Here is a 57,671-nt window from a genome sequence, read left to right as displayed (position 1 = left end):
AATGCCTAATTAATTATGAAAAAAATACTTTTTTTAGCAGTAATGGGGTTTTTCGGCCTCCCTGCCTTTGCCCAGATCATCAGTACCAACAAAGCTCAGGTTTCTTTTTATTCCAAAACACCTTTAGAAGATATTGAGGCTAAAAGTGTGACCGGTAATTCTGTCATCGATGTAAAATCAGGGAAGATTATCTTCAGGTTAAATAACCGCTCATTTGACTTCCCTAAAAAACTGATGCAGGAACATTTTAATGAGAATTATATGGAGTCTGACAAATATCCTACATCTGAATTTAAAGGGACACTTTCTGCGCCTATTAATCTGGCAAAAGACGGGCTTACTAAAATGGATGTAGATGGAACGCTTAATGTTCATGGTGTAACTAAACCATGTAAAGCAAAAGTAGATATCCTTGTTTCAAAAGGTATAGTTACCGCAACTTCAACTTTCAAAATTAAGATAGCAGATCATAAAATAGATATTCCGACAATCGTTTTCAAGAAAATCGCTGAGGAAATTGATGTGCGAATTCAGGCTACCTATTCAGAAAAGAAATCATGAAAAAATACACAAACAAACTAAGTATCTGTCTGTCAATCCTGGCCATTATGATTTCATTTAAAGGATATGGGCAGGATGATCTGGAAAAGGCCATGGCTACGTCTGGCGGAAAGAGTGAAAAGGTGATAGCTACATTTAAATCCACCAAACTCATTAATGGCCATACCAATGAAACACTTTATAAACATGAACTGGATTTCAAAGTAGATCACCGCTTTGGTGATATAGCAGGAAGTAACGGTGGGATAAAAAAGTTTTTCGGACTGGATAATTCAACTGATGTACGGATTGGTTTTGAATATGGGTTAACTGATAAATTAACCGTCGGACTTGCCCGTGCAAAAGGTGCAACCGCTGTGCAACAGCTTTATGAAGGAAGCCTCAAGTATCGTTTATTGGAACAAACAGTAGACAATAAGGTACCCTTGGCGGTCACGCTTTTCGGGAGTAATACCATTGCCGCAGTGGAAGCCAATAAAGATGATCCTACCGCAGCTACTTCGTACCGGAATTTCGGTGAAAGAATGAACTGGGTGGCACAAATTATCCTGGCCAGGAAATTCAGTTCTAATTTGTCCTTTAGTTTAACGCCAAGTTATGTACACCGAAACCTAACCACCTTCAGAGATCCGAATGACTTGTTTGCAATTGGTGCCGGCGGAAGATTCAAATTTACCAAACGCATGGCCCTGGTAATTGATTATTTTCTTCCTTTCCGAAATAAAGCTGATAAAGAATACGTAGAAGCACAAAGGGCAACAAAATTCTATAATCCACTTGGTGTGGGCTTAGAAATGGAAACCGGTGGCCATGTATTTCATATCAATTTTACCAATGCAACTGCCATTCAGGAAATGCAGTTTATTCCGGAAACCACAAGCTCTTGGTTGAAGGGGCAGTACCGCTGGGGTTTCAGCATTTCCAGGAGATTTTCTTTTGATCGCAAAAAAGCAAAATCTGAAGGTAAGGAATAAGAGTGGACATTATTCGATAAGGTAGATGAAGTATAAAATAAATTAGATGCAACAGATTCGGTTTTGAACCTGAGATTTGACATCTTTTATATTTATCAGATTGATTAATCATAGCTTCCCTTCCATCAAAAAAATAATTTAAAATTTTAAAACAAAACTCAATTTAAGTGGTTTTTATACTACATCTACCTAAAAAAATGATCATATACTTTGGTTAGTTGACCGATCAAAGATAAGGCTGCCCTTTAAACAGGCAGCCTTATTTATTTTTGTCCCGGCGACCAGACAGCAGATCATTCTTCCATCTTCCTTTAAACGTTCAGATAGCTCTCACTTTCAAGTTTTAACTTTTTAAAAAAACTTTTTTGAATAAATTACCGTTTTGGATTAGAATTTTATTAATTAACATCAAGATGCCAATACATAGGGGGAAACTGCTCAAATCAATCATTCAGAAAAGCGATATATCTATATTCGATTTATCAAAAGCCCTGGAATACTCCATAGATGCCATTCACCACCACATTGAAATGGAAACACTCGATTTTAAACTCCTGCTTGCCTATGGTGAAGTTTTAAAATATGATTTCTCCGTTGATTTCCCCGAAATGAAAAGCCTGACAGCAAAAGAGACCTTTAACATTGAAGTAATGAACTATGATGAACTGCTGAAAGACCGCGATCACTGGAAATTGAAGTACATTCAACTGCTTGAAAAACACAATGAACTGCTGATCCGCAGACTCAATTTTTCTTCATCAAACTAATAGATCCTGAAATGATAGGAAAAATTTATTCCTATCATTTCATTCCTTCTTCTAATCCACCAGTTTTCATAAACATGTTTTCGATTTCGGCATGGTATTTTGGATCGCTTACCTGGTAAAGTTCCTTCAAAAAATCAACGGAAACCGGTTTTGGATTCGGGTACTTATGCCTGGCCAGGAAATTTCTGAGTGCCAGATTTACCTTCTCTTCGCCAATCAGTTCGCTTAACCTGTACATGATTACCGCACCTTTGGAATAGGAAATGTGAATGTCTTCATTTTTCACCCGGTATAAGGGTTGTTCAGTAGTAAAGCCTTTTTCATCCAGATAAATCCCCAGGTGCATTTTTATTTTCTCCAGCAGTTTTGCCTTGCCGTGCATCTTTTTCAATAGCATCATCTCTGTATACATCGCCAGCGTTTCTGTAAGCATGGCTGCACCATCCCTATCATCGGGCGAGATCTGATTATTCCCCCACCACATGTGCGACAATTCATGGCCTGCCAGTTCATTAATGACGTCCTGCTGCCTATCCCCCTTAATATTCGCATGAAACAGCATATCTTCGGTCATAAAAATTGTTGCAGGATAGGCCGTTGCGGCAAAACCTTTGGTAAAGCCGGAAACCTCGGCAAAACGAATGGTTTTAAAGGGATAAGGACCAAAATTGTTTTCGCAATAATCCAGTGTTATTTCTGCATTTTTAAGCAAATGTGCTACATTTTCAGCATGATCCGGATGGTAATAAATCTCAAAGTTTTTCCCCTTGTAAAGCGACTTTTTCATGGCATACTTTGCAGCTGAGATAGCAAATCGAAAAGGAATTGGTGAGCTTGTTTGGTATTGAAAGTAATTTCTATCTGCATCTTTCCATTGCCTGTTGAGTTCACCAACACCAATAGCAGTTTGCTTCAACGGTGTGGAGATTACCATATTCAAATTGATGAAATCATCATTGGGCACTTTAGGCGCATCAAAAGCCTTTACAGTAGTAGCCTGACCTAATCCGAATGGCTTCCTGCGGCTTTTACCTGTTATTTCCTTAGTTGACAAATAACCAAACTGCGGATAAAACCTGCTGATGCGCATAAATGAGCCATTTTGTACAATGGCATTAAACGACTGGTGTCCGTTCACAGCTTTCCATGAATAGCGGATACTAAACTCAAAGCGGGCTTCCTGATTTGGCAACAAGGCTTTTCGCAATCGAATGAATTCGTATGGCTTTTTGATCCGGATCTTTTCTGCACCATTTATGTAAACAGCATGCTCCACATCCATTTCATTACCCAGGTTGACAAGCAGCCCATTGATGCGCTGTTTTGTTTTATTGACTAGCTTATAGTTACCACGGATATGATAAGCATTTTTTTCCGGGAACAAATCTACTTGTGTAGTTACTTCGGTAACAGTAGGCTGTGGCAGGTGCTGGTATCTCCTGTAAGCAATTTCATAAGCAGCTTGCCGTTGCAAATCATATTGTTCATTTTTAGGCCGGTAACCCTGCATCAAAATACTTCCCATACTAAAACTCAGGACTACAGCAAACAGTAAAGCAATCATACCAGGCCATTTTAACAACTTCCCTTTGGGCAGGTTGAACATAATGAGCAATAGGGCCACTATCCCAATCCCAAAACATAATCTTTCTACATAAAAAGCAGTATAAGCACCAAAGCCATTCATATCACTAAACACTCCTTGAAAAGGTTGTAAAAACTTCACCAAAGGATGACTGAAAACCTTTTTGCCTAAGGAAGTGGCCATGATCAGCGCAAAAAGAGCAGTTAAACCAAGGCCGGCATACTTTTGCCTGATCACCTTCTGGATCAACAAAATAAGCATCCCCAATAATACCAGTGGAAAACTATTAAACAGGAATACATGCGCGTAAACCCACCACTCTATAAAAGGATAATGATACAGCAACTGAAAAAGAATACCTTCCAGTATGATCAGTCCGCTAAACAAAAAGATCAAAATGGCCAGTGACAGGCATTGGGCAAAAAAATGGAATTTAACATTGCCCGCGGTATCTTCAATCAGATTAAAGTTGGCATTTTTGCTTTTCCAGTAAATTTCATGCGCATAATATAATACCGCAATCATACATAAGGCATGAAAATCCTGGATGATGGTACTTACCATTAAACCTGAACTGGCATATTGTTGCGGGATCCTGATGCCTTTTTCTATCTCCCCATACATTTCCATCCCTACATAAAATAGCAGGGCCATTGCGGTAATGATAAATGGTATACTTTTAAAAATATAAACCAGATCCATCCTGACAAATGAAACCAGTGCGTTGAATTGCGCCTTAAGATGATCACTTGTTTTAACGGGCTGATAAGCAGCCAAAGTAATGTGTTCCGTACTCTCCACGCGAGCTGCAGTTCGCTTATATTTTTGGATTTTAATTAGCGAAGTCTTTTTAATGCCTAACCATATTAAGCCCGCAGAGAGAACCAGTACGGCAAATCTGTTGAATAAAAACAAGCCACTTAATTCTACTATTTCTGAATTTCGCTGTGCTACCGACCAGTGCGCTGTCTGGTAAAAAAAGGCAGAAAAGCCAAAGGGATCGAATAATGCAGCAATAAACTGCGCCTGATCGGATTGTGGCATACTTTGCGCCATCAAGGGTGAACCAGAATAGATCAGGGCCACCATATACAAGATATACAACAGCAGGCCGCTTACATACACCAGTAATTTATTCCGGCTAAACCACGCTATGGTGCTTAATACCGAAGTGGTAAATAAAGTATTGATCAGCGTGAAAACCACCATCGGATACCAATACCAGTTGAATACAAATCCGGTATGTTTTGCTGAAGATTCTCCAAATGCATATCCGATAAAAAAACTCATAATCAGCAATAGCATACATGACAAGCTCAGCGATAAAAGTGCGGTATACCTGCCTGCAAAAAATGCATTCTTCTTTATGGGTGTGCTAAAGAGCAGGAGTTCAAAACGGGCATCAGTTTCCCTGAAAAGCAATTGCGAGGCAAACAAAGTGCTAAAAAAAATCGTCACCAAACTAACCAGGTTAGTGATTAAACTAATCTGGTAAGGTGAATTATCAAAAATATCTTCCCCAACCGAAAACCTAGCATGGGCACCACCCAGCACAGCCAGTATAGTGAGGAGCAATAAAAGGGCGTAAAAACCTGGCCTTTTAAAATATCCCTGAAGATCAAAAAGAAATATGGCTTTCATGATCAGGCTTTTGCAGGTTTAAGAACTGAAAAATATACATCCTCCAGGATTGGCATTACCGGCCTAAAATTTTCAGGTGCTTTATCTGCCCTTATTCGGATACTCATTTTACCGGCTATAAACTGTGAAGACAAGATCTGCAGTTCATTTTTGTATTGTTCCAGTTCACTGCTGCTTACTTGTTTCTGCCAGATTCTGCCCTCCAGTTCCTGAATAAGATCACTTGGGTTACCATGGGCTAGTAGGGTGCCTTTATTCATGATGGCCATTTTTGCACATAAATGATGTACGTCTTCCACCAGGTGCGTGGAAAGAATCACAATCACTTCCTCACTGATGCTGCTTAACAAATTATTAAAACGGTTGCGTTCTTCAGGGTCAAGACCAGCAGTAGGCTCATCCACAATGACCAGCTGAGGTTGCCCCAGCAGAGCTTGTGCCACACCGAATCGCTGACGCATACCGCCCGAGAATGTATGCACTTCTTTATTCCGGTGCTGAAAAAGGTTTACTTTATCCAGCAAAGCCAGAATTTGTGCTTTTCTTTCAGCGGCATTTGTTACGCCCTTTAAAACAGCCAGGTGCGAAAGCAGGTCATAGGCTGATATTTTGGGGTAGACACCAAAATCCTGTGGCAGAAAACCCAGGTGTTTTTTAATCAAGGCCGGATCTGCCAATACATCTGCACCATTGAACATGATTTCGCCGCTATCCGCAGCCTGGAGACCAACAATGGTTTTCATTAAGGATGATTTTCCTGCGCCATTTGGGCCCAATAAACCAAACATGCCATTCCCGATTTCAAGGGAAATATTATTGATGGCTTCCACACCATTGGCGTACGTTTTTCGAAGGTTTTTAATGGATAAGTGATTCATTTTTATTAATTTTTAGACAATACGATTTCCGTGCACTGAGGAAAGTGCTTTTTTAAATAAAAAGATAAAAGCCGTTATTTATACTTCTATATACTCCAGAATATCGCCTGGCTGGCAATTCAGGATTTTGCAAATGGCTTCCAGTGTATCAAACCTTACTCCTTTTGCCTTCCCGGTTTTAAGTATGGATAAATTAGCTGGGGTGATCCCTAACCGGTCGGCCAGTTCCTTACTCTGCATTTTACGTTTGGCCAGCATCACATCTACATTTACTACAATTGGCATGGTTAAATAATTAGGTCCTGGTCGTTCTGTAAATTCAAACCCTGCTCAAATATGGCAGCGAGAAAAAGCGCAAATATACCCATGATGCAATGGGCTGTAATCATGGCTACATAGGGATAATCTTCAATAGAATAAATACCCAGAATGAGAAATACCAGCGGAAAAAGAAAGAGATTGATCAGGTAGAAAAACCGGAGATGGCGAATGCCCTTCATCGTAAATATTTTTTGAGGCCTGAATGATTGGAAAACATTACTGAGCAAGGCAAAAAACGCGCCGTACAGAAAGATAACCAGAATCATTTCTGTAATGTAGCCCACAGTATATTCAGCACCCAATAAAAAATGTTCGGAAGTAAAGGGATAACAAATGGCGAAGCGGTTACCGGGCAGGTGCTGCAGGGTAGACGGCTGGAATAGCACACAAAGAATAATGTAAAGAGCCGTTAAAATATATCCGGCAGCCATTACCCTGGTCAGGTAAAAGGCGATGATTGAAATATGGCGAACTAACTTCATATAGCTGGCAAATAAATTATTCACCAAAAATAATAATTAATTATCGTAAAACAATAATTAATTATTATAAAAATACAAATCAATCATTATTCACCTAACAGCTGCAGGCATTATTAATTAGCAGATTTTTTAGTATCATCATTGGAAATGCTGCGTTCACTCTTTTTAATGGAGCCTTTCAGTTTTCCGAATTTCCAGTTCATGCTCAGGTTAATACGCCTGAAGGCATTTTCACGAATTCTTTCCTGTGTAAAATTCACCCCTTCATTATCACTTCTATACGCCCTGTATTTTTGAAAAGGATTAGCCACCATGGCCGAAAAAATCAGCTTATCCTTGATAATATCTTTACTTCCGCTGAAGGCGATGTAATAATTATCATTTGACTTGCCCTGTAACATTACATCCGGCGCACCATAATTTACTGAAACGCTGGACTTCCAGTTTTTTTCAAACTTATAACTGGTATTAAAATTAGCATAACCGGTAATGCCACTATTTTTGGTGAGCACACCTGCAATCATCCCTTCCAGCCAGATATAATTCATATTCGCACTCACGTTAAGGTTCCACTTCCCTGTAATCGGATAATTAAAATTGGCATTGGTACCCAGAAGTTTGTTTTTACCAATATTATAAGAGGTAATTCGTGTCAGGTTTTCAGCTGCAAAATATTCATATACTTGCTGTTGAGTGTTGTTGGCGAAATTATAGGTTAAACTGATGTTTAAAGATCCTTTCTTAAAGTTGCTATAGGTCATTTCGAAGTTATTGCTTAAAGCAGCTTTCAGGTCAGGGTTTCCAAAATATTCAAAATTTGGCCTTGATTTATCTACAAATGGATTCAGATCCCAAATACCCGGACGCTGAATGCGTTGAGTGAAGCCTAAACTAATACTCTGACTGTTTTTCAAAGTCCTGTTTAAGGAAACCGATGGAATCAGGTTAAAATAATCAGACTTAACCGTTGAGTTGGTGCTTTCGAAATTGCCTTTCACATCCGTACGTTCCAAACGGGCACCTCCTTTAAAAGTCCAGTCTTTTAATTTTAAGGTGTAGGTATTGTATACTCCAAAAATATTCTGATCATTGGTATAAACGTTACTCTGTGTTGGATCATTGATATAGATCTGCTGGGCCTCATTAAAATTCAGGTACTGAAAATTGCTTTCACCATTTCTCAAAATTGCTTTTACACCTGCTTCTATCGTTAGCTTTTTAAATGGATTAATGTAATCGATCTGAGCGGTTTGTTCCTTCGATTTGCTCGTATTATCCTGCTTATAGTTCAGTCCCGTGTAATTGAACCTGTTGCTAAACATCACATCATTCAACTGTGGTTCAGAACTGTCAAAAAACTTATAAGAGAAAGTTAGGAGATGGTCTTTTTTATCTTTAAATCCTTTCTGAAAGTTTAGTGTATAGTCCGTTCCACCCCATTCATACCTGGTCTTGCTATCCAGATCATAACCTGATGATACCGGGCCATCTTTAATATCAAAATGCTGATTTAAGTTTTGTTCATTGTAACCACCGTACGGGTTTACTTCAAGGGTTACCAGATTTAAGGAATCAATTTCATAGCTAAACTCGCCGCCACCCCAACCCCATTTATTATCTGTTTTTTGCGTACCGAAGGAATACATGCTAGATGGAATGGCGGTACCACGGCTGTTTCTCAACTCTGTAATTTTTATGCCATCTATCTGCCACACACCCGTACCACCGTAAAGGCTGGCACCAAAGTTTCCCTGCTTGATCGTCATGTTTAGATTACCACTCGGCCCGCCTGGAAACTGGTTGCGTACATTCACATTCCCGCTGTAGCCATTCTCCATTTTTTTTGAAGTGATGATATTGATAATCCCGGCCAAACCCTCGCTTTCATATTTGGATGGAGGCGTGGTAATTACCTCTATCTTCTGCACACCTGCGGCAGGCATGCTTTTTAGAAACTCTTTAGGATCACGTGTTAAAATGCCGGAAGGCTTTCCATTGATCAGGATGCGGTAATTGCCGGTTCCTTTTAGTTTAACATTGTCATCTGCATCTACAGATAGAAGCGGCACTTTACGCATCATATCCAATACAGATAGCACCTTACTTTCAGGGTCAGACTGAATATCATAGGTAATCCGGTCTGGTTCTTGTTTAATGATAGGTTTACTTCCTGCAACAGATACTTCATTAAGTTCATTACCTGATGAAATAACCAAAATTTTACCGATGTTAATATCCTCTTTAAGGTTGAGATCAAGCATTTTTGACCGATATCCAAGCGATCCGATAATGATTTTATATTTACCCTGACTAATTCCTTCGAAAGAGAATTTTCCCTGTTCATTGGAAACAGCGCTTTTAATAACAAATGAATCTTTTTTTAATGCAACGGTAAAATATTCACCTGGTTTTTGGGTAAGGCTATCGACAATAATACCACTCAGTTGATGTTTTTTTTCTTGTGCCTGGAGAGTGAAAAAGGTAAAACTACACAGCAAGGCCATGCATAAGATCGTTAAGTATCTGCTCATAGAAAATGGATTTGGTCTGCAAAATAATTTGCCCGGTTATTTACTAGATGCAGAAGTTTAGCGAATGTTGCACAGGCTTTTAAATTTTGTTGAAAATGAATTGAAAATCAACAAATTAATTTCATTTGTGCTTTAAAGCAGATCAATCTGACTTGCCAGAAAGTATTCTTTATATGAAGATAATAAGTAACATTTGGATGCTATTCCTTGCTGCGCTGCGGATATTTTCTTTTCATCCATAACAGGCTTCCAGTGATAGATAAAAATGCAGGTGTAAGTCCAAATAAAACATAAATCCATTGGAGTACATGACCGCCAAAGGCACCTATATGTAGTTGATAAGCCATATATTCAAAACGATCTTCCATACTTTGCTTATCAATTACAGTCTGCTTTTTCAATTTTCCGGTTTCTGCATCAAAGGTCATGCTACTCGCCTTTCCCTGGAGCAGTACATTAGTCGTTGATGGCATATGCCCCCTTACCAGTATTTCACCATTCTTAACTGTCGGGATATTGACTGCAATCGGCACAAAGCCTGGAACATGCACTTTCGCTTTTGCTACAATGTGATCAATATTTGCAGATACCTCGTAATTTTTCTGCTGTTTTGGTAGTAACCACATGGAAGGACTGAAATATTCCCTGAGCATCCAGAAACCAGTAAAAAAAAGCAACACATTAAATACCAGTGACCATACCCCAATAATGCGGTGAAGAGATGACGCGCCGGTACGCCAGTTGTTAAAGCGAAAACCTGATTTAAATGTTACTACCTGCCAAAAACGCCTGCGGTAAATAATGATGCCGGTGAGCAGTGAAAGCAACATCAACAATCCCATAATGGCTGTGATCAGCATGCCCGGGATGCCCATCTGCAGGCTGTAATGCAAGGTGTAAAGCCAACGCAAAAAAGAAGGCGAAAACTGACCATGATCACCTTCTTTAATAATTTTTCCGGTGTAGGGATTTACAAAAACGTAATACAGGTAACTGGCGGTGAGTTGCTCTTGCCGCTTATAAAGCATAAATTCATAACAGTCGAAACGGTCACGCGGAAAATCATGCAGCACCAGCTTTTTCAGGTTAGGGTGCGTGCGAAGAATCATCCTGTAAATATCATCAGCCGGAACTTTTGTATTCCCGGGCTTCAGATGATGAAGTCCGGGATTAAAGTAACGGTCAAGATCATGCCTGAAAACAAGCAATGAACCACTGATTCCATAAAGCAGAAAGAACAGCCCCAAAGCGAGCCCCAGCCAGCCATGCACCTTAAAAGATATTTTTGTCAACCGTTTCATCTTCATACTGCTTTAAAATTTATACCCGAGGTTTAGCCTGAATTCGCGTGGCGGATAGGGTACATAAGCATAGGCACCAATATTGGCTGAAGATGGTGTAATCCATCCGCTGCCATAGTTAAACCTATTCAGGAGGTTGTTGATAATTCCGTTGACAGAAAAGCGGCTGTTAGACCAGCCTACACCACCATCCAGGCGGAATATGGGTGCCAATGATAATTGTTGAAGTTCGTATCTCCCTGCCCTGCCTACCTGCCATTGATATCCACCGGAAACTGAAAAACCTTTTAAGCCTGTAAATGGAATAGCATAATTCAGCCAGGTATTCTGTATGTGCTTTACCCGAAATGGTGTAACCAGCCCTACCCGGGCAGGATTGGTGTCTTTTGAAATATGACTATCAGTATAGGCATAGTTGATCACCGCATTCAGTCCTTTAAAAACCTCACCTTTCAAATCAAATTCTATACCCTTTGAAAGGGTTTGCCCAAGTTGTGTCTGTACATTAATGGTAGGATCGCTCACTTTCACATTATCGCGGATAATCCGGTATACAGAAACGGTAGTATTCCACTTGCCGTTCATCCAGTCTTTTTTCAATCCAAATTCCAGGTTTTGTCCTTTCAATGGTTTAAATGCTTCACCTGTGGTGGTGTTTACGCCGCTTTGTGGCGTAAAAGTTTCGTCGTAAAGACCATAGACAGAAAATTCAGGAAGCAATGAATAATTCATGCCTATCTTCGGTGTAAATACTTTGTTCTTGGTGGTGCCCAAACTGGTTTTTGAAGCACTTTTTTGCACGCCTGTTTCACTAAAAGTAAACCTGGCACCAAGTGTTAAGCGGAGTTTTCCCTTCAGCAGTCCGAGTTCATCCTGCACATAGGCAGCCTGATAAGCAATAGATTGCTGGTCTGTTGCAATATCTGCAAGTGCGCCTGTCCTTATATTGGCATCAAAAGCAATCCCATAAACCGGGTTTGAAGCATCAAGCGGATAAAGCGTTTGATTTGCCGTTGGATCGTTAGACCCTGAATAAGAAAGGAAACTTTTGTGATTAATGTCGAAACCTCCTATAAAATTATGTTGGATGTTGCCCGTATTAAATACCCCATTGATATAGGGCTGGATAGCCAATACATCGGTATTGAGTCTTTCATAAGTTGCCCTCCGCATGATCAGATTTGGCTGAGCAGCGTTGTACCTGGACACAAAAAAGTAAGTTCCTTCCAGGTGGTCATGGGCATAGGCCGCATTTACCGTTAACTGCCAGTTGGCATTGAAGGCATTGTGATAGCTTAAAAAACCATTGTGCTCAACAGATTTCATGGGTGCCTTGTTGGGGTCATTGATGGTGAAATCAGTCGGCAAACTTGCAAATCCATCTGGCGCAAAAACGGTGGCAAAGTATTGCTGAAAGCGTTGCGACTGAAAAATGTATTCAGCCGAAAGGTATGAATGGTTGTTAATATTGTATTTCAGCACCGGATCTACCACCACCTTATCGTTAAAATTATATTGCTGAAAGGATTTAGCTTTCTGCGCGGCTGCATTCAGACGATACTGCCATTTTCCGGCTTTGTCCAGGTTGCCGTCAAAATCAACATTTGCCCTGTACAGGTTGAAGCTACCAACAGAAAAACCAAGCTCACGGGTATGGGTACCCATGGGTTGTTTGGTTACTATGTTATAGGAACCTGCCGGATCAAAAAGGCCATTGATATAGCTGGAAGGACCTTTAATAAATTCTACCCGGCTGATGATGGCGGCATCCTCCGCACTTGGACCGGCATAGATCATTGAAAGATCCAAACCATTGCGCATCGGGCTAATCTGAGCACCACGCATAAATACATAAGAGGTGTAAAGATCAGCATTGTTATTCCGTGTGGCACCGCTGACATTTCTGGTTACACTTTCATTGACTGAAATGGCCTGCTGATCAGCAATGATGCTTTGATCAATCTCCTGAATATTTTGCGGCAACTGGAGTAAGGGCGTTTTAAGTTTCAGACTGGCTGACGACTTATTGATGTTGTAACGGCGATAGTAACGCGAACTGATTTTCACTTCGCTGAGTGTTTTTGCCGAAGTATCCCTTACTTTGCTTGTCGAATCTTTGTTTATTGATGGCTTTTCCTGAGCGAATGCCAGGAATATTTGTAGTACCAGACAGAGTCCGGTAAATATGATTTTTTTCATTATTTTTTTATGAGTAGTTTTCTAACTACCGCTAATGGTGGAAACGATGATCCATAGCTGGATCATTGCCCAAAAAATTAATTGTGAATAAATTTATTTGCAATATGACCTGAGTGATCTTGCGCGTTGCTACTTAATTTTTATAGTGATGATGATCCGCTTGATTTGATGGAGTTATCAGATTAAATTTTTTCAGGTAAGCATGCGATTCATTAAGGATTTGATTGTATTGGCTATCCAGTTTTTTAATCTTAATTCGCTCTCCTTCAAAGTACTTAACAGCCTCCGCATTACGCTTTCCTTCTATATCCGGCACAAAATCCTGCATCCATTTCATCATATCCTGATCTACCTGATTAAGCTTTGTATTTAGTATGGCGATGTTTTTTTGTTCAGCTGTGGTATCAATACCTGGCTGAGTTATCCTGATTCCCTTCAATCCTGTTCTGGATAAAGTATCCAACATGAGCCTGTATTTTGAGGCCATTTCGCCATCCTCCATTACCTTATTGTGCAGATCGACCACTTCCTGGCGAATCACTTTGTAGTCAGGCTCATTGCTACAACCCAAAAATATTGAAATACAGAGGATAAACAGTATCCTGACTGCAGCAGCTATTTTAAAAAATCTTTTCATGATGTTAGCATTTTTAATACGAATTCATATTTACTAAAGCTTTCTACGGTGGGCAGTAAATCTTTAGTAAACAGCATATTTATCTTCGAAAAAAGAATACAGGCCATTGCCAGAACACTCCTAATCATAAAGCAGGAACATTTAGCGCATAAAGAAATATCGTGAGAGCTTTAAGGCTATAAGATATAATCAAAAGCGATAAAGCATAACATTAAGCCTGTAGAATAGCAGCTTTGGGCGGTTGGAAAATGGTAAAAGTTCGGTGTACCGTGTTAAGCACCGGACGTTGTGGATAGATAACCCTGATGTTTGATTTCTTAAAAGTAAAAGATGCTGCAGCTACAGGCAGTGCTTCCATGTGATGGCTCCGCTGATTTTCCCTTTCCTGCTTTTTTTCTTTTTCTTCAGCAAGCTTAAGTTTCTTCATTAAAAAACACTTGCCATTACAATGCATCCAGGGCCGGTCTCTGTTTTCGCATAGTTTTTCTGAAATATACTTCTGGTTTAACTCAAAACCGGCATAAATGAAAAAACGCGAACAGTTAGATCCGATCAGTGCAACTAATAAAGATATGGCAATAAACCTGTTCAACATTGAGCGGCAAAGATATGGAATACTGATTTCAAAAATGAAACAAAACTTATAATATTAAAAATTCAGCATATTGTTTAATCCGTAAAGAATTGATTCGCCTAATCCGCCTCCGTGCGCCGTTTGTGCTTCTCCACAAATTCAGTCGGCGTTAATTCGAACTGGGTATAAAAACATTTACTGAAATAGGAATGCGAATTGAAACCCACCATATAGCCGATTTCGGCAATGGTATATTCCTGTTCAACCAGTAATTTTGCAGCCATCTTCAAACGAATAATCCGCACAAATTCATTCGGCACATGCCCGGTTTTGGCTTTGATCTTTTTGTATAAACTCGATCTGCTCAGCCCTACTTCCCTACCCAGGTCTTCTACTGAAAGTTGCGGATCGGCAATTCTGGCTTCAATAATCTGTGTTATTTTCGCCAGAAACTTTTTATCCCGGTTTCCGGTATTCAGTATTTCCGTTCCTTCCAGCGGGTTTTGGGCGAACCGCTTTTTTAAATTAGACTGGCGTTCGAGTAGGTTTTTAATCATCAGCGACAGCTGTTTCCATTTAAACGGTTTCGAAATATAAGCATCGGCACCACTTTCCAATCCCTGGATCTCCGCTTCGGTATTCGTTTTAGCCGTAAGTAAAACCACAGGCAAATGACTGTAATCAATATCGTTCTTGATGATTTTACACAATTCAATCCCATCCATTACGGGCATCATCACATCAGAAATGACCAGGTCAACCTGATGATTATCCAATTGTTTCAATCCTTCCTTGCCATTTTTTGCCCTTAAAGTATGATAACCTTCGGCAATAAAACTTTTGGAAAGGAAATCCAACAGCGAAGGGTCATCTTCTATTACCAAGACTGTTTGCTTTCCTTCATGTTCTTCGTTGGCTTCTTCCAGCTCAAGTGCTGGTGCAAGTTCATACTGGCGAAATGGAATGAGCACCGTAAAAATGGTTCTTAGTCCTTCTTCGCTTTGCACCTCAAGCCGTCCGCCATGTTTTTCTGTCAGTGATTTGGCCAGCGCCAGGCCGATGCCGGTACCACCCAGATTGGTGTACTGATGCTCTTCGGTTGACACCTTAAAGAACTTTTTAAAGATCGAATCCAATTGTGCTTTCGGGATACCAATGCCATCATCTTCCACGCTGATGGAAATCATTTCTTCACCATTGGCAGCCACATGCATATCATTGATGTTAATTTCCAGTTTTCTCCTGGCAAATTTAAATGCGTTGATCAACAAATTACTCAGAATCTTCATCAGGGCTTCCGGATCAGCATGAATATCCAGTTTTTCAAATGCAGTGACTACACTAAACTCCAATCCCTTTTTAGTGGCGATTGGCGAGAAACGATCCCTGATGCTATTGATTAAATAAATCAGTTCTAAAGGTTCGGGATGAATTTCAAAAATATCACTTTCAATCCGCCTGAAATCCAGTAATTGGTTGACCAGTGTAAGCAAGCGGTCTGAGTTTTCTTCCATCACCAGCAACTGCTCCATACTTTCCGGATCTTTCTTCTTTTGAGTCAGAAGTTGTTCCAAAGGAGCAATAATGAGCGAGAGCGGGGTACGAACTTCATGCGCCATAGCCGTAAAAAACTCTATCTTTTGCTTATAAAAATCCTGCTCACTTTTATTTTTAAGCCGCTCCAGCTTGATTTCATTTCGTTTACGTTCTTTTTCATACACATACCTTCGGAGCCAGATGGCACCTGAAACCAGTGCGATCAGGTAAAGAATATACGCCGTAACGGTTTTGTAAAATGGCGGCAGGATTTTAATTTTAATACTGGACACTTCGCCTACACCCGTCCCTAAATCATCAATCACCCTCACCTGAAAATGATAATCTCCCGGAGGCAGATTGGTGTAAGTGGCCTTGCGCTGGCTGCCCACATTGTTCCAGCCTTTATCAAAACCTTCCATTTTAAAGGCATATTGGAGTTTGTTGGGTGCAATAAAACTGAGTGAGGCATATTCTATGCTCAATACCGATTGATGATGCTTTAAAACAATTTCACTGCTGTAGTTGATGGATTGCTTCAAAGGACTATTATTGTCGTTCCCATCCAGATCTTTATTGAACAGCTGAAAATTAGTGAAACTTACCTTTGGTATAGCCGGACTGCTTTTTACCTCCGCTGGTGAAAATGCATTGAACCCGTTAATGCCACCAAAATAGAGTTTGCCTGATGAATCTTTATAATAGGCCTTATAATTGTATTGCTGGCTTTGCAGGTTGTCCCATTTTCCAAAACTTCTTTTGGTTTTCGTTTTTGGATGATATTCAAAGATGCCGTTGTTGGTCGAAAACCATAATTTCCCGGCCTGATCTTTTACAATGCCGTAAATTACAGCACTCCTGATCCAGTTTTCATGATCAAAAGCCCTAAATTTCCCGGTCTTTTTGTTGAGTACATTCAGTCCGCTGCCATCCGTTCCCAGCCATAAATTTCCTTCCCCGTCATCCAGCATACAGATCACCTTATTGGAACTGATGGAACCGGTTTTTTGCGAATAGGCATACTGTGTGAGGTGGTTATTTCGATCCATTCTGATCAGGCCATTATCATAGGTGGCAATCCAGATGACCTGATCTTCATCCTGATAGACCTGGTAGATACAGCTTTTGTCCAGGTTTTTGCCTTTAATGCGAATAAAGCGATCGTTTTGCTGATCGTACAAATTCATGCCTGAAATGGTGGATACCCAGATGCGTCCCTGCCGGTCTTCATCAATGGAGTAAACGCTGTTGTCACTCAGTGAAGCCGGATTGGCTGGGTCACTTTTATAACGCCTGATCTTTCCGGTACGCGGATTTAGGATATTCACTCCACCGGTGTACATGCCGATCCAGATGTTGCCGGCCTTGTCCTGATAAAGCGCATGAATATTGTGATAAGAGAGACTATCCTGCCCAGCTGAAAAGGGAAATTTGCGGAAGGATTTATCTGTGGTATTGAAATAGTTGAGTCCGCCATCTTCTGTACCAATCCACATCTGGCCAGGTTTGGTTTCTAAAAAGGCACTTACCGCATTCCCGGAAAGGGAATTTTTCACGCCCGAAGGATAGTAAAATTCAAAGCCCGAGCTTCCTTCATGGTAATAATTGAGTCCGCCGAAATAGGTGCCGATCCAGATGCCCCCTTCCCGGTCTTTAAACACATTATAAACCGCATCATCATTAATACTGAAAGGATCGTGGTTCTTTTTCTGATAAGCGGTGAATCGGTTATTTTTCCGGTCGAAAATGTTTAAACCTTTTTCCGTGCCTAAACAAATGTATCCGGGTTTGGGCTCATAAATGGCCCTTACAATATTATCGCTAATGGAATTTCCCGACGATTTCTGGTAAATGGTGAATTGGTTTGTACGTTTATTCCAGAGGTTTAAGCCGCCCGCCATGGTGCCAATCCAGATATCGCCATGACTATCTTTATACAAATCGAGGATGACATTACTCGAAAGTTTCGCCCCTGGCGATGATGTACTGTATTGTCTGATTTGATTGGTTCTGGGGTTAAGCACATCAATGCCTTTGCCATAAGTGCCCATCCAGATCTCTCCTGCGTCATCCTGGAGGATTTTAGACACCTCGTTTGATGCTAGTGCTGGTGAAGATGTAGTATTGAAACGCTTGATTTGCCGGCTTTTTGCTGCGTAAACGAAAACCCCTTTCTCTTTAGTCGCGATCCAGATGTCGCCATTTCGAGCACGAATGACATCATTGATAAAAAAATGCTGAAGCGGTTTAAAAAGGCTAAACTTTTCGGTTTCCAGGTTGAAGATATAAATCCCCTCATCGGTACCGATCCAAAAGGTTTTTGCATCGTACTTAAAAATTTTGCGGATAAAGTTGTTGCCTAAACTTCCGGGAATACCTTTCTGAAACTGGAAGGATTTAAAATCATAGCCATCAAAACGGCTGAGGCCATATTTAGTGCCGAACCACATGTAACCCTGATCATCCTGCTCAATATCCCAAACGGTATTGGCACACAAACCATCAGATACGGTATAGTGCCTAAAGAAAATTTTCTGAGCAGTGACAGAATTTAAAATAAAAAGGCTAAAAAAAAGGAGCAGGACTACTGCCCTGCTTATCTTTTTGTACATCATAAATGGTTAGATAGGTTTCACAAGTTAGTGAAATTGCCTTTCGCGGCTGTTATTTTATGTCGTTCAATTTTTTAATCAACTCAACCTCTTCCTTTTTATAAGGTGTTCCATCTTTTCTGAACACTTCATGAAACCATTCTTTCGGTTCTTCTCCATTTGGAAGTGGTGTATCCCAGGCGTATTTGGTATTTGATTTTCCATCTACCAACCCCCAGTTAATGGCACCGATGTTTTCCTTTTTCAGCAAAGGCATCACATTTTCAAAGCGACTGCCGCGGGTACGGGCCATATATTCGGTACAGATCATCGGCCTTCCATGTGAACGCAACATGTCAATGACGCGTTGGTGCCATTGTGGCTCTTCATAATCGTGGTAAGTAATCACGTCAGAATTTAACGCCTGAAAAGCATTCAGTTCTTTATAATCCCATGCCCAAAGGCCGGCACTGATGGGTTGCTCCGGATTAACCGCCCTGGCCCAGGTAAACACACTTTTCAGCAAGGGGTAAGAAGTCGTCAGCTTGCCCGAATTTCCAGGTTCATTATATAAATCCCATAATAATATGCGTTTGTCCGTTTTGAAACGGGTCATTACATCCTTCACATATTTTTCAAGTGCAGGAAAATTAGCGGCATTTTTCGAATCCGGATCGCCCGGGTCCTGTACCCATCCAGAATTGTGGATACCGGGTTTCGGTGCAGGTTGTTTGCCAATTTTAGCCTGCTTGTTCCAGCAATCATCAAAAAACACAAAGACAGTTTTAATTTTATGTTTATTGGCGATGGTAAGGTATTGATCCATTCTCTTTTTGAAACCTTCCTGATCTTGTTTCCAGGCCAGGCTGTGCAGGTAAACCCGCATGGTATTGAAACCAATGCCTTCTGCCCAACCCAACTCTTTATCTATTGTAGCCGGATCGAATGTATCAGCCTGCCACATTTCCAGCTGGTTAATGGCGGTACTGGGTAAGAAATCGGCACCATTAATCCATTTGTATTGTTTATACCAGGCGTTGGCCTTTTCCATTGACCATACCTTGCCTACAACGGGCGTGGCTTCCTGTGCACTTGCCACTGTGGTGATACTTAACAGTGCGAGCAATAAAAGGTTAACATATTTTTTCATCATATCAATTTTAGGTGTTGTCCGGCTTTTGCCGAACCAGCTTATTTATTTTGTGAGGGAATGTTTAGCTCCTGATCGGTTTTTAGGGGAACACCAAAATTTGGCGATCCATCTGCATTCCAGGTAAATTTTTGCGCCCTTGGCGAACGTTGTCCGCCACAGCCTTGCCCCGGACCAGCATTGGCATGATATAAAATCCAGTCTTCTTTCCCGTCAGGCGATTTAAAAAAGGAGTTGTGACCGGGTGCATACACCCCATTTTCGGGCGATTGTTTAAATACAGGTTGGGGGCTTTTTACCCATGAATCCGCATCAAGAAGATTTTTTCCTTTCAGGCTCAACATCCCCAGGGCATAAAAATCTGTCCAGCAGCCACTGGCCGAATAAATCAGGAAAACTTTGCCTTTATTCACGAGTACCTGAGGACCTTCATTTACATCTACATGGGGTGGATTATTGGGATCGTTAAGGTCGCCATGTTTTTCCCACTCAAACTGAGGGCTGGAAATTTTGTAACGTTCACTCTCAACCGTCCAGGGGTTTTTCATTTTGGCAATATAGATTTCCTGCTTCTGGTTGATGTCTCCCTCCCATCCAGCCCAGATCATATAAAGCTGCTTCTGGTAGATAAAAACTGAACCATCAATGGCCCATTTGTTCGTGGCATCGCCCACTTTGCCTTTGAATACCCATTCACCCTGCAAAGGGTTTTTCGAAGCATTCTCTAATACATACATGCGGTGATTGTTGTTATGACCATCATCTGCAGCGAAATATACATACCATTTGCCACCGATAAAATGAATTTCAGGGGCCCAAAGTTCTTTTGAATATGCTTTACCAGCCGGTGGAATGAAAATGGTTTTCTGCTCGGCTGTTTTAAGATCAGCCAGGTTTTTGGTTTTCCAGATCACCAGCTCATTTTGCATGGTTTGGGTATAATAATAATAACCATCTTTATAAATGCTCCAGGGATCGGCTCCTGAAGGCAACAATGGGTTTTTAAAAGTCTGCGCCAGGCCCATCTGTACGATAAACATCAGCAGCAAACTCAGTACAATGCGGTATCTTTCAATGTGTTTATTCATATTATTGTTCTCCGGAAGGTTTGTTCACCTGCAATCCTGTAGCTACTGGCACACCAAAATCCGGACTGCCATCGGTTTTAAATGTAAATTTCTGCATCCTCACGTTTCTTTTGTCTGCACAGCCCTGGTTTGTTTCTGAGTTGGCATGATAAATCATCCAGTTTTCTTTGCCATCTGGCGATTTAAAAAACGAATTGTGCCCCGGTCCATAAGCATTGCTTTGTGGCTGTTTGCTAAACACGGGTTGGGCAGACTTTTGCCAGTCGGCTTTCACCAACGGATCACCCCCGGTTTTAAGGCTTAACATGCCTAAAGCATAATCGTCCGTTCCACAATAGCTTGCTGAATAAATTAAAAATGCCTTATTATCCGGAGATATTAATGCCTGCGGACCTTCATTTACACCAAATCCATTCTTTTCCCAATTCAATTCCGGTTCTGTCAACTTAGTTGCTGATCCTGCTAAGGTAAATGGATTTGTCATTTTAGCGATGTAAATATTTTGTGTCAGATTTACATTGGTCACATCGGGTCTTCCGCACCACATGAAATAGCGGCTGCCGTTTAGCTCGAGGATGGAACCATCAATCGCCCAGAAATCGGTATCGGCAGTAAAAATGCGACCTTTATCTACCCACGTTCCTGTAGTGGGGTCGGCACTGCTGTTTTCGAGTACCCATGTCCGTTGACTGATATCAGCACCATTGCCGGCGGTGTAATAAATGTACCATTTGCCATCGAAGAAATACAATTCCGGTGCCCAAACATTCCTGGAATTAGCCGTACCAGCCACCGGAACAAATACGGTTTTAGGAATGGCTGCACTCAGTTTAGACATCGCCGTGGTGGCCCATAAACTGATCGAAGTTCCGTTGGTTTGGAGGTAATAATACACCCCGTCTTTCTGGAATACCGATGGATCAGCTCCGTTCATCAAGGGGTTGGAAAAAGTACCTGCTGCTGGAGGTGGAATGACGGGATCAACCGGAATGGGGTTGTCTGTTTTCCCGCAGGAAAGACCTACAGAAATTAAAATCGCCAGTCCGATGGAATGGAGCTTTAAGTTTTTTAATATGGGGTTGTTTTTCATAGGATATGATTAAATATGTTTTTTTTCTATTAATCTTCATTGCAAAGTTTTTTTCATCAATCTTGCTTAATAAAATTGCTCCTGCGTAAATCTTCTTAATCTGCAGGAAACTAAAACATGATACAGTATATCTCCCGCTGATTTTCGCTGATCCCGCTGATGAAAATTGATCTGCGTAAATCTTCTTAATCTGCGGGAAACTAAAACATGATACAGTATATCTCCCGCTGATTTTCGCTGATCCAGCTGATGAAAATTGATCTGCGTAAATCTTCTTAATCTGCGGGAAACTAAAACATGATACAGTATATCTCCCGCTGATTTTCGCTGATCCCGCTGATGAAAATTGATCTGCGTAAATCTTCTTAATCTGCGGGAAACTAAAACATGATACAGTATATCTCCTGCTGATTTTCGCTGATCCCGCTGATGAAAATTGATCTGCGTAAATCTTCTTCATCTGCGGGAAACTAAATGTGGCACAGTATACTCTCCGCTGATTTTCGCTAATCCCACAGACTAAAAATTACTTTAGCAATAACGAATCAATTAATACCTCGGATTCTGCGTCAAATTTGAATTTAAATCAATATCACTTTGCGGGATCGGATAAAACTCGTGTTTCCCAACAATGAAACCCGTAAAATCTGCATCTCTGCTGGCCAATGCTGGACTTAAATCGCCCCAGCGTGATAAATCTGCCCATCGCCAACCTTCGCCAGCCAGTTCGGTTACCCGCTCATGTTTGAGCTGAGTTAAGAATTGTGCCTGGCTTAAGCCTGGTTTAGTCGAAGTAAGCGTAGCCAAACCTGCTCTTTGCCTTACCCGATCAACATATGGATAAGCTTCTGCCGTTCTGTTTAAACCATTAAGTGCTTCTGCATACATTAAAAGCACATCTGCATAGCGGATTAAACGATAGTTATTCGGCGAACGGAAACCTTCCTGGTTTCTCCAGTGATCGTTCAACAATTTCCGGAACCATACGCCATTGGCATCAGGTCCGTTGCCATAACGACTGGCAAAAGTTTGTCCGTAAACGATGGTAGCAGTTGGTCCGGCCGGATTTACATTATTAAAAATAAAAGACGCCGCCAAACGTGGATCTTGTGCACCTCCAACTGTGGTTTCCTGTAAAAATTCATTTACTACCCACCTGCGGGCTGCTCCATCTGAATACCCAACACCCGGAGGCGCGAAAAACTGAGCAATAGATGAACCAGTGTTATTAATTCGGGCTTCATCCACATCATCATCTGTACTTTCAGACTGGTTTTCACTGAACTGAATTTCAAAGATAGATTCACTGTTATTTTCCTTGCTGATGATAAAGTTATCCCGGTAATCAGCTGTTAGGGAGTAGATTGAACTTCCGGCACCCGTAACCAAATAGCCAAAAGCATTGGCTGCTTCCTGATACATGCGCTGTTGCAGATAGGTTTTACCCAGAAGCGCATAAGCGGCTCCTTTTGTTGCACGGCCCAAATCTGTTGCCGAATAACTTACCGGTAAATCGACCAAAGCCTCGGTTAAATCTTTGGCCACCTGTGCATAAGCCTGTTGTGTAGTGGCATTTGCAGGTACATCTTTCGGTTGCGAGGGCGTTAACATTAAAGGCGGACGGCCATAATAAAGCGTTAGGTTGAAATAAAATAAGGCCCTTAAAAATTTGGCTTCGGCAATGATCCTTTTCTTATTGGTTTCATCCATTGGTATGGCTGGTACATTTGCAATCACCTGATTGGCCCTGAACACGCCCACAAATAGGTTAGACCAGGTTTGAGCGGTTAAGCCATCATTATAATTGGTTTGATTGAAGCGCATCAGGTTATTCAATCCGCCATCGCCACCTGAACCGAAACCTTCATCCGATTTCAGGATGCCATGGTAGAACATCCATCTCGAATATAAACTGGCGGTACGGTAAAACGTACTGTAAACCGCATTAATGCCTTTTGTTGCATCATCACCCGTTTTCCAGAAGCTGGAAATAGTTGGTGCATTTGGATTAACGGCATCAAAATCTCTTTTGCAACCTGAGAAGGCCATAAGTGATGCTGTTAATATGAATATATATTTTTTCATGATCTGTTTATAAATTAGAATCCTACGCTTAAACCAAATGATATAATTCTGGATGATGGATAATTTCCATTGTCTACGCCCGGCTCCAGGTTTGCATTTGCGCCTACCACATCCGGATCCAATCCGCTGTATTTGGTGATGGTAAACAAGTTTTGACCGCTTACATATAACCTGGCACTGCTGATATTGGCTTTAGAAATGAACTTAACCGGCAGGTTATAACCCAGTTCTACATTACGTAATCTTAAGAAAGAACCATCTTCAATCCAGCGATCGGTGTTGCCCCTTGCATTTTCATTAATGCCCCTGTCGTTCGCCGCAAACTGGTAACCCAATCTTGGGAATGTAGTATCGGTATTGGTTGGGGTCCACGGGTTAATTGCCCTTCTGTAGTTGGAGTTTCCGTAACTATCCAGTTCCCGGAGTACATCGTTATAGAGTTTTTGTCCGAAGGCACCATAAAGCTGAATAGAAAGACTAAAATCTTTATACCTGGAGTTGAACTGTAAACCCGTAGTAAATTTAGGGAAAGCAGAACCTGCAAACACACGGTCTTTATCGTTGATATCATCATTGGTACCACCATTAACAGTATTGACATAACGGATATCACCCGGCTTGGCATAGGCACTCTGGGCTTTATGTGCATCAATTTCTGCCTGATTCTGGAAAATACCATCCGTTTTTAACACATAATATTCACCGATGGAACGTCCTACCTGCGTACGGGTATTGCCCGACTGGATATAATCTTTCGGCTGACCCGTTTCTGTATCGATCCCTAGGTTACCCAGTGATAATACTTTATTTCTTATTACACTTATATTCCCTGCGATGTCCCATTTAAAATCACCATCCAGTTTCGGGCGGTAGCCTAAATTTAACTCAATCCCCTTGTTTTGGATGGAGCCGATATTCACAATTGGATCGCCCTGTAAATTCCCCAGATAACCCGGCAAAGGCTGAGCAAGTAAAACATCTTCAGAAACTGACCGGAACACATCAAAGTTTACGGTGAACTGATCCTTAAACAAGGAGGCATCAAAACCTAAATTGGTTGTCTTTTTCTTTTCCCATCTTAAATCACCCGAAGCCAGTTTAGCCTGAATAGCACCTGCATTGGTGGTTTGTCCGCTGCCCAAAACTACATCTGGTGCCTGGTTTAAGAAACCGATGTATTGGTACGGACTTAAAGTATTCACACCCAGAGAACCATATGAACCTCTTAGTTTTAAATCAGATATCCAGTCCACTTTAAAGAAATCTTCTTTCGAAATTCTCCATCCTAAAGCACCTGACGGGAAATAACCTGTTCGGAACTGAGGAGAGAAACGGGAATCTTTATCTGCCCGGAAAGTAAAGGTAACCAGGTATTTATCATTATAGGTATAATTTACCCTTCCCAGATAGGAATCTAACAAGCTTTTATAGATCGTACCGGAAGAAGTACGCCCCTCACCGGCTGTAGAAGTTAAGGTATTGAAATAATCTCCTCCAAATTGTGCCAGCTTAATGCCGCTGCCGAAAGTATTATCCGTTTGCGTAGTCTGCTCGGTGTAACCCACCACCCCGTTGATGCTGTGTTTACCGATTACATAGTTATAGTTTAAGGTATGCTCCAGTAAATAGCTGAGGAACTGGGAACGGTTATCACTTAACTGACTAAAATCAGGCGATTGGTTCTGGTACCAGGAACCATCTTTCCGGAGCGATTTGCTCTTATCAAAGCTGGTTTCGATACCGGCATTAAAGCGATAAGTTAAGCCTTCAATGATTTTAAAATCGACGAAAGCGTTACCCAGAAGCTTGGCGAAATTTGATTTGACCGAAGTAATATTGGCAATAGCCGTTTGGTTACGGGAAAAAGTATTGATACTGGCATTTGATCCGTAGCCCCATCCTCCAGGGTTATTGGTACTGATTAAAGCATTATCCTGAACCGGGATTAAAGGCACGCTGGTAAACATATCATACCATGGATTTCCGGCAAAGGCACCACCCTGAAAAGGAGATTTTGAAGTGGAAGAAGAAAAAGCCAGGTTTTCTCCGAATTTGAACCTGCCTTTGGTGGTTTCGGTATTTACCCTGAACGAAGCCCGTTCAAATTCCCTGGCAATCAGTACGCCTTTATCTTTGAAATAACCCCCGGAGATCAGGTATTTTGAACCATTGCCTCCACCGGAAATACTGGCGTTATAATCCTGAACCGATCCGGTGCGAAGCGTTTCATCTACCCAATCCGTATTGGTTCTGCCATTATAGTTGGCAACACCCGGCTGAATGGCCATTCCTGAAGCCTGATATGCACGGGTATTGGTGGCTGCATATTCCGCAGCATTCATCATGTCGTAAGTTTTTGGTACCTGAGAAATACTGTACCTGGAAGTTACTGCTATTTTTGCGGGGCCATCCTTACCCTTTTTCGTGGTGATGAGAATCACCCCATTCCCGGCTCTTGATCCATAAATGGCAGCTGCCGAGGCATCTTTCAGGATTTGTACGTCTTCAATATCATTCGGACTCACTGTGGTATTTGGATCGGCAATCATCCCATCGATCACATACAAAGGACTGGCGTTACCAAAAGTAGCCAGACCACGGATATTTACCACTGCTTCCTGACCTGGAGCACCACCATTTCTAACGGCTACGCCTGGGGTTTGCCCTTGTAATGCTTCTGGTAAAGAACGTGAGACCAGTTTTTCGGTGTTAGTGGTATTTACCGAGCCGGTAGCTCCGGTTAAATCTCTCCGGCGAATGGTTTGATAGCCGATTACGACCACATCATCCAATGAGGTATCAGCTGAAGTTAAGGTCACATCAATTACGGGATTGCTGCCTACAACAATTTCTTTGGATTGGAAGCCAATATAATTGAAGACTAAAGTGGCATTCTCTGGGACAGAGATGCTATACTTTCCATTGGCATCGGTGGCCACTACCCTGCTGCCTCCCTTTACACTTACGGAAACACCTGGCAAGGTTTCGCCAGAAGCTGCCCGCACGGTTCCGGTGATCTGCACATCACGTTGAAAAGCGTTGATTTCGTAAGCCATAAGGTGGACATCGGCAGCATAACCCGGAGCAATAGCGGCTGCCATCAGCAATGGCAAAGCGAGCATTCCTTTAAGGTTACTAACCTGGTGTACGTGAAATAAACTGCGTAAATTTCTTTTTTTCATAATAGTTACATTTGGTTTTGTTGAAAAGAAGTTAGATTGGTTCTGTACCTTAAAGGACAGCTCAAAAGCGGATGTATTTGGCTTTTTTTCATGGACAATGAGGGATTTATATCGGTTAGCAATTCGTTAATCCTGGAGAAGATTTAACGGAACAATGTTAGTGCTTTGCCAATCATGGCGATATAAAAATTGAATCCAATGCTATAAAAAATGTGGAATTATGCCTCTCCATAAGGCATGGGAAGCGATTAGCAGGAAATTTGAGATAATGATTAGTGTATTTTACACTTCGATGTGTGGCCAGCCTTACAAATGACAGGCTGGTCAAAAATCCATTACGTGGTGATGGAAATTATTTATTTTATCGTCTTCAAGAGTTACTGCTTAGCACCTATTCCTGACCAATTCCCGAAGGGTAGTCAGATTAGCATAGGCCTCACCCATGGTGTTATTAAAGTAAACAAATACCACTTTACCGTCTGCCAGCCATTCAGAAACATAGTCTGCATATTCATCAAGTATATCATCCGGGTAACTTCCCCTATAATTGCCTCCGGGACCATGAAAACGAAGGTAAACAAAATCAGTATCTGAATCTCTGACAGGCGAATTTGCCGGCGACTTATCATGGATCACCATGCCCAGCTTATATTCATCCAGAAGCTCATATATTTCATCGATGTAAAGTGATGAATGTCTGAATTCCAGGGCAATTTTCCACGCCATACCCGGATCATTTTCCCGAACGACAGACATCAAGTACTTCAACTGTTTAAAATGATTGAGTTTAATACTTGGTGGAAACTGAACTAAAATACAAGCTTTCTTTTCTTCTATATGCGAGATGACTTCAAAAAAACGGGAAACTACATCAGGATCAAAGGCCAGATCTTTATTATGCGTAATTTCTTTAAAAAGCTTAAAGGTAAAACGAAAATCCTCGTTTACATCTAAGGCCCATTTTTTAACTGTTGAGGCTTGTGGAATTTTATAGAATGAACTATTAATTTCAATGGTGTTCATTAGAGAAGCATAGTAGCAAAGCCTGGATTTATCTTTAAATGCTTCCGGATAATGAAGTTTATTGGGAACAGGCAGCAAAAGACCACTTGTTCCGGCGTAATAGTTATTAAATGTAGTATCCATATCATCTAAATAACAATAGATAGATGCAAATAGTTATTGCGGATTTTGTGATTTTATTCTTATTCAATTAGTAGCCTGACATAATTTAGAATAGCGAGTAAAATAAGTATAACTAAAATATACCATTGAGTTTTATTTACGCTTTTGGCGCCAAATTTCCTTACACAGATCCTGTCTACAATTAAAATCAATACGGGAAGAGGTAACCACAGCAAATTTACCCAACCTTGTAAGCGCTGATCCATCCCAAGCTGGTTGATCATAATAACAGATGAAATGACTAAACCAAATAGGGTAAGCAGGCTCAATACAAAGAAAACTGTTATTTTTAATGGTCTGAATGTTGACATTATTTTTGGTTAATGCAAGATTTTGATTTAATGAATTATAGATTTCATACTGTTAATTTAATTCCCTAACCTAACTAAATTCATTGAAAAATCTGGATCAACTAAATTAAAAAATCTAATTAAGACCGTTCGATAAGTGTCTCGCAAGTTGTCCAGATACCGCAGACGAGCCCGGTAGCAACAAGTACAAGTATAAATAAGTTATCAATCCCTTTTCTCAGTTTAATCCGGAATATGATAATAAACATCCGTGGGCAAGTCAGTAAACAATAAAATAATGTTGGCCAGCAATATCAAAAATACAGTTATTGTAATCCACAGCAGTATCTGATCATCATTCTTCATAAGAGCATGATTAATGTCCGTTTAAGGTACTGAATGATTAATGTGCTTTTATTCCTGCCGTAATATGGCCAACTGCAGGTTTAGATTCCCTATTGCAATTGTGTATAACCAATCCTAAAAATCCTGTTCCAAAAAAAAGAGACAGAACTCAGTTCTGCCTCTCTACCTCAAACTAAACATTACCTAATCAATAATGTAAATGTTTTTATTATGCTAATTTCTTACCCGTCTTGATAAATAAATTCGCTATTTTCTTCACATCAGAACCTGTTAAGAATTCATCGAAACATTCTGCTGCGTGAGACTGTGTAACTGCGGTACCATTAATACCTGTAATTTGAACGCCAGCCTGAGTTGTATTTTGCTCTCCTGCATAAACTGCGTCTACTGCCGAAACACCAGTATCATTACCATTTGAAGTGTAAGCGATCCAAGGCTTTAACGCAGATGCACCTGATACATTCGCAGCCACCATTTGGCGGATATGTGATGCGTGACGAGCCTCTACAGAGTGAATTTGTAAAGCAGTTGTCAATACTGGCATACCTTTCAAAATTGGTGCCTGACCTTTGTAAGCCCTAACACCTGTATCTTCAAAAGCCAATGCTACTTTTAAAAATGTTTGATAATTGGTATCTACGTCTGCAAAACCACCACCGGCTGTGAAATCAAAATCAGCATATACATATTGATCAGCACCACTGATGTTCAAAGCACCTTTCAATAAATCTACGTGTGCACGTTCATGGTTACGAATGGTTGTGATCGCTTGTCTTGCAGGTCCGTCAGGGATATAAGTAGAATTGGCCAATGTTAAGGCATGGTTATAATAATTATATTCCAGGTATTCTAATGCTAAAGCAAAATTTAGTACATCATTAACAGAAGATGGATTAGTTTGTCCATAAGCTTTTTGAAATAATGAACCCATTGCTAATGGTAATGCAGCCATAGAAATTTTCTTTCCAACATTGAAAAAATCTTTCATTGCACTGCGTCGCGGACTTAATCTTTCATAGATCTCTCCATCCACTTTTTCTATTTGGTCTAATATATTTAAGATATTCATGATTGCTGAGTTTTAAAGATTAAAGGTTAATTACGTTAATTTTTGTTTTGATATATTTTCCGGCCGCGGCTAACACTTTATCTGGCGTAAGTGCCCCGTCTAATCCACCAGCAACGTTAGCACCTAATGAAGTCAATTCATTTAAGTTTGCAAAACTTCCATTAGAAATGATGTCTCTGATATAAGCGGCGTGACGTGCTTCTACTGATACGATTTTACCTGCCGCTACCAGGTAAGCGTCTGTTGTAATCCGTACACCAGCACCGTTATACGCGGCTACACCTAAATCTTCAAATGTCATTGCTGCACCCAAAACGCTGCTAGCACTTGTGAAATCAATAGAAGAGAAATCTACTTCAAGGCTTCCAATCGCAGCTGTACTTAATACATTTTTCAAAAACTCTCTGTGTGCAATTTCGTGGAATTGAATATCCTGGAAATAAGCTTTTTGAGCGGTAGTGAATGACGATGGTGGTGCAGATGCCACTTTAACATAAAATGCAGCTTCCAGTTGTTCTAATGCATAAGCATAATTTAAAACACCAATTTCATTTTTAAAATCTAAGGTCGCCCCAGTCATTACGTTTTCAACACCACGGTCTTTTCTACAACCGGCCGCAACCAAGGCAATACCAGCTGCACTTGCTCCGGCATACTGAAGAAAAGATCTTCTGCCTAGTGAGCCTTTAAATAAACTTTCTTCCTGAAGTTCACTTTTTGTTTCTAGTTCATTGTTTTTCATAGTCATCTATGTTTTAGGTTTTTGAATTCGTTTGATGATACATACGTGACAATTAATCCGCTGGTTTTTCATTTTTGATTTTTTTTTATTAAGTGATTTTAATACATTCACCAACCTATAGCTATGATTACACTAAAAGCCATTATTGTTGATGATGAAGAGTTCGCGCGATCGTCGTTATTTTTTTTATTACAACAAAATTGTCCGCAGGTAGAAATCACAGGAATCGCTAAATCGGTAGCCGAGGCCAGGGAATTTTTAGCCCATCATCCCATCAATCTCATTTTTCTGGATATTGCGATGCCGGGTGGTAATGGTTTTGAACTCATTCCTGATGCCCAAAAACACCATGCTGCAGTAATTTTCACCACCGCATATGATCAGTATGCCTTAAAGGCTATTAAGGCAAATGCACTGGATTACCTGTTGAAGCCCATCGACATTGATGAATTAAAAATAGCTGTTGATAAAGTTGCCGAATACCTCAAACGTTTTCAAAACCAGAATGAAATTGATGAGCGGATTTCTAATCTGGCCTCAACCCTCAACAATAAATCTGAAATTAAAAAGTTAACCCTACCCTACGGACAGGGCTTTAAAATGGTTGATGTTGATGATATCATTTATATTGAGGCAGACAGCAACTATTCTGTACTTCATTTTGCCGATCAGGATAAAATTACCGTTTCGAAAGTTTTAAGGGAGTTTGAAGAACTTCTTCCTTCTGATCAGTTTGTACGCATCCATAAATCGAGTATTATTAACCTCAATCATTTAAAAGAATATAATTCTAAAAACGGATTGCAGGTTTTCTTAAAAAACGGAGAGAGCATTAATATATCAAGAAGAAGAGCAAGCGATTTTTTTGAGAAAATTAAACTTTTTATCAAGGCTGGAAGTGACCACTAATTTCCTTTCAACACTATTAAAAGCAGATCAAATGGTTAAGAAAATGCAGGTTTTTCATCATTATTCTTTCATTTTTGCCTTGCTGTTGTTGCTTTTGCAGCCTGCTGATCTATTTTCTCAAACAACCTACCTGCCACATTATACTTCGAAAAACGGCCTGGCCAGTAATAATTGCTATTATATTCTGCAAGATAAAAAAGGCTTCATCTGGATTGCTACCGACAATGGGGTTAGTCGCTTTGATGGAACCAACTTTCAAAATTTCACCATTGAAGACGGCTTGCCTGATACACAAATCCTGCAGATGAAGGAAGACAAAAGTGGCCGGCTATGGTTCTTTTCACTAAACGGGCAACTCAGTTATTTAAAGGATGGTAAATTTTATAATAAAAATAATGACCAGCTGCTCAGAAAACTTAATTTCAATACCGTAATTGTATCTTTTCTGATTGACAAAAGCGGAAAAATATGGCTGGGTACCAACTCCAATTTAATTGTTTGCTGGGATGGAAAAATGATCAGAAAGTACATTTCTCCTAACCCTGATGATAAATTTATCAATGCTTTTATTCATGAAGACGAACAGGGAAATATCCTGGCCTATAGTGATTTAAGCGTTCAACGGTTTAATGGCAAAACATTTTCAATCCTCCGGTCAAAAGTACGCCCCATTTCCTATATGACGGCCTGTAACATGCCTGACCAATCTCTCATTTATCTTGATCAGGAAGGACTTAAAGTGTTAAAATCGGGCAAAATAAATAACCTGATTTCCATTCCACAGAACCTGATTAAAAACATGTCGGGCTATTTTTATTATGATCAGTCATTAAAAGAAGTATGGCTGGCCAATGCGAATGGCACTTTTGCTTTGAATAAAAGCGGAAAAACAATACAGTATCTTCAGGATATCGCGGTAAATCAGGTAATGAAGGATAGTAACCAGAATATGTGGTTTGCCACAACCACAGGAATTTATATGTTGCCGAATGCCAGTAACAGACTTTCCATTATAGATGCAGAATCCGGCCTGAGCAGTAATGTCATCAAGAGCATTACCAAAGATGCGAAAAATCGCTTATGGCTGGGCACTGATGACGCTGTTATTGATATTCTGAATATTCATAATTACCAGATTATGGAAGTAGGTTTAGATGATTTTAAAAAGTACAAAACCATCAAGCAACTCTCCTTCGATGCACAGAATGAATCAATTTATTTTGCATCTGATTACGGAATGGGTGTTTTTAAAAACATTTATAAAAATACAGATGATGTCAGCTACCTGAAAGAAGCAAATAATTCCATGTTTGTGATTAAGCATTTTAGTTTAAGTGGAAATAATAATCACCTGGCTTTGGCATTATCATCCGGTGTTGTTTTCTTATCCGATAAAGCACGAAAATTTGAATTTAATTCACTGAAATATAAAGAAAAAGAAGATTTTTTTAAAGACAGGTCTTACCACGTTTTTTATGACGATAAAGGAAATTTATGGTTTTCGAATATTAATGGTTTATCTGAATTTTCGAATGGCCGCCTGATTAAACATTATGAACATGAACCGCTTTTAACCAAACGGATTAATGATATCCAGCAACTGGCTGACGGCACGCTGATTCTGGCAACAGATGGCTATGGCTTAATCTTCTATCACGAAGGCAAAATAACCAAACAGATTACCCAGGAAAATGGGTTAACCAATAACATCTGTACCAAACTTTTTATTAAAAACAACGAAATCTGGGTACTCACGAATAAAGGCGTAAACAAGATTACCAATTACCCGCAGGCCCCGGCGGTAGCCAATTTCGATTATGGGAAAGATTTGCTGAGTGATGACATCAATAGCTTATTTATTGATGATAGTACTGCCTATTTCGCTACGAATAAAGGGCTGATATTATTTAAATACAACAATAAAAATATTAGCAGGAATTTACCAAAGGTTTACGTTACCTCTGTAATCAAAGATAATGAACGCTTACCTATTGATAAGGAAAACTTCACCTTCGAAACCGGAAACAGCACTATCCTATTTACCTTTAGTGCTGTAGATTTTACCACCAGCGATATTACCTATCGCTATCGCTTAAACGATCATTCTGCCTGGTTGGAAACCAGAACCAGAAGGTTAGATTTTTCATCCCTGCAATCCGGAGATTATGTTTTCGAAGTATGTGCAAAAAGCCAAAACGGAAACTGGGGCCCGTCAGCCAAGATCGCTTTTACGATTAAAAAGCAATTCTGGCAAAGCCTATGGTTCCTGTCAGTTCTGATTTTATTAGTGGCATATATCTTTTATAAGGTGGCTGTTTACATTACCCGCAAGCAGAAAGATAAAGAACAGGAACAATTACTCCTGAAAAATAAAGTGCTGATGCTCGAACAACAGGCACTTCAGGCCATGATGAATCCGCATTTTGTTTTCAATGTAATGAACTCCATCCAGCATTACATCAATACGCAAAATACGGCATCAGCAAATAAAGTGCTAACTGGTTTTGCACGCCTGATCAGAAAAAATCTGGAAATTTGTACCAAAAGCTATATCTCACTGGAAGAAGAGCTCGAATACCTTAATCTTTACCTGAAACTGGAAAAAAACCGTTTTGGGGATAAACTACATTATATTTTTTCAATTGACCCGGAAATAGACCTTGGCGATACTTTTATTCCCTCCATGCTGTTGCAGCCTTATGTAGAAAATGCCATCTGGCATGGTATCATGCCAAAGGAAACGGAAGGCCAAATCCAGATCAACATTAAAATGCTTGATTCCTTTTATCTGAACATCGAAATTATAGATGATGGTATTGGAATCGAAAACTCTTTAAAAAATAAAAAGGACACCCATATCAGTAAAGGTATGCAACTGACGAAAGAACGATTGAACCTATTGGCGCGGATTGAAGCAAAACCTATACACTTAAATGTGCACCAAAACCCTATAAATGGTACAACCGTATCAATTTCCATATCGCTAAAATAATAATTTACCGTTTACTCAATTATTAATACCACTCACTAAATAGAACTTCCCGGGATCATGGTTTAGCCTTAAACTTGTGTTAGAAATAAACGATAGTGTTTATCAAAGACGTTCTTATAGGATTGATATAGATATTTAATAACCTAACCTAAAGCTATATCTTAATTCAGGTTTCATTTGTGTGTTGAAAGCGGTCTTGTTTTTTTAAAAAGCGAGACCGCTTTTTTTATACCTGAAAATTATATTTTTGTATATGCTCCAGCAAGACATTAGCAAACACATTGAAGCCCTTATTTTTTCTTCTGTTCAGAGTATCAGCATCCAGGAGATTAATCTGGCTTTAAATTCGGTATTACAAGAGGAATATACTGAAACGTATATCCTGGAGTGTATAATGATGATTGAGGAAAAATATAATCAGGATGAATTTGCGATTGAACTGGTAAATTTAAACAATGGATACCAGTTTCTCACTAAAAAGGATTTTCATGAAACCGTTAATCAGCTTCAGTTACACCGTTCCAAGAAAAAATTAAGTCAGGCCGCTATGGAAACCCTGGCAATTATTGCTTATCGCCAACCCATTACCAAGCTGGAAATCGAACAAATCAGAGGTGTAAATTCAGATTATTCTGTGCAGCGTTTGCTGGAAAAAGAACTCATCAGCATGGAAGGAAAAGCGGAGACGCCCGGCCGTCCAATTCTTTACCGCACCAGTTCATTATTCATGGATTATTTTGGTTTAAACCACTTAAACCAACTTCCCCAGTTAAAAGATATCGCAAAAGATGAAAATGCAGTCGGTGAAAACATAGAGTAAAATAATTTAATTTCTTTGCTGTCAGATTGTTATTAAAAAAGTTTTTTTTTGTATTTTTAAACTATAAAATCAATCTTTATTTTTGTGTTATGAAAGCGCCAAAGAAACTCCCAAACAAGCCAACTACTAAAAAACAGGTAGACGAAGATGACGATCTTGAAGATGACGACATTCAAACAAAGAAAGTAAAGTCTCATGATGAGGATGAAGATGATTTTGATGTTCCATTAGATGACCTGGACAATTTTGACAACTTTGATGATGATGATGACGATTATTAATATTTAAAAAATGATATATTTGAAAAAGCATCCTGCCTGTTGGTTGGATGCTTTTTAATTTTAAAAACATTTCATGCAAATTATACAGGTAAATAATTCAGCCCTTAAAAAAGATTTCTTAGACGTTCCGAAAGTGCTTTACAAAAATGATAAGAATTGGATCTGTCCTTTAGATAGTGAAGTTGAAAATGTTTTTGATCCGCAGAAAAATGTTTTTTTCACCCATGGTAAATGTATCAGATGGGTTTTAAAGGATGAGTCAGGAAAACTGATTGGTCGAGTGGCTGCCTTTATCAATGAAAAAAAAGCATTTCAATATGACCAGCCAACAGGTGGAATGGGCTTCTTTGAATGCATTGATGATCAGCAGGCTGCTTTTTTGTTATTTGATACCGTAAAAGCCTGGTTAATGGAAAATGGGATGAAAGCCATGGACGGCCCAATTAACTTCGGAGAAAATGATTCTTTCTGGGGCTTACTGGTGGAAGGTTTTACTCCTCCTTCTTTTGGAATGAATTATAATTTCCCATATTATAAAAAGTTTTTTGATGCCTATGGTTTTACAACAGCATACGAACAACTGACCAATCACATCAATTTAACCGTTCCTTTTCCGGAGCGATTCACCAAAATTGCAAATTGGGTAAGAAATAAACCAGGTTACACTTTTGAATATTTCAGTAAGGCAAATGCTGAGAAATACATTAATGATCTGATGGAAATCTATAATGACGGCTGGCAAGACTTTGAAAATTTTGTCCCCATTAAAAAAGAGACATTAAAGGCGAGTTTTAAAAGCATGGAACCTATCATGGATGAACATTTGATCCAGTTCGCCTATTTTAACGGGGAGCCTGCTTCTTTTGTGGTATTAATTCCGGATGCAAACCAAATGATTAAGGGTTTTGACGGGAAACTGGGTTTGATTGAAAAACTAAAATTTGCTTACCGCAGATGGGTTGGGGTAACCAGGATGCGTGCCATTGTAATGGGAACCAAACCCAAATTTCAGAAACATGGCTTAGAATCGGTTTTATTCATCAGATTAGGAGAATACGTACTGCCTAAAAACCAATATAAAGAACTAGAATTAAGCTGGGTGGGAGATTTCAACGCGCAAATGATTGCCATCCATAAAGCTACAGGTGCTACTTTTGGCAAGAAGCATTTAACCATGCAAAAGGTCTTTAATAAACAGGATTAAAGATCAAGGAACAATGAGTAAGGAGCAAATTAAACCGTAATATCTTCACTCATTGTTCCTTATGCTTCAATTCACATTCCCAATTTATCATACAAGTCGATGACCTTCTTGCGAAGTTTATTGATTTCCTCGTCTTTTGCTGTCAGTTGCTCGCGTAATTCATTTGAATCGACAGATGAACCCTGATCTACTGTTTCACCAGTCAATAACATCATTACAGGCACTTTAAATGTTTTGGCGATTTGCAGTAACCTGGAAATATTAAGATCCGTTTGGCCAGTTTCAATTTTGCAAAAAGCAGGAGTTGAAATATTCAGCTGTTTGGCAGCTTCTGCCTGACTTAAACCAAGTGCTACCCTGCTCTTTTTAATCCGATCTCCAATGCTGTTCATGTTTTTCAAATTAGAGGTGAAATAAGAGAACCTGAATCCGTCTCCTATCTAATATCTCACGTCTTCTATCTATTTCTCCAAAGCAGCAGCCAATTCAGGCAGATCGAAACCCGCATAATTTCCTGAACTCATCATCAATAAATTACTATTTCTATAATTCAGGCTCAACAAATAATCTTTTAGTTTATTTGCATCATTAAAGAATTTAAGCTTTGGGTTAGCAAAAGCTTGCCGTACATCTTCTTCAGAAAATGGCTCCATCCTCTTCTGTTCAAAACTTTTTAAATCGATAAAAACAATGGCTTCATCCGCCTGATTCATCGCACCAGCATACTCTTTTAGGAAATCTTTATTCAGGCTGCTGAAAGTATGTAATTCTATGCAAGCAACTAATTTTCTGGCTTCAAACTGAGCTTTAACCGCATCAATAGTGGCTTTCAGTTTAGATGGTGAATGTGCAAAGTCTTTATAAACATTTGTCGATTCATCAGCAGAAATGACCTCTAATCTTTTAGCTGCACCAGTAAAAGATGCTATCGCAGTATCAAAGTCGGCCTGGCTGATATTCAGTTCTGCACAAACCAGTTTGGCAGCATTTAAATTCATCAGGTTATGATCACCAAATATTTTTAAAGCCGTTTGCTCTGGCAATAAATAAGTAATTCCATTGTTAATGTTGTGATCAGGAATAGCATAACCGATCTTTTTAACTTTTGCTTTCGATTGATCTACAATATTGTTCAAATCCTGATCAGCTTTGCAATAAATCAAAGTACCATTTTCTTCAATGGTATCTATAAATTTATCGAACTGAGAAGTATAATCAGCATAGGTAGGGAAAACATTAATATGATCCCAGGCTATACCACTAATTACAGCTACATTGGCCTTGTAAAGATGGAATTTTGGTCTTCTGTCAATTGGCGAAGATAAATATTCATCGCCTTCTATGATCATAACAGGTGCCTCTTCGGTCACTTTCACCATGGTTTCAAAACCAGCCAATTGGGCGCCAACCAAATAATCAAAATCACGATTATAATAATTCAGCACATGCAGAATCATACTGGTAATGGTGGTTTTACCATGACTGCCGCCAATTACTACGCGCAACTTATTTTTGCTTTGCTCGTAAATATATTCGGGGTATGAGTAAATTTTTATGCCAAGTTCCTGAGCTTTTAACAACTCCGGGTTATCAATTCTGGCGTGCATTCCTAAAATAACGGCATCTAAATCTGCAGAAATCCGGCTTTCCTCCCAGCCCATTTCAGCAGGTAGTAAACCATATTGATCCAAACGTGATTTAGCAGGTTCGAAAATCACATCATCAGCACCTGAAATCTGATATCCTTTTTTATGTAAGGCAATGGCCAGGTTGTGCATCGCACTGCCACCAATTGCTATGAAATGTATACGCATATTAATTAATTATTGAATGAGGGAATTAGTGAATGATTGAATGGTAGTGCGTCATAAACTAAAACATTCTATCAATCACTCATTCAAAAATTCAATCATTGTTTCTTTTCAAACTGAGCCGCAACCCAATCGCCATTTTGTTTGTGATCAAGATATTTAATGCCATACTTGGCACATTCAGCGGTAATCATGCTTAAGTCGGGTTCCAGGTAAAAGCCACTAAAGAAAATTTTTCCTTCAGCTTTCAATACTTCTGCATAACGATGGATCTGATCAAGCAAAATATTTCTGTTGATATTCGCAAAAATGACATCATATGTTTCATCCGGAATCACTTCCTTACTGCCGCAAAGTGCTTTTAAGTTGATGACGTTATTCAAAGTAGCGTTTTCTATGGTACTTTCATAGCAAATGTCATCGTAATCAATGGCCATTAAACTTTTAGCACCAAGCTTACCTGCCAGGATAGCTAAAATTCCTGTACCACAACCCATATCAAGAATATTTTTGTCGAGCAGATCGGCAGATAAAATATACTGTATCATCATGGTTGTGGTTTGATGGTGACCAGTTCCAAAAGCCATTTTCGGATCAATGATTATCTCATACGGATAGGATGGTTTCGGCTCATGAAAAGTTGCCCGCACATAACAAACGTCATCAATAATCAGCGGACTGAAGTTTTTTTCCCATTCGGCATTCCAATTCTCATCTGCCACATCTTCTAAAATGTATGTGGTCGCAAAATCGTCAGCATACCCGCCAAGCAAATCTTTTAATTCTTGCTCGTTGAAGTTATCTTTAATGACGAAGGCCGTAAAACCACCCTCACTGTCTTCGAAAGTATCAAAACCTAAATCAGCAAGATCACTGATGAGTAGATCTTGCTGAAATTCTTCAATACCGTTGAATTTAAATATTGCTTTTATATATTGCATCTAGCTGTTTAATGCTTTAATAATGTCTGTAAAATCGCGTGATTTCAAAGATGCACCACCTATCAAACCACCATCGATATCCTTTTGTGAAAATAAACTTGCAGCATTACCCGGGTTGCAACTTCCTCCGTAAAGAATGGTCGTATCATCTGCAGTGTTAAAACCATAGTTGGCTTCAATTTCTGAACGGATAAAGGCATGAATATCCTGTGCTTGTTCTGGTGAAGCGGTTAAACCTGTACCAATTGCCCAAACCGGTTCATAAGCAATAACAATTTTAGCGAAATCAGTATCGCTTAAACTAAATATACCTTCAACTAATTGCTTTTTCAATACTTCGTAATAACTTCCGTTATTACGTTCATCTAAAGTTTCGCCGATACAGAAAATTGGTGTTAAGCCATTGGCTAAGGCCACCTTAGTTTTTTCAGCCAGTAAAGCATCACTTTCTGCAAAATACTGCCTGCGCTCTGAGTGGCCTAAAATAACATATTCTGCACCAACAGACTTTACCATCTTAGCGGATGTTTCGCCGGTATAAGCACCATTTTCCTTATCACTGATATTTTGAGCCCCAATTTTAACATCATTTCCACCCAACTTTACAAGGCTGTTTAAATGAATAAAAGGTGAGCAAATAATAGCAATTTGATCGCCTTTGCGTTCATCTTTAACCATATTTACAATTTCACTAAATAACGAAACACCTTCATTATAGTCTAAATTCATTTTCCAGTTACCGGCTACTATTTGTTTTCTCATTTTATTTAATTTATTGGTTTGAAGATCCCATTAAAAAGATCTTATTAATATTAATAGTTTCTATGAGCGGATGTTAATTCAAAAACTTTCGTTAAAATATCTTTTTCTAGGCTACCAAACGGCAAAGATTTCCTTGCAAACACTTTTTCTGCCGTTTCGAACATTTTTTCTAATTTATAAGATTCGAAGCAATTTCCGCCACCCCAGCTAAAATCAGGGATATGATTTGGAGGAAGGCCGGCTCCGAAAACATTGGCACTTACGCCAACTACGGTTCCTGTATTAAACATGGTGTTGATGCCACTCTTGGAATGATCGGCCATGATTAAACCGCAAAATTGAAGCTGTGTATTTCGCATAGATTGGCTTTCATAATCATAAAGTTTCACTTCTGCGTAATTATTTTTGAGGTTGGAGTTATTGGTATCAGCACCGATATTGCACCATTCGCCCAATACAGAATTACCTAAATAGCCCTCATGGCCTTTTGCCGAGTTCCCCCAAATCACTGAATTATTAATTTCACCACCTGCACGGCTATTGGGGCCGATCGTTGTTCCTGAATAGATCTTCGCGCCCATTTTGATGGATGAATTTTCACAAAGTGCAAAAGAACCGCGGATAAGGCTACCTTCCCAGATTTCAGCATTCTTGCCCATGTAAATCGGGCCATAAGTGGTATTCAGCACACTACATTCAACTTTCGCCCCTTCTTCTAAAAAGATATCATGGCCTATTAATTGATTGGTACTGCTGATTGCCGCTGAACTCCGTCCTTTAGTTAACAACTCAAAGTCTTTTCTGATCTCCGCTGGATTATTTGAAAAAATCTGTTCCGGATAGGTCATTTTTAAAAATTTCGAATTAAATTCGATAGGTTTTAACTGATGTCGGGCCTGCTGATAAGTGAAGACATCACTGGAATTAAAAGCAAGAACGATATCACCAGCTAAAAGGATCTCACCGTTTTTAAGTGCTGCTATAGATTGAAGTAAATCTTCATCCGGACATAAGGCACCATTGATATATAAAGAAGCTTCAACCGAAGCAAATTTTGCAGTTAAATAGTTTTGAGTGATAAAACCATAATCGGCTTTCAGGTACTTTCCCCATTTTTCGGCAATGGTTAAAATACCAATGCGCAAATCGGCCACGGGCCGGGTAAAGGTTAGCGGACGTAAAGACATCCAGCTGGCATCATCAAATAAATTGATTGTCATAAGCAGCAAAAATAAAAAAAGTCCCGATGCTTTTGGCAAAGGGACTTCAAAAAATGCTTTTTGTTGCTAAAATTATTTCTTAGCGTAACGGTTTTTGAATTTATCGATACGTCCTGCTGTATCAACCAATTTCATTTTACCGGTATAGAAAGGGTGTGAAGTATGAGAAATCTCTAATTTATAAAGAGGATACTCGTTACCATCTTCCCATTTAATTGTTTCTTTAGTATCTACGCAAGATTTTGTTAAGAAAGCATATTCGTTAGACATGTCTTTAAAAACAACTGGTCTGTAGCTTGTTGGGTGCAAATCTTTTTTCATTTGAATATTATTTTAAGTTATTTGTGTGAAAGCATCAAGAACATTTTTGCAATTTGCTGGCAACAACGCTTATGACAATTTCTATTAATCTTTCTACTTCTATTTTAGAGGATGCAAATATCCTAATTTTATTTTTGATTTACAAGCCAAAATTGAGAATTTTAATTTATAGACTCATCCCTTACAGAGAACACAATAATTATCTTCGATAGAAGCAATGCCAACTCCTTAACTATTAACTCATCAGGCTACAAACTTAAACTTTTTTGAATTCAAAATTGTTTATCCGATATTTAAAAAATATAACTAAATTTGAAATATGAGAAAAGACGGCGCATTTGATGGCATTATCCACTCAAATAGTAGTGGGAAGCTTTATATTAAAAGTCCTGATTTTTTTGCACAGCCACGCATTAAAGAAATGGTTGGCGCATTAATGGAATCCAGTATTTTTAAAAAAATAGAAAAAGATAAAAATAAGAAATAACCTGTAGATGCCTTTTAACCTGCTTTTGTTTCCGCTTGTGGGTGGCTACTATATTCTAATCAGGTTTAGATACCTCCGTTATATCCAATACCGGCTTGAGAGTCAGCGTGTATTACTAAATTCTGCTATTGCCGGCATCATGCTATTAGCTGTGTGTTTTCTGTTACGAACACTATTCATCGCAATATTTCCTGAAACAGTTGCTTATTTAAGCACATTATTACCCATTCGTACACCATATTTTGGTACCACCAGTATGTCATTGTTTGTTGCGGTAGGTGCAACTGAGTTTGCCAACCTGTTTATTAACCGGCTTGATGCGATCAAAAAGGCCATATTTACCTCAGGCAATGAGTTTGAACTTTTATTGAGTTCATCCTTTTTTGATGCACACCTTTTACAATTTACGATGGATAGTGGTAAATTTTATATTGGCTGGGTGAAAGAGTTACCAAAACCCTTTACTACCAGTTATATCCGCATTACGCCCGCCTTTAGCGGTTACAGGAACAATGATAAAGAACTCGTTTTTACCACTCAGTATTTAACCGTTTACGCCAGTTATATTGAAGATGGTTCTGTTGCCAACACCAATGAACTGAAAACTGATCTTGTACTTAAAGCGGATAAAATCAATTCCGTTTCATTTTTTGATATGGATATGTACAACCGGTTTAATCCTTTACAGGAGTAATATTTAAGCTAATTCTTTCGGCTATATTTTTCCCAGGTTTCTACCTTGGCTTTTTGCCTCGCCATATAGGTGTCCGCTATTACCTCTGCAGCAATTGAACCTTCAACCGTTTCCAGCAATTCTTTTAATTTATACTGATCTACATCTGCTTTATAAAGGATTTGAATCAGTTTTGGAAAATCGTTATCGATCAGGTAAGCGAATGCATCAATCAGCACATTGCGCAATTCCTCTTCAGATAAACACTCTTCGATATCAAAATCTTTGCTGATGATTTTAAGAATAGACATTTTTTTTGATCGTTTTTTCGTATTAGTTGATTGTTGCTTTAGCTAACTGTTTATTGTCTTTCTTTCTAACCGATAGTCATTACTTCTCTTTGCTCCTTAATCTTTGTTACCTTATCTTTACCCCTCACTCCTTACCCACTACACCCATTTAATTTCCTGACAAAGCTCGATCAAAACGCCATTGGTACTTTTTGGATGAATAAAGCAGACCATCTTATTATCCGCACCTTTTTTCGGAACATCGTTTAGAAGTACAAAACCTAAGGATTTTAACCTTTCCATCTCTTCCAGAATATTATCTACTGCGAAAGCAATGTGATGAATTCCTTCTCCTTTTTTCTCCAGAAATCTGGCAATTGCACTATTATCATCTGTTGCCTCAAGTAGTTCTACTTTATTCTCTCCGGTTTTAAAAAATGCGGTTTTCACCTGCTCTGAATCAACTATTTCCGTTTTATAGCAGGAAGTATTCAACAATAACTCATAGAGTGGAACGGACTTGGAAAGGTTATTTACCGCTATTCCGATATGTTCTATCTTATTCATCGTTTACAAAGGTTGGTTGAATGTAAAAATGCGGCTTTTCTCTATAACCTCATAGCTATTATTTATAATTCTTAGGAAAGTTTTTTTGTATCTTTGTATTATAATTAACAGAATAGAGATGAAACAGCCGATATATTTAGATAATAACGCCACAACACCTTTAGATCCAAGAGTGTTGGAAGCGATGCTACCTTACTTTACTGAGAAATTTGGAAATGCCGCAAGCCGTAATCACGCTTTTGGTTGGGTGGCTGAAGAAGGAGTAGATTATGCTCGTGAGCAGGTAGCCAAATTAATCGGCTGTACTGAAAAAGAAGTCATTTTTACATCAGGCGCTACTGAAGCCGATAACCTGGCGATTAAAGGTGTGTTCGAAATGTATAAAGAAAAAGGTAACCACATCATTACTGCAGTTACTGAACATAAAGCCGTATTGGATACCTGTAAGCACCTGGAGAAAAACGGTGCAAGAGTAACTTATTTAGGCGTTAAAGAAGATGGTTTAATCGACTTAGCTGAATTGGAAGCAGCGATGACTCCTGAAACTATTTTAGTTTCGATCATGTATGGAAATAATGAAATTGGCGTTATTCAGCCGGTTAAAGAAATTTCTGCTATTGCACATAAGTTTGGTGCATTATTCATGACTGATGCGACTCAAGCGGTAGGTAAAATTCCGGTTGATGTAAATGCAGATGGAATAGATTTAATGGCTTTTTCTGCGCATAAAATGTATGGTCCGAAAGGCGTTGGTGCACTTTACGTTCGTAGAAAAAATCCAAGAGTTAAAGTAACTTCACAAATGGACGGCGGTGGTCATGAGCGTGGCATGCGTTCCGGTACCTTAAATGTTCCAGGTATTGTGGGTTTAGGTAAAGCCTGTGAACTTTGCCGCTTGGAAATGGAAAGCGAAGCCATTCGTTTATCTGGCATGCGTGATCGTTTAGAGTCGACTTTAAATAAAATGGAAGAAAGTTATGTGAATGGTAATACACAACACCGTTTACCACATGTGGCTAACATTTCTTTCAAATACGTGGAAGGTGAAGGCTTAATGATGGCCATGAGCGATTTAGCCGTATCATCAGGCTCAGCCTGTACATCTGCTTCTTTAGAACCATCGTATGTATTAAAAAGCTTAGGTTTATCAGATGATTTAGCACATTCTTCTATCCGTTACGGATTAGGGCGCTTTACCACTGAAGAAGAAATAGATCAGGCCATTGCAGTTACTGAAAAAGCGGTAAATCACTTAAGAGAACTTTCTCCACTTTGGGAAATGTTTAAAGAAGGGATTGATTTGAGTAAAATTGAATGGGCGGAACACTAAATTAATTTACGATTGTAGATTGACGAATTACGATTTGAAAGCTACAATCCAATAAAATAAAAAATTTAATAATTTACGGTGGAGGGGCAATCTAAAATCGTAAATCTAAAATCTAAAATATCATGGCATATTCAGAAAAAGTAATTGACCATTACAATAACCCACGTAACGTAGGTACACTAAATAAAGACAGTAAATTTGTCGGAACAGGATTAGTTGGCGCACCTGAGTGTGGCGACGTAATGCGTTTGCAGATTGAAGTAAGTGAAGATAATGTTATCACTGACGCTAAATTTAAAACATTTGGTTGTGGTTCTGCTATCGCATCTTCATCTCTGGCAACAGAATGGTTAAAAGGTAAAACCATTGATGAGGCTTTATCTATCGACAACATGGATATTGTTGAAGAATTGGCTTTACCTCCGGTAAAAATTCACTGCTCTGTATTAGCAGAAGATGCAATTAAATCGGCCATTAACGATTACCGTGTAAAAAATGGCTTAGAGGCAATTGTTTTAGAAAAATCACACCATTAAAATAGATGTGAGAATTCAGATTTGAGATGTGAGTATGACTTCACAAGTCTCAAACCTCATATCTCAAATTTCAAATCTCATATCTCAAATCTATATCATTATGATTACGATAACCGATAAAGCAAAAGATAAAATCGACCACTTAATGCAGGATTCTGAAATGGGTTCTGATTACTTTTTACGCGTTTCTGTAAAAGGTGGTGGTTGTTCTGGTTTATCTTATAATTTGGATTTCGATAACGAAGAACAAAAAGGTGATCAGTTTTTTGAAGATAGAGGAATCAAAATTGCATTGGATATGAAATCATTCCTTTATCTGGCCGGAACGGAATTAGATTTCACTGATGGCTTAAATGGAAAAGGATTTAATTTTGTAAATCCCAATGCCAGCCGCACCTGTGGTTGTGGTGAAAGTTTTTCAGTATAAATTTAACAGCAAAAAGAAAAAAGCGGCTTGAGAGATTTTTCAGGCCGCTTTCTTTGTTATTTGAGTTGGGATGGCTTACTGCTCATCGTGTTTCTTGCGGTAATCGCAGTGGTTTTGCTATTAAAATCTGTAGGTTCAGAAGTATAATCGCCATCAAAGGCAACTCTGCCTTGTCCCTCTCCAATGGTAAAAGGTCCGCTGTGAGAATCGTCGATGTTTATGATGCCACCAATTCCGTTTTTAATATTACTTCCATCTTTTTCTCCAGACATTAAAAAAGCGTAAAAATTATAACCACCATTTCTGTACGCTTTTACCTTTCCGTAAACGGTAAATTTATTTCCACTTCCGCTAATGGCGGTTACGACACTGGTATCTGCTGCACCAATAAAGTTTTTGCCCAACATTTTAATACTGAAATCGCTAGTACTTTGCTCATAAAATTTAACTACGCCATCCATAAGTACATAACCAGGCGTATAGGAGTCGTTGGGTATATTACTATTTTTTATGGTGAAAGGCTTAAATAAGTAAGAGCCATCAATATTTGGGGGCGTAGTACCCTTATTGATAGTAAAACCCAGTTTGGTTAAGCTATCTACATACTGTTGAGGAATAATATCTTCTATTTTCTTAGTCAAGATATCTTCATCGCTTGGATTAATATCTTTGTTTTTGGAGCAAGCTGCAAATTGCAGCACTACACCTACTATTAAAGCAAATGCACATCCCTTGGCTACCATTGTTAAGTTTGTTGTTGTTTTCATCATGCAATTTTTAATTCTATGTTTTTAAAATGCCCAATTGCAACTGTAGTGCCAATAGCCATAATCTATCTCAAATAGATTAAAAACAATTATAAACTACTATATAGATCTACCTAAAATCAGGTATTTCCATTAATTTTTAAACAAAACTGCTGTCCTTTTTTCTTACGGTCTTTTTGTGGTCGCCTTAAATTTTACATTTTTTTATTTAATTTTAGAATAGGTTTATCATACTGTTGCCATTATTAAAGCTAAAAGTATTATTATTGTTAATTATAACGAACATCAAATAACGAGCAATGCCATTAATTAATGAATTTTCAACAGTCCCTACCCTGTTGAGAAATGTTGTAAAAAACATTCATAAACCTGCGGATACTTTTTTAATCCACAAACAGGGAACTGAATGGGTTGAAATTTCATATGAAGATACCCTCAAACGCGCTGATGCCGTATCTGCATACTTTTTAAGCAAGGGTATCAAAAAAGGTGACTGCTTAGGTTTGATGATTGAAAATTCGCCAGAATATGTTTACTACGATCAGGGCATTCAGCAAATAGGCGTGGTTAATGTTTCCATTTATCCAACGCTTTCTGAACAGGAAGTTTCCTATATTATTAATGATTCAGGAATAAAAGGAATTCTTGTAGGGAATAATTTTTTATATCGAAAGGTGCTTAAGGTAGCTTCGAACTGCAAAGCCTTAAAATATATCATTCCGGTATTTAAAGATTTTGAAAAAGTGACCATCCCGGCAGATGTGAATGTTGAGGTGATTGCATTTTCAGATATTCTTGCACTTAAGCACCAGCTTACCGCCGCTGAAAAAGCAGAGATTGAACAATGCCGAAATTTGGTCGAGCCGGATGACATTTCCTCGCTCATCTATACTTCCGGTACAACCGGCACGCCTAAAGGAGTTATGCTCACCCATTATAATTTTGTTAAGAATGTTGAAGTTTGCTTGCAGCAGATTCCTGTAATCGATCAAACAGAAACTTTTCTTTCTTTCCTGCCCCTATCTCATGTGTTTGAACGTACGGCTACCTATCATGTATGTTGCGCTCAAGGATGTAAAATTGCTTTTGCGCAAAGTTTAGAATTGCTGGCTAAAAATATGGGTGAAGTTCGCCCGACCGTGATGAGTTGCGTACCCAGACTATTGGAACGCATTCATGATAAGGCCATAAAATCCGGAACTGCAGCAGGTGGTACTAAAGCTAAAATATTTACATGGGCATTAGAAACAGGAAAAAACTACCGCGTGATCAAAGAAGCAGGTAAAAGCCCGGGCTTAATTTTATCCGGGAAAAAAGCCCTTGCAGAAAAACTGGTTTTTAGTAAAATCAAGGAGAAAACCGGTGGCCGCTTAAAGTTTATGATTTCGGGTGGCGCAGCATTGCCTAAAAATGTAGGTGAATTTTTTGGCGATTTAGGTATTAAAATTTTAGAGGGTTTTGGCTTAACAGAAACTTCACCTGTTATGTCGGTTACTGAATATCACCGGCAGGTTTACGGCACTGTTGGCCGTGTGATCCCTGGCATTGAAGTTGGCATACAGGATGTAGAAACGAAAGAAATTATCAATATCCAAACGCATGATACGTTTAATGAAACATTTGATTGTGAAGAGGGAGAAGTGATTGTTCGGGGCCACTGTGTAATGAAAGGTTATTTTAATAAACCTGCAGAAACTGCCGAAGCTATAGATAAAGACATGTGGTTCCATACCGGAGATATTGGCCGGTTTTATAAAGGAAATCTTCAAATTACCGATCGCCTAAAAAACATGATTGTTAATGCCTATGGAAAAAACGTTTATCCTACACCAGTTGAAAATATTTATTTAAAAAGTCCGAAAATTGATCAGCTATTTTTAATAGGCGATAAACGTGAATTCATTACGGCAATCATTATTCCCAACAAGGAAACACTGGAAGAAACATTTAAACTAAAGCCAACTTTTTTTGAACAGCCCGAAGCTTTCATCAGTGAGAAGGAAATTATCGACTGGATGGAACTTGATATTAAGAAAATCTCCGGTGAGTTGGCAAAGTTTGAACGGATTAAAAACTTCAAAATCAAACGTAATCCATTTAATATTGATGAAGGTGAAATTACGCCTACCATGAAAGTGAAACGCCGCGTGGTAGAAAAGAAATATGCTGAAGCCATTAACGAAATGTATGAGGAAGGTATAGAGGTCGAATCATAAAAAAACAGGAATTTTATTTCATTGGCATATTTAGAAATACAGCCCCACCTGGCATTGCAACCTTATATCGGTGCCTATTGGATCTCTGAAATTACGGAGTATACACTTAACCAAGCTAAAATCCTTCCTGATGGCTGTGTGGACATCATTTTTAATATTAAAGATGAATACCGAACCGAAGCAGGCCGTATATTAATGAAAAGTGAAGCCATTTACCTTATAGGCACCATGATGCGCTTCAAAGAATACAAAACGATAGGTAAAGCCAAACTATTAGGTATCCGTTTTAAACCCGGAGCGTTTTTTTATTTTTTTAACCTTTCTTCATTACACGAATTTACAGATCAAAGCATTGAACTTAAAAATATTGCACTTCCTATAATTCATCGCATCGACGAATATACGCCTGCATATCTTGATCAATTTCTTCTTCATAAATTATCTCCACCTAAATATTCAATTATCCACATCATTAAAGATATACAGAATCAAAATGGCCAATCAAGAGTAGGTGATATTGCTAAGAAACACTTTACTACACCGAGGCAATTGGAAAGACACTTTAAAAATTCAGTTGGCGTAAGTCCAAAAGACTTTACCAGCCTGGTGCGCTACCAGTTTGTCAGCTCGAAAATTAAAAACAATACTTCAGGCAAATGTTTAGCCGAACTCGCATTCGAATCTGGTTACTACGATCATGCGCATCTTACAAAAGAAATCAAAAGATTTACCGGATCGGTTCCTTCACAACTATAGATTTTGTCGCTTTTTTACAAAGTGAAATACTGGCCACGCCGTATATTTGATAAAAATAACTATGGTAAAATTTAGCTACACAATACTTTACGTTAAAAACGTATCCGAATCGATTGAGTTTTATGAAAAAGCATTCGGTTTTAAAAGAAAATTGATTACTCCCGAAAATAATTATGGTGAATTATTAAGTGGTGATACCATTATTTCATTTGCTGATGTGCAACTTGCCAGTTCAAACCTATCAAGTGGCTTTAACTTAAGTAAAAGAAACCAAAAACCATTTGGCATAGAACTGGGTTTCACAACGGAAAATGTAGAAATTGTTTTTAATCAGGCAGTGAAAATGGGCGCAACTCCACTGGAAAAAATGAAAATAAAACCCTGGGGGCAAGCTGTAGCTTATGTTCAGGATATTAATGGATTTCTAATTGAAATCTGTTCTCCTATGTCATAATAATTAGCTACCTAATAAATAACTGATTAAGACTGACAAAAGCTGGCTCATTTAATGCTATGGCTAAACTAGCTTTTTTAATAAGGAGGGGTGAACCACTACCCCTCCACTATTAATCAACTAATTAACCTAATAAACTCATCAAAAATAAAGATCACAATTGGTTATTCCAAACAAATGCAACAAAATTGCTTTAAAAAATAAAAGCTGAGTTTTGGATGGTCTTAATGATTAAATTATGCAAATACCAGATAATCAGAGATAGGAAAAACTTCAAATCTGTTTATTGAGCAGCTGTATTTTCCTGAAAGTTTGATAAAACAATCCTTTTTACGTTTTTCTGCACCAGTGCTTTTCCAGCGTAAGATGGTTTGTTTGGTCCCCAAATAACTTCACTGTTATTCAAACTGATGTTTCCGGTATTTTCAAAGTAAAAGCCAGCAATTGCACTTTTCACCAAACCTTCCACATTACTTGGCCGGCGGTCGTAAATACCACCTGTTTCTTTCGTGGTTTTATTTATCTTCACACTCACCTGGTCGAAATGAATATTGGACACTTTATCCTGACTTTCAGCACTGATGTAAACGCCGCTTTCTCCTGTACAACGGATATTGCTGAAATAAATATTACTTACCGCTCCAACATTTCCTTTGGTTTGTCCCTTAGGTAAACGCCAGCCCGCATCTTTGTTATTGGTGGTTGCTCTCGGGTAAGCAGTAATATAAATGGGTTCAGATTTCCCCCACCAAACATCTGTAAAAAGCCTTGATTCAATAATTAAGTTTGAAAAAATAACGTCACTTACCGTTCCTTCATCTCTGTTTTGAATACCCACACCCCGATTACTGTTTACAATGTTGCAGTTATTAATCAGAACCTTACTGATCCGATCCATATTCTCTGAGCCAATTTTAATGGCACAAGAACTGGAAGTCATGGTGCAATTACTGATTACAATATTTTCACAAGCACCATATTCCTCAAACTCACGCCTGTTTTTAAGACAAATGCAATCATCACCTGATTCGATGTAACAATTTGTGATTCTTACATTTTTACTATGATCTAAGTCTATTCCATCGCTATTTCTGATTTTGATGCTGTTCAATAAGGTAATATTAGAAATCGAAACATCATTACAACCAATGAGGTGAACGGTCCAGTAGGCTGAATTTTGAAAGGTAACGCCATCAATATTTAGCTTTTTACAATCAGTAAGCGTGAGCAGATGTGGCCTCGGATCTATGATTTCAAAAGGCTTTAATACATAGGAGTCTTCAATTTCTGTTCCCATAAAGGATATGCCATTACCATCCAAAATTCCGGTCCCGGTAATACTCACTTGTTGTAGTTTTTCGCCTCCTATCCAAATGGTTCCTTCTCCTTTATTTTCCCTGAACGCACTTTTGGTATATAATTTCTCATCCGGACTGGCAAGAATCTTTGCTCCACCTTCAATTTTTAAATCCACAAAAGATTTTAGATCGAAGGGGCCAGCAAGGAAAACATGACCGGCGGGAACCAATACCTGACCACCACCAGCAGCGGAACAGGCATCTATAGCTTTTTGAATGGCTTTGGCATCATTCGTTTTGCCATCGCCGATAGCACCATAATTTTTGATATTAAACTTTTGTTGGGCAGTGGCATGGAAGGAAATCAGCAGCGAAAAAATAATCAGGATCTTAAATTTCATTTTAGTTAAAGTTGGTTCATTTTTAAAGATTATCATTATGAGAAAGACTACCAGAACACGGTATAAAGTGCAGCCAAAATACCACAAATGATTACCGCAGCAACTGTAAAAGCAGGCGTTACTTTGAACATGCTGCGATCAATCTCAAGACCCTGTGGATTGTCTTTACTTTTGGGATCAGTTAAGGTTACCAGTACCATTAGTATCATAATAATGACAAATACCCATGACATTCTGTTCAGAAATGGAATCGGAGCGATCCATCCATCAGTTAATACGGGTAAAAATTTAAATAGCATTGACAATGGAATGGTGACAAGTGCTGCTGATAATGCGGCACGTGAAGTGGTTTTTTTCCAAAAAAAGCCAAATAGAAAAATCGCAAAGATGCCTGGAGAAATAAACCCTACGTACTCCTGAATAAACTGATAAACCTGATCAAAACTACGTAATGCCGGTGCCACAACTATTGCAATTAAGGAAGCCACCACAACCGACCACCGTCCGATGGCAACCAATCTTCTCTCAGAAGCATCTGGTTTGATAAATTTTTTATAGATATCAAGCGTAAAGATGGTCGCTATACTATTTGATTTTCCGGCAAGTGAAGCTACAATAGCGGCCGTTAACGCCGCGAAAGCCAGACCTTTTATACCCACCGGCAATAAATTCATCAATACAGGGTAAGCATGGTCTGGCTTGATAATGCCACTTGCATCAAGCATTTCCTGTTGAAAATAGCCGCGCTGATAGAGTACAAAAGCAGCAATACCTGGAATAACTACAATTACAGGAATCAGAAGTTTTAAGAATGCGGCAAAAATTAATCCACTCCGGCCGGTTTTTAAATCTGCACCCAATGCCCGTTGTACAATATATTGGTTGCATCCCCAGTAGTTCAGGTTATTGATCCAAAGTCCACCAACTAATACTGCAATGCCTGGCAATTCATGATAAAACTTATCTCCTTTAGAAAAAATCATGTGAAAGTGATCTGAAGCTTCTGATCGCAAAAGCGGAAGTGCACCCAGCACCGTTTGCGTATCCAGTTTTTCAGCAACGAGTTTCAATGCCATGTAACAGGTAATCAATCCGCCAGCCACCAAAACAATCACCTGTATCACATCTGTGTATCCTATCACCTTCATTCCGCCAAGGGTGATGATGGCAGAAAAAATCGCCAGAAATATGATGCAGGTACTAAATGGAATTCCGGTAATGGTTTCAATGGCAATTGCACCCAGAAAAAAGATAGATGTTAGATTAACAAATACATAAACCAAAAGCCAGAAAACAGCCATTAGCGTACTTACGGTATTGTTATAGCGCTGAGACAGAAACTGCGGCATGGTATAAATCTTGTTCTTCAGGTATATGGGCAGAAAAAATACCGCAACAATAATCAATGTTGCTGCAGCCATCCATTCGTAACTGGCTATAGCCAGCCCCATAGCAAAACCAGAACCAGACATCCCGATAAAATGTTCAGCCGAAATATTGGAAGCGATAATGGAAGCACCGATTGCCCACCAGGTTAATGAACCTTCTGCCAAAAAATAGTCTTTCGTATCTGTCTGCTTCTTTTTCTTACTTCTGTAAACCCAATAACCGTAGGCCGATACGATAATAAAGTATATAAAAAATACGGCACAATCAAGTGCAGAGAGGTGATTCATATTAGGTCCTTATATATTTGGTTTTTTCTAAAAATCAGAAAAAAATTGAATGTTAACTGCCGAATGCTTTTATTTAATTACTTAAACGTTTTCGGTTAAGCGATGATAAATTTTACTGTTTAGGTATTCAGCAACTGGTAGATTCCCTTTTAATCAATGTTGATTTAAGGATAATATCCTGGTTATCACCATGGCCTTTTTTATTTAAAATTTTAAACAAACAAGTGGCAGCTTCACGCCCAATCTCAAAAGCAGGTTGTGTAATCGTTGTCAATGCAGGGTTGAGCAAATGCGCCGTAGCCTGATTAGAAAAACTGATGATTTTAATATCTTCCGGAATCCGGAACCGGAGTGCCTTACATGCCGTGTAGGCAGGAATGACAAACTCTTCTATTGATGAAAAAAGGGCATCTGGCTGATGCAGACTTAATAATGCGCTGATCTGATGCAGATTTTGTTCCTCATCATTTACATATTTAATAATCAAATTCGTATCTACCGTTAATCCCTTGGCTTCAAGGGCATCTTTGAAACCTGAAAATCTGGCTTTACCGGCAGGCAAATTTTCTAAACCATACAGATAAGCTATTTTTTTACAACCGCACTCAATTAAATGAACGGTTGCGTCGAATGAAATTTCATAATCATCAGTGGTCACATTGTAGGCATCAAGATTTTTATAAACCCGGTCAAAAAAAACCAAAGGTACTTTCTTAACCAGGTTTTTGTAGTAATCGCCATTGTATTCGCTGCTTGATACTGATGTTAAAATCCCATCTACCCTCCCATTCAGCAAACTATTAATGAAAGACATTTCCATTTCAATGTCTTCGTGGGTTTGATAAATCAGTACATGATGGCCATATTTTCTGACAATTTCTTCAATCCCCTTGATGGCACGCGAAAAGAAATTATTCGCCACAAACGGAATGATTACGGCAATGGTTTTAGTTTTATTACTTCTTAAATTACTGGCTGCAGGATTTGGCGTATAGTTGAGCTGCTTGGCCAGATCCCAAACCCTGTTTTTTGTTTTTAAACTGATTTCGTAGCTATCATTAAGTGCCTTTGAAACAGTTGCAATAGAAATATTGAGTTCCTGTGCCAATCGCTTAATATTAACCTCTCCAGACATTCTTTATTATTTATGTTTTGTTTGATTTATTATTCAGATAGTTCCAAAATCCATTCTTGAAGTGCCGAATATGAAATGAACTTATCAGGGATAATCGGCTGAACTTCATAAAAATACTAATTCCCTTAACCTTATCTGATTTCAATTACGAAAATATAAAATAATTGTCATAATAATACCTCAACCAAAACAGGAAAGACATTATTAAAACCCACTGACTATAAGCAAACTAATCATGAATTCAACAATATTTATCTAACAATTAATTTCTCCACTAGTAGGTTTGATCTGATTTTACGTAATCGTTTAAGTAAATAAAAACCTTTGATCATGAAAATTTAAGCATTCAAAAACTCAATTTTATACCATAAAAAATTTAACCAAATCATTTCTAATCTTATGGGAAACGAAAATGCAGTTTCGAAGGATGATCACAATCCTTTAAAAAACCTTGATCAATGGGAAGAAGATTTATTAGTCCGTTATCCTGATCCAACCAGCATTAATGCAGATAAAAAGGAAGATCAGTTCAGAAATTATGAAGAAACTGAAAAAGATGGTGTAAAAGAATTTTACCGGTTGAACCATACTTACCAAACCTATGATTTTGTGCAGCAGAAAAAAGCTGATTATTTGAAGTTTGATAAAGAAGAAATGCCCATCTGGAGTGCTTTTGATTTCTTAAATAAACTCGTTGATGATTCTGATCCGGATACAGATTTAGATCAGATGCAGCATCTTTTACAAACTTCTGAAGCCATACGCAATGATGGGCACCCGGACTGGATGGTTTTAGTGGGATTGATCCACGATATGGGAAAAGTACTTTGCTTATATGGTGAACCACAGTGGGCAGTGGTTGGAGATACCTTTCCGGTGGGCTGTGCCTATTCAGATAAAATTGTTTATTCAGAATTTTTCAGTGCAAATCCGGATTTTAACAATCCCGTTTATCAAACCAAACTGGGTGTATATACCCAAAACTGTGGTTTGGATCAGGTGCATATGTCGTGGGGCCATGATGAATATGTATACCACATGATGAAACCATACCTTCCGGAACAGGGATTATATATGCTTCGTTACCACTCCTTTTATGCGCAGCACCGCGAAAATGCCTATGATCATCTGATGAATGAAAAAGACCATGAGCTATTTAAATGGGTAAGGTTATTTAATCCATATGATTTGTATTCCAAAAACCCGAACCAAAAAAGCTGGGAAGAGTTAAAGCCATATTATCAGGCATTGGTGGCAAAATACCTACCTGCTACCATTAAATTTTAAGTAAAAAACAATATAAACAAATAAAACAAACCATTTATGAACTTAATTTTACCCTACCATGCGCATTAAAATGATCAGCTTAAAACGTAGTAGCATATTTTTGTTGCTATTTTTCATTGGGCAGTCTTTTAATATTGCATATGCTCAATCAGAGCGAAAAATCTCTGGAAATTTATTAGACAACACTAACCAACCGATTATTGGTGCTTCAGTTTCTGTAAAAGGAACGGAAAAAGTTACCTCTACAGGAGCCGGCGGTTCATTTAGCATTTCTGCTAAAACCGGCGATAAAATCCTTTTTAGTTTTTTAGGTTACCAAACAAAAGAACTTACCGTAGGTGCACCCTCAACCTATCAGGTAATGATTACCGAATCAACCGCTTCATTAACTGATGTGGTGGTAGTAGGTTATGGTAAAAGTTCAAGAAAAGCATTAACCAGCTCTATCTCTACGGTTAAAGGTGATGATTTAAACAAGGGTGCTATTAGTGATGTTGGCCAGATGTTGCAAGGTAAAGTACCCGGATTAAATGTTAGCCGTAGTGGTGATCCAAATCGAAATGCTGCCATTATCATGCGTGGTGCATCAACCCTTCGTGAAGGTGCGCAATCGCCATTATTTGTTATTGACGGCGTAGTTGGTGCAGATATTTCTATTCTTGCGCCAGATGATATTGCTTCAATCGATGTATTAAAAGATGCTGCTGCAGCCGCTATTTATGGTAACCGTGCAGCCAATGGCGTAATCATGGTTACAACTAAAAAGGGTGTTGCCGGACAAACTCAAATTGCCTATAATGGTTATTTTGGTATTGAGAACGTTTCAAACCGTTACGATATGATGAATGCAGATCAGTTACGTGCTTTTTTAGCAAAAAACAATTCTGCGCTAACGCCAGCGAATGATAAAGGCGCCAATACCAATTGGCAAGATGAAGTGCAAAGAAGCGACGCAATGTCTCAAAATCATAACATTTCATTAAGTGGCGGAACAGAAAAAACAACATACAACGCAAGTGTAAATTATTTTAATCAGCAAGGAATTATTAAAACCAGCGGTTTAGATAGATTTATTGGCCGTATTGGTGTAGAGCAAAAGGCATTGAATGATAAGTTGAAAATTTCTTTTAGCTTAAGCAACTCTGTGAGTAATGCAGATCTTGTTCCCTATCGGAACACAGTTCTTTCGCAAATGCTTACTTATTTGCCAACAGCTCCGGTTAAAAATCCCGATGGAAGTTATTTTGACAATCTAGTTCAAACCAGCTATTACAATCCTGTATCC

51 protein-coding genes (2 of these 51 cut by a window edge) are annotated in these 57,671 nt (G+C 38.9%); 20 read left to right on the top strand and 31 right to left on the bottom strand.

Annotated features, from left to right (window positions below; all coding sequences use genetic code 11):
* The 4 genes from OQ267_RS16715 to OQ267_RS16700 form a co-directional block, all read left to right on the top strand.
* Positions 1 to 13 carry the final stretch of a c-type cytochrome gene (locus OQ267_RS16715; protein WP_265817817.1) on the top strand. Its footprint begins 356 nt before the window's first position, so 13 of the gene's 369 nt are visible here — the last part of the coding sequence; the start codon falls outside the window, past its left edge; it ends in the stop codon at positions 11 to 13.
* Between the two features lie 2 nt (positions 14 to 15).
* Complete coding sequence (locus OQ267_RS16710; RefSeq protein ID WP_265837012.1) at positions 16 to 561, top strand: YceI family protein; 546 nt, start codon at positions 16 to 18, stop codon at positions 559 to 561.
* Complete coding sequence (locus tag OQ267_RS16705) at positions 558 to 1,535, top strand: DUF5777 family beta-barrel protein (RefSeq protein WP_088300407.1); 978 nt, start codon at positions 558 to 560, stop codon at positions 1,533 to 1,535. Before OQ267_RS16710 ends, OQ267_RS16705 begins: the two co-directional genes overlap by 4 nt.
* A 413-nt stretch (positions 1,536 to 1,948) precedes the next feature.
* The gene (locus OQ267_RS16700) at positions 1,949 to 2,302 is read left to right on the top strand and encodes a hypothetical protein (RefSeq protein ID WP_088300408.1); all 354 of its coding nucleotides are present in this window, start codon (positions 1,949 to 1,951) and stop codon (positions 2,300 to 2,302) included.
* Between the two features lie 34 nt (positions 2,303 to 2,336).
* On the opposite strand, the gene OQ267_RS16695 is transcribed toward OQ267_RS16700, so the two are convergent.
* The 9 genes from OQ267_RS16695 to OQ267_RS16655 form a co-directional block, all read right to left on the bottom strand.
* A complete protein-coding gene (locus OQ267_RS16695) occupies positions 2,337 to 5,528 on the bottom strand; it encodes an ABC transporter permease/M1 family aminopeptidase (RefSeq protein WP_265837011.1) in 3,192 nt (1,063 codons plus the stop codon).
* A gap of 2 nt (positions 5,529 to 5,530) precedes the next feature.
* Positions 5,531 to 6,406, bottom strand: a complete 876-nt coding sequence (locus OQ267_RS16690; protein ID WP_088300410.1) for an ABC transporter ATP-binding protein — start codon at positions 6,404 to 6,406, stop codon at positions 5,531 to 5,533.
* Between the two features lie 78 nt (positions 6,407 to 6,484).
* Positions 6,485 to 6,691 carry a helix-turn-helix domain-containing protein gene (locus tag OQ267_RS16685; RefSeq protein WP_265817813.1) on the bottom strand — a complete coding sequence of 69 codons (207 nt, stop codon included), beginning with the start codon at positions 6,689 to 6,691 and terminating at the stop codon, positions 6,485 to 6,487.
* Positions 6,692 to 6,693: 2 nt separating this feature from the next.
* Complete coding sequence (locus OQ267_RS16680; RefSeq protein ID WP_265837009.1) at positions 6,694 to 7,209, bottom strand: DUF2975 domain-containing protein; 516 nt, start codon at positions 7,207 to 7,209, stop codon at positions 6,694 to 6,696.
* 113 nt (positions 7,210 to 7,322) lie between these two features.
* Positions 7,323 to 9,740, bottom strand: a complete 2,418-nt coding sequence (locus OQ267_RS16675; RefSeq protein ID WP_265837008.1) for an outer membrane beta-barrel protein — start codon at positions 9,738 to 9,740, stop codon at positions 7,323 to 7,325.
* A 200-nt stretch (positions 9,741 to 9,940) separates the two neighbouring features.
* A complete protein-coding gene (locus tag OQ267_RS16670) occupies positions 9,941 to 11,041 on the bottom strand; it encodes a PepSY-associated TM helix domain-containing protein (RefSeq protein WP_265837006.1) in 1,101 nt (366 codons plus the stop codon).
* 12 nt (positions 11,042 to 11,053) lie between these two features.
* Positions 11,054 to 13,240: a TonB-dependent siderophore receptor gene (locus tag OQ267_RS16665; RefSeq protein ID WP_265837004.1), complete on the bottom strand. Its 2,187-nt coding sequence runs from the start codon at positions 13,238 to 13,240 to the stop codon at positions 11,054 to 11,056.
* Between the two features lie 133 nt (positions 13,241 to 13,373).
* Entirely contained in the window at positions 13,374 to 13,877 is a 504-nt protein-coding gene (locus OQ267_RS16660; RefSeq protein ID WP_265837002.1) for a hypothetical protein, read from the bottom strand.
* 211 nt (positions 13,878 to 14,088) lie between these two features.
* Positions 14,089 to 14,304 (bottom strand): hypothetical protein, encoded by a 216-nt coding sequence (locus OQ267_RS16655; protein WP_140418637.1) that lies wholly within the window; start codon positions 14,302 to 14,304, stop codon positions 14,089 to 14,091.
* 97 nt (positions 14,305 to 14,401) lie between these two features.
* On the opposite strand from OQ267_RS16655, the gene OQ267_RS16650 reads away from it, so the two are divergent.
* Positions 14,402 to 14,524, top strand: coding sequence for a hypothetical protein (locus OQ267_RS16650; protein WP_265817806.1), 123 nt, complete (start codon positions 14,402 to 14,404; stop codon positions 14,522 to 14,524).
* 46 nt (positions 14,525 to 14,570) lie between these two features.
* On the opposite strand, the gene OQ267_RS16645 is transcribed toward OQ267_RS16650, so the two are convergent.
* From OQ267_RS16645 to OQ267_RS16600, 10 genes are all read right to left on the bottom strand, one after another.
* The gene (locus tag OQ267_RS16645; protein ID WP_265836999.1) at positions 14,571 to 18,602 is read right to left on the bottom strand and encodes a hybrid sensor histidine kinase/response regulator transcription factor; all 4,032 of its coding nucleotides are present in this window, start codon (positions 18,600 to 18,602) and stop codon (positions 14,571 to 14,573) included.
* A 49-nt stretch (positions 18,603 to 18,651) separates the two neighbouring features.
* Positions 18,652 to 19,731 carry a cellulase family glycosylhydrolase gene (locus OQ267_RS16640; protein WP_265836997.1) on the bottom strand — a complete coding sequence of 360 codons (1,080 nt, stop codon included), beginning with the start codon at positions 19,729 to 19,731 and terminating at the stop codon, positions 18,652 to 18,654.
* 38 nt (positions 19,732 to 19,769) lie between these two features.
* The gene (locus OQ267_RS16635) at positions 19,770 to 20,816 is read right to left on the bottom strand and encodes a glycoside hydrolase family 43 protein (RefSeq protein WP_265836988.1); all 1,047 of its coding nucleotides are present in this window, start codon (positions 20,814 to 20,816) and stop codon (positions 19,770 to 19,772) included.
* Between the two features lies 1 nt (position 20,817).
* The gene (locus OQ267_RS16630) at positions 20,818 to 21,906 is read right to left on the bottom strand and encodes a glycoside hydrolase family 43 protein (RefSeq protein WP_265836986.1); all 1,089 of its coding nucleotides are present in this window, start codon (positions 21,904 to 21,906) and stop codon (positions 20,818 to 20,820) included.
* A gap of 549 nt (positions 21,907 to 22,455) precedes the next feature.
* Entirely contained in the window at positions 22,456 to 23,991 is a 1,536-nt protein-coding gene (locus tag OQ267_RS16625; RefSeq protein ID WP_265836985.1) for a RagB/SusD family nutrient uptake outer membrane protein, read from the bottom strand.
* Positions 23,992 to 24,005: 14 nt separating this feature from the next.
* Positions 24,006 to 27,173, bottom strand: a complete 3,168-nt coding sequence (locus OQ267_RS16620) for a SusC/RagA family TonB-linked outer membrane protein (protein ID WP_265836983.1) — start codon at positions 27,171 to 27,173, stop codon at positions 24,006 to 24,008.
* A gap of 384 nt (positions 27,174 to 27,557) precedes the next feature.
* Complete coding sequence (locus tag OQ267_RS16615) at positions 27,558 to 28,319, bottom strand: DUF72 domain-containing protein (RefSeq protein ID WP_265836982.1); 762 nt, start codon at positions 28,317 to 28,319, stop codon at positions 27,558 to 27,560.
* A 59-nt stretch (positions 28,320 to 28,378) separates the two neighbouring features.
* Positions 28,379 to 28,669: a hypothetical protein gene (locus tag OQ267_RS16610; RefSeq protein ID WP_265836980.1), complete on the bottom strand. Its 291-nt coding sequence runs from the start codon at positions 28,667 to 28,669 to the stop codon at positions 28,379 to 28,381.
* Between the two features lie 553 nt (positions 28,670 to 29,222).
* Entirely contained in the window at positions 29,223 to 30,083 is an 861-nt protein-coding gene (locus OQ267_RS16605; RefSeq protein WP_265817636.1) for a ferritin-like domain-containing protein, read from the bottom strand.
* 19 nt (positions 30,084 to 30,102) lie between these two features.
* A complete protein-coding gene (locus OQ267_RS16600; RefSeq protein ID WP_088300508.1) occupies positions 30,103 to 30,825 on the bottom strand; it encodes a ferritin-like domain-containing protein in 723 nt (240 codons plus the stop codon).
* A gap of 123 nt (positions 30,826 to 30,948) precedes the next feature.
* Here OQ267_RS16600 and OQ267_RS16595 point away from each other — a divergent pair, with 123 nt between their 5' ends.
* The 5 genes from OQ267_RS16595 to OQ267_RS16575 all read left to right on the top strand — a co-directional run bounded on the left by OQ267_RS16595 (position 30,949) and on the right by OQ267_RS16575 (position 37,031).
* Positions 30,949 to 31,734: a LytR/AlgR family response regulator transcription factor gene (locus OQ267_RS16595; protein ID WP_265836979.1), complete on the top strand. Its 786-nt coding sequence runs from the start codon at positions 30,949 to 30,951 to the stop codon at positions 31,732 to 31,734.
* Positions 31,735 to 31,765: 31 nt separating this feature from the next.
* The gene (locus OQ267_RS16590; protein WP_265836977.1) at positions 31,766 to 34,726 is read left to right on the top strand and encodes a ligand-binding sensor domain-containing protein; all 2,961 of its coding nucleotides are present in this window, start codon (positions 31,766 to 31,768) and stop codon (positions 34,724 to 34,726) included.
* A 253-nt stretch (positions 34,727 to 34,979) separates the two neighbouring features.
* The gene (gene scpB, locus OQ267_RS16585) at positions 34,980 to 35,546 is read left to right on the top strand and encodes an SMC-Scp complex subunit ScpB (RefSeq protein WP_265836975.1); all 567 of its coding nucleotides are present in this window, start codon (positions 34,980 to 34,982) and stop codon (positions 35,544 to 35,546) included.
* Positions 35,547 to 35,635: 89 nt separating this feature from the next.
* A complete protein-coding gene (locus OQ267_RS16580) occupies positions 35,636 to 35,827 on the top strand; it encodes a hypothetical protein (protein ID WP_265817632.1) in 192 nt (63 codons plus the stop codon).
* A gap of 73 nt (positions 35,828 to 35,900) precedes the next feature.
* Positions 35,901 to 37,031, top strand: coding sequence for a GNAT family N-acetyltransferase (locus tag OQ267_RS16575; protein ID WP_265836974.1), 1,131 nt, complete (start codon positions 35,901 to 35,903; stop codon positions 37,029 to 37,031).
* A 71-nt stretch (positions 37,032 to 37,102) separates the two neighbouring features.
* On the opposite strand, the gene OQ267_RS16570 is transcribed toward OQ267_RS16575, so the two are convergent.
* From OQ267_RS16570 to OQ267_RS16545, 6 genes are all read right to left on the bottom strand, one after another.
* Positions 37,103 to 37,423, bottom strand: a complete 321-nt coding sequence (locus tag OQ267_RS16570; RefSeq protein WP_265836973.1) for a helix-turn-helix domain-containing protein — start codon at positions 37,421 to 37,423, stop codon at positions 37,103 to 37,105.
* A gap of 69 nt (positions 37,424 to 37,492) precedes the next feature.
* Positions 37,493 to 38,845 carry a UDP-N-acetylmuramate--L-alanine ligase gene (locus OQ267_RS16565; protein WP_265836972.1) on the bottom strand — a complete coding sequence of 451 codons (1,353 nt, stop codon included), beginning with the start codon at positions 38,843 to 38,845 and terminating at the stop codon, positions 37,493 to 37,495.
* 95 nt (positions 38,846 to 38,940) lie between these two features.
* Positions 38,941 to 39,783, bottom strand: a complete 843-nt coding sequence (gene prmA / locus OQ267_RS16560) for a 50S ribosomal protein L11 methyltransferase (protein WP_265836971.1) — start codon at positions 39,781 to 39,783, stop codon at positions 38,941 to 38,943.
* A complete protein-coding gene (tpiA, locus tag OQ267_RS16555) occupies positions 39,784 to 40,545 on the bottom strand; it encodes a triose-phosphate isomerase (protein WP_088300515.1) in 762 nt (253 codons plus the stop codon).
* Positions 40,546 to 40,595: 50 nt separating this feature from the next.
* Positions 40,596 to 41,765 carry a GlmU family protein gene (locus OQ267_RS16550; protein ID WP_265836969.1) on the bottom strand — a complete coding sequence of 390 codons (1,170 nt, stop codon included), beginning with the start codon at positions 41,763 to 41,765 and terminating at the stop codon, positions 40,596 to 40,598.
* A gap of 72 nt (positions 41,766 to 41,837) precedes the next feature.
* On the bottom strand, positions 41,838 to 42,086 hold the full coding sequence (locus OQ267_RS16545) for a type B 50S ribosomal protein L31 (protein WP_025142617.1): 249 nt from the start codon (positions 42,084 to 42,086) through the stop codon (positions 41,838 to 41,840).
* Between the two features lie 319 nt (positions 42,087 to 42,405).
* Between OQ267_RS16545 and OQ267_RS16540 the strand changes: the two genes are divergently transcribed.
* Together OQ267_RS16540 and OQ267_RS16535 are read left to right on the top strand one after the other, a co-directional pair.
* Positions 42,406 to 42,573: a hypothetical protein gene (locus OQ267_RS16540; RefSeq protein WP_172406462.1), complete on the top strand. Its 168-nt coding sequence runs from the start codon at positions 42,406 to 42,408 to the stop codon at positions 42,571 to 42,573.
* A 7-nt stretch (positions 42,574 to 42,580) separates the two neighbouring features.
* Positions 42,581 to 43,267: a hypothetical protein gene (locus OQ267_RS16535; protein WP_265836966.1), complete on the top strand. Its 687-nt coding sequence runs from the start codon at positions 42,581 to 42,583 to the stop codon at positions 43,265 to 43,267.
* 8 nt (positions 43,268 to 43,275) lie between these two features.
* Here the strand turns inward: OQ267_RS16535 and OQ267_RS16530 are convergent, their stop codons facing one another.
* Together OQ267_RS16530 and mce are read right to left on the bottom strand one after the other, a co-directional pair.
* Positions 43,276 to 43,557, bottom strand: a complete 282-nt coding sequence (locus OQ267_RS16530; protein ID WP_265836965.1) for a hypothetical protein — start codon at positions 43,555 to 43,557, stop codon at positions 43,276 to 43,278.
* Positions 43,558 to 43,695: 138 nt separating this feature from the next.
* Positions 43,696 to 44,103, bottom strand: a complete 408-nt coding sequence (gene mce / locus OQ267_RS16525) for a methylmalonyl-CoA epimerase (protein ID WP_265836964.1) — start codon at positions 44,101 to 44,103, stop codon at positions 43,696 to 43,698.
* Between the two features lie 118 nt (positions 44,104 to 44,221).
* On the opposite strand from mce, the gene OQ267_RS16520 reads away from it, so the two are divergent.
* From OQ267_RS16520 to OQ267_RS16510, 3 genes are all read left to right on the top strand, one after another.
* Positions 44,222 to 45,433 carry an IscS subfamily cysteine desulfurase gene (locus OQ267_RS16520; protein ID WP_088300520.1) on the top strand — a complete coding sequence of 404 codons (1,212 nt, stop codon included), beginning with the start codon at positions 44,222 to 44,224 and terminating at the stop codon, positions 45,431 to 45,433.
* 122 nt (positions 45,434 to 45,555) lie between these two features.
* Positions 45,556 to 45,969: a Fe-S cluster assembly scaffold IscU gene (iscU, locus tag OQ267_RS16515; protein ID WP_010602054.1), complete on the top strand. Its 414-nt coding sequence runs from the start codon at positions 45,556 to 45,558 to the stop codon at positions 45,967 to 45,969.
* Positions 45,970 to 46,069: 100 nt separating this feature from the next.
* On the top strand, positions 46,070 to 46,396 hold the full coding sequence (locus OQ267_RS16510) for a HesB/IscA family protein (RefSeq protein WP_088300521.1): 327 nt from the start codon (positions 46,070 to 46,072) through the stop codon (positions 46,394 to 46,396).
* Between the two features lie 56 nt (positions 46,397 to 46,452).
* On the opposite strand, the gene OQ267_RS16505 is transcribed toward OQ267_RS16510, so the two are convergent.
* Entirely contained in the window at positions 46,453 to 47,166 is a 714-nt protein-coding gene (locus OQ267_RS16505) for a hypothetical protein (protein ID WP_265836963.1), read from the bottom strand.
* A 296-nt stretch (positions 47,167 to 47,462) separates the two neighbouring features.
* Here OQ267_RS16505 and OQ267_RS16500 point away from each other — a divergent pair, with 296 nt between their 5' ends.
* From OQ267_RS16500 to OQ267_RS16490, 3 genes are all read left to right on the top strand, one after another.
* Positions 47,463 to 49,379 carry an AMP-dependent synthetase/ligase gene (locus tag OQ267_RS16500; RefSeq protein WP_265836961.1) on the top strand — a complete coding sequence of 639 codons (1,917 nt, stop codon included), beginning with the start codon at positions 47,463 to 47,465 and terminating at the stop codon, positions 49,377 to 49,379.
* Positions 49,380 to 49,400: 21 nt separating this feature from the next.
* Positions 49,401 to 50,135 carry a helix-turn-helix domain-containing protein gene (locus OQ267_RS16495; protein ID WP_265836960.1) on the top strand — a complete coding sequence of 245 codons (735 nt, stop codon included), beginning with the start codon at positions 49,401 to 49,403 and terminating at the stop codon, positions 50,133 to 50,135.
* 61 nt (positions 50,136 to 50,196) lie between these two features.
* Positions 50,197 to 50,589: a VOC family protein gene (locus OQ267_RS16490; protein WP_265836958.1), complete on the top strand. Its 393-nt coding sequence runs from the start codon at positions 50,197 to 50,199 to the stop codon at positions 50,587 to 50,589.
* Positions 50,590 to 50,872: 283 nt separating this feature from the next.
* Here OQ267_RS16490 and OQ267_RS16485 read toward each other — a convergent pair whose 3' ends face one another.
* The 3 genes from OQ267_RS16485 to OQ267_RS16475 all read right to left on the bottom strand — a co-directional run bounded on the left by OQ267_RS16485 (position 50,873) and on the right by OQ267_RS16475 (position 55,099).
* Positions 50,873 to 52,288 (bottom strand): glycoside hydrolase family 28 protein, encoded by a 1,416-nt coding sequence (locus OQ267_RS16485; RefSeq protein ID WP_265836957.1) that lies wholly within the window; start codon positions 52,286 to 52,288, stop codon positions 50,873 to 50,875.
* Between the two features lie 47 nt (positions 52,289 to 52,335).
* A complete protein-coding gene (locus OQ267_RS16480; RefSeq protein ID WP_265836955.1) occupies positions 52,336 to 53,964 on the bottom strand; it encodes a sodium/sugar symporter in 1,629 nt (542 codons plus the stop codon).
* A gap of 127 nt (positions 53,965 to 54,091) precedes the next feature.
* Positions 54,092 to 55,099 (bottom strand): LacI family DNA-binding transcriptional regulator, encoded by a 1,008-nt coding sequence (locus OQ267_RS16475; protein WP_265817619.1) that lies wholly within the window; start codon positions 55,097 to 55,099, stop codon positions 54,092 to 54,094.
* A gap of 399 nt (positions 55,100 to 55,498) precedes the next feature.
* Here OQ267_RS16475 and OQ267_RS16470 point away from each other — a divergent pair, with 399 nt between their 5' ends.
* Entirely contained in the window at positions 55,499 to 56,386 is an 888-nt protein-coding gene (locus OQ267_RS16470) for an inositol oxygenase family protein (protein ID WP_265836953.1), read from the top strand.
* A 58-nt stretch (positions 56,387 to 56,444) separates the two neighbouring features.
* A protein-coding gene (locus OQ267_RS16465) for a SusC/RagA family TonB-linked outer membrane protein (RefSeq protein WP_265836951.1) crosses the window boundary here: on the top strand, positions 56,445 to 57,671 show its 5' end (the start). The gene runs 1,815 nt beyond the window's last position; 1,227 of the gene's 3,042 nt are visible here — the first part of the coding sequence; the start codon lies at positions 56,445 to 56,447; its stop codon lies off the right edge, out of view.

The sequence above is a fragment of the Pedobacter sp. MR22-3 genome (assembly GCF_026240075.1).
Taxonomy (GTDB): Bacteria; Bacteroidota; Bacteroidia; order Sphingobacteriales; family Sphingobacteriaceae; genus Pedobacter.
Note: the sequence above shows the minus strand (reverse complement) of the source record. Positions and strands in the feature narration are given on the sequence as shown.

Bases quoted from the DNA above. Each gene is read 5' to 3' on its own strand.
- OQ267_RS16710 (WP_265837012.1), top strand. From the start codon at position 16: ATGAAAAAAATACTTTTTTTAGCAGTAATGGGGTTTTTCGGCCTCCCT.
- OQ267_RS16705 (WP_088300407.1), top strand. From the start codon at position 558: ATGAAAAAATACACAAACAAACTAAGTATCTGTCTGTCAATCCTGGCC.
- OQ267_RS16700 (WP_088300408.1), top strand. From the start codon at position 1,949: ATGCCAATACATAGGGGGAAACTGCTCAAATCAATCATTCAGAAAAGC.
- OQ267_RS16695 (WP_265837011.1), bottom strand. From the start codon at position 5,528: ATGAAAGCCATATTTCTTTTTGATCTTCAGGGATATTTTAAAAGGCCA.
- OQ267_RS16690 (WP_088300410.1), bottom strand. From the start codon at position 6,406: ATGAATCACTTATCCATTAAAAACCTTCGAAAAACGTACGCCAATGGT.
- OQ267_RS16685 (WP_265817813.1), bottom strand. From the start codon at position 6,691: ATGCCAATTGTAGTAAATGTAGATGTGATGCTGGCCAAACGTAAAATG.
- OQ267_RS16680 (WP_265837009.1), bottom strand. From the start codon at position 7,209: ATGAAGTTAGTTCGCCATATTTCAATCATCGCCTTTTACCTGACCAGG.
- OQ267_RS16675 (WP_265837008.1), bottom strand. From the start codon at position 9,740: ATGAGCAGATACTTAACGATCTTATGCATGGCCTTGCTGTGTAGTTTT.
- OQ267_RS16670 (WP_265837006.1), bottom strand. From the start codon at position 11,041: ATGAAACGGTTGACAAAAATATCTTTTAAGGTGCATGGCTGGCTGGGG.
- OQ267_RS16665 (WP_265837004.1), bottom strand. From the start codon at position 13,240: ATGAAAAAAATCATATTTACCGGACTCTGTCTGGTACTACAAATATTC.
- OQ267_RS16660 (WP_265837002.1), bottom strand. From the start codon at position 13,877: ATGAAAAGATTTTTTAAAATAGCTGCTGCAGTCAGGATACTGTTTATC.
- OQ267_RS16655 (WP_140418637.1), bottom strand. From the start codon at position 14,304: ATGAAGAAACTTAAGCTTGCTGAAGAAAAAGAAAAAAAGCAGGAAAGG.
- OQ267_RS16650 (WP_265817806.1), top strand. From the start codon at position 14,402: ATGAAAAAACGCGAACAGTTAGATCCGATCAGTGCAACTAATAAAGAT.
- OQ267_RS16645 (WP_265836999.1), bottom strand. From the start codon at position 18,602: ATGATGTACAAAAAGATAAGCAGGGCAGTAGTCCTGCTCCTTTTTTTT.
- OQ267_RS16640 (WP_265836997.1), bottom strand. From the start codon at position 19,731: ATGATGAAAAAATATGTTAACCTTTTATTGCTCGCACTGTTAAGTATC.
- OQ267_RS16635 (WP_265836988.1), bottom strand. From the start codon at position 20,816: ATGAATAAACACATTGAAAGATACCGCATTGTACTGAGTTTGCTGCTG.
- OQ267_RS16630 (WP_265836986.1), bottom strand. From the start codon at position 21,906: ATGAAAAACAACCCCATATTAAAAAACTTAAAGCTCCATTCCATCGGA.
- OQ267_RS16625 (WP_265836985.1), bottom strand. From the start codon at position 23,991: ATGAAAAAATATATATTCATATTAACAGCATCACTTATGGCCTTCTCA.
- OQ267_RS16620 (WP_265836983.1), bottom strand. From the start codon at position 27,173: ATGAAAAAAAGAAATTTACGCAGTTTATTTCACGTACACCAGGTTAGT.
- OQ267_RS16615 (WP_265836982.1), bottom strand. From the start codon at position 28,319: ATGGATACTACATTTAATAACTATTACGCCGGAACAAGTGGTCTTTTG.
- OQ267_RS16610 (WP_265836980.1), bottom strand. From the start codon at position 28,669: ATGTCAACATTCAGACCATTAAAAATAACAGTTTTCTTTGTATTGAGC.
- OQ267_RS16605 (WP_265817636.1), bottom strand. From the start codon at position 30,083: ATGAATATCTTAAATATATTAGACCAAATAGAAAAAGTGGATGGAGAG.
- OQ267_RS16600 (WP_088300508.1), bottom strand. From the start codon at position 30,825: ATGAAAAACAATGAACTAGAAACAAAAAGTGAACTTCAGGAAGAAAGT.
- OQ267_RS16595 (WP_265836979.1), top strand. From the start codon at position 30,949: ATGATTACACTAAAAGCCATTATTGTTGATGATGAAGAGTTCGCGCGA.
- OQ267_RS16590 (WP_265836977.1), top strand. From the start codon at position 31,766: ATGGTTAAGAAAATGCAGGTTTTTCATCATTATTCTTTCATTTTTGCC.
- scpB (WP_265836975.1), top strand. From the start codon at position 34,980: ATGCTCCAGCAAGACATTAGCAAACACATTGAAGCCCTTATTTTTTCT.
- OQ267_RS16580 (WP_265817632.1), top strand. From the start codon at position 35,636: ATGAAAGCGCCAAAGAAACTCCCAAACAAGCCAACTACTAAAAAACAG.
- OQ267_RS16575 (WP_265836974.1), top strand. From the start codon at position 35,901: ATGCAAATTATACAGGTAAATAATTCAGCCCTTAAAAAAGATTTCTTA.
- OQ267_RS16570 (WP_265836973.1), bottom strand. From the start codon at position 37,423: ATGAACAGCATTGGAGATCGGATTAAAAAGAGCAGGGTAGCACTTGGT.
- OQ267_RS16565 (WP_265836972.1), bottom strand. From the start codon at position 38,845: ATGCGTATACATTTCATAGCAATTGGTGGCAGTGCGATGCACAACCTG.
- prmA (WP_265836971.1), bottom strand. From the start codon at position 39,783: ATGCAATATATAAAAGCAATATTTAAATTCAACGGTATTGAAGAATTT.
- tpiA (WP_088300515.1), bottom strand. From the start codon at position 40,545: ATGAGAAAACAAATAGTAGCCGGTAACTGGAAAATGAATTTAGACTAT.
- OQ267_RS16550 (WP_265836969.1), bottom strand. From the start codon at position 41,765: ATGACAATCAATTTATTTGATGATGCCAGCTGGATGTCTTTACGTCCG.
- OQ267_RS16545 (WP_025142617.1), bottom strand. From the start codon at position 42,086: ATGAAAAAAGATTTGCACCCAACAAGCTACAGACCAGTTGTTTTTAAA.
- OQ267_RS16540 (WP_172406462.1), top strand. From the start codon at position 42,406: ATGAGAAAAGACGGCGCATTTGATGGCATTATCCACTCAAATAGTAGT.
- OQ267_RS16535 (WP_265836966.1), top strand. From the start codon at position 42,581: ATGCCTTTTAACCTGCTTTTGTTTCCGCTTGTGGGTGGCTACTATATT.
- OQ267_RS16530 (WP_265836965.1), bottom strand. From the start codon at position 43,557: ATGTCTATTCTTAAAATCATCAGCAAAGATTTTGATATCGAAGAGTGT.
- mce (WP_265836964.1), bottom strand. From the start codon at position 44,103: ATGAATAAGATAGAACATATCGGAATAGCGGTAAATAACCTTTCCAAG.
- OQ267_RS16520 (WP_088300520.1), top strand. From the start codon at position 44,222: ATGAAACAGCCGATATATTTAGATAATAACGCCACAACACCTTTAGAT.
- iscU (WP_010602054.1), top strand. From the start codon at position 45,556: ATGGCATATTCAGAAAAAGTAATTGACCATTACAATAACCCACGTAAC.
- OQ267_RS16510 (WP_088300521.1), top strand. From the start codon at position 46,070: ATGATTACGATAACCGATAAAGCAAAAGATAAAATCGACCACTTAATG.
- OQ267_RS16505 (WP_265836963.1), bottom strand. From the start codon at position 47,166: ATGATGAAAACAACAACAAACTTAACAATGGTAGCCAAGGGATGTGCA.
- OQ267_RS16500 (WP_265836961.1), top strand. From the start codon at position 47,463: ATGCCATTAATTAATGAATTTTCAACAGTCCCTACCCTGTTGAGAAAT.
- OQ267_RS16490 (WP_265836958.1), top strand. From the start codon at position 50,197: ATGGTAAAATTTAGCTACACAATACTTTACGTTAAAAACGTATCCGAA.
- OQ267_RS16485 (WP_265836957.1), bottom strand. From the start codon at position 52,288: ATGAAATTTAAGATCCTGATTATTTTTTCGCTGCTGATTTCCTTCCAT.
- OQ267_RS16480 (WP_265836955.1), bottom strand. From the start codon at position 53,964: ATGAATCACCTCTCTGCACTTGATTGTGCCGTATTTTTTATATACTTT.
- OQ267_RS16475 (WP_265817619.1), bottom strand. From the start codon at position 55,099: ATGTCTGGAGAGGTTAATATTAAGCGATTGGCACAGGAACTCAATATT.
- OQ267_RS16470 (WP_265836953.1), top strand. From the start codon at position 55,499: ATGGGAAACGAAAATGCAGTTTCGAAGGATGATCACAATCCTTTAAAA.